We start from the raw sequence: 54583 nt of genomic DNA, 5'->3' as shown, positions 1-54583 counted from the left end.
AGGGTCCACCCGTGCATGCCTGTCGCGGCGACGCCGTAACTCATGCAGCCGAGCCCGATACGGCTGACCTTGAGGCCGGAGCGCCCCAGCCGGGTGTACTCCATGGTCGCCACCCCTTCAGGTGATGCGCACTCCCCCGCTGACGCGGGAAGCGGCCGTGCACCGCCTGCTGGGAGCGTAGGCACGTCCGAACGGGGCCGCAGGGCGGGGCCTCAGATCCCCGAGCATCCGGACACGACGGTGAGACGTCGGCTGTCTCCTGCGCGCCGACCTACCGGATGACGCGGACCTCCTGCGGCCAGCCGCACCCCTCGGCGACCCTGCCCGCCCACAGCTTGGCCGTCTCCAGGTCGGGCACGTCGATGATCGTGATCCCGCCCAGCTGCTCGACCGTCTCCGTGTAGGGGCCGTCGGTGATCGACAGCGTCCCGCTCGTCGCGTCGGCGCTGAACGCGTCGGCCAGGTCCTCCTCGAGCCCACCGGCGAAGACCAGCACCCCCGCCGCCTCCATGTCCCGGACGACCGCCTCGCTGGGTTCCACGCGCGACCGGAACCACTCGGTCGGGTGGTCGCCGACCCACTGCTGGTGGAAGTAGATGGCGTACTGCGTCATGTCGCTCCTCCTGTGCAGGTCCCTGTGCCGTGTCACCTCACTGACGGGCGGGCCTCCCCGAATTCGACAGGGGTCGACGTCGCGGCACGCGCCCCGGGCCCACCTACCGGCGCGAAGACCAGATGGACGACGCCCGACGGCGACGAGGCCGCCTCGATGCTGAACCGCTCGTCGAGACCGCATGATCTCCGCGCCGATGCCGGTCGCCCGCGTCGACGAGGGCGCTCCTCGACGGTATCCGACACCGGGGCGAGGCGTTCGGCCGCGCGGACGCAGTCCCCGGGACGGGCCTGTCACGCGTCCAGCGGCTCCCCGGTCGGGTCGGCACCCGTGTCGTCGCGCAGCGTCGGACCACCCAGAGGGTCGGTCGACCATGCGACGAACCGCCACCCTGCGGCCGGGTCGCCGTCGAGCTCGATCACCCCGGTGTTGACCAGAGTGGTGTGCTCGACGTGGTCGACGTCGAGCCCCGCGACGCGGGCGGCCACCCAGCAGCGGATGGCGGCTCCGTGCGAGACGACGACGGCGGTGCTCCCGCCCCCGGCGACGACCTGCCCGACGGCGTCGTCGAACCGGGCCAGGAACGTCGCGCCGTCGGGCCCGCCCGGCATCCGCCGGCTCGTGTCGCCGCGCGCCCAGGCGAAGACCGTCGAGAGGTAGGCCTGGTGCGCCTCGTGGCCGCTCGACATCTCCAGGTCGCCGGCCTCCACCTCCCGCAGCCCGTCGTGGGTCGTCGGCGCGAGGTTCAGCCGCTCCGCGAGCGGGGCCGCGGTGAGCGCCGTGCGCAGCAGGGTCGAGACCGCGATCGCGTCGACGTTCCTGCCCTGCAGCGCCTCCGGCACCGCGGCGGCCTGACGCTCCCCCAGGGCTGTGAGCCGCGGGCCCGGCATGCCGGTGTCGACGATTCCTCGCACGTTCGACGGGGTCTGACCGTGCCGCAGCAGCAAGAGACGCATGCGGCATTGTCGCCGCCCGGTTCGACTACCTGGGGTACCGCCGGTCTGGCCGTCGGGCTCGTCGCGCTGCTGCTCGCGGTGTCCAAGGGGGCGTGGCATCCGACAGGCGCAGAGATTCGAGCGAGAGGTAGGCACCCCCGAGTAGGTTCGACCGATGCCCTCCTTCGAGCAGGAGGCGGCTCAGCAGGACGACTCCCCGCGGCCGGGGCGGCCGGTGCGCGCCCGGCCACGTGCCCCGGGCGTACGGGCGTCGACGCAGGACGACTACAAGCCCAACGTGTTCACTGCATGCGTGGCCTGCTCGAGAGTGAACTGCGAGCCGTACTCACTCGTGAGCTGGTCGATGAGCGCCTGTCGCGACATCGGCAACGTCTCTTGGTACGACTGGGCCGCTTCGACAGCCTCCGCGGACCAGTCGACGGCACCCTCGGCCTCCAGGCGGACGAGACCGAACTCGGCGTCCTCCAGGGGGAACTGCCCGCCGTACTCGCTGGTGAGCTGGGCCAGGAGCCCGGCACGGGAGAAGGGCATGTTGTCGAGATAGTTCTTCGCCTGGACGTACGCGTTCTGTTGCGACAGGGTCCCGATACGCGCTGCCTCGGCAGCTGCGGCCGCGGCTGCGGCCGCCTCGTCAGCGAGGCGCTGCTTCTCCGCGAGGCGCTCCTCCTCGGCCTTGACGGCAGCCTCCTTTTCAGCCTCGGCTGCGACCTCTGCTGCCGTCTCCTGGTCGTCCTGCTCAGCTTCCTGCGTGGTGCCGCCACCCTCTACGGGCGCACGGTCGTCGCTGCTGCCACCACCGTTGAGAGCGCTGATGAGGACGATCAGCAACAGGAACGCCCCGGGGATGACAAAGCGCTTCTTCTTGAACCACGGCCGCGACGGGCGTTCCTCGCCAGTCTCGGCCGGAAGGGCCATGGTTGACGGGGACGGCGGCAGACCGGTGGCCGACCCGGAGGCAGACCCGCCAGTGAGGGCCGGGGCTTGCGCGAGGTCCTCGACCCACAGTTGCCAGCCATCCGGCGCTGGACCCCAGGAGGGGTCAGGGCTCCAGCCCGGCGAGGGTGTCCAGCCGGCGGGGGGAGCCGGCCAGTTCGGCGGGGGGTTGTAGCGCGCGGCCATGAGTGCTCCATAGTGACAATGTGGGCGGGGCTCGACGTCAGGTAGTTTTGCAGGGAAAAGGCTGGCACTCGTTCGTACAGCGGGTGGACCTTCCGCAAGGGCGGGTGAAAAAGCGTCGGCGCGGTGAAAATCCCGAACCATAAGGGGGAAAGTCATCTTCTCGCGCTCGCCGCAGATCGGCGGGGACGACTGGGCGTCGCAGCAGGCCCCGCCCGGACGGTCAGCTCCGCAGGCGGGCGGGATCGCTGCGAGGACAGCGCCGACGCGACCGGTGACGGCGAGCTTGTCGTAGCGGGTCGCGCGAGTTCGCGCCAGTGCTTGAGGGCGTTGAAAGCGCTCGACGACGTTGCGACCCTTGTAGGCGTCGACGTCGTGGGCGACGGTCGCCCTCCCAGTGAGGCGCGTCTCTTGCGGTGTCCTTGCTCTGGTCAGGACGTCGTCCCGGGTCCCGTCCCTGGAGAACCGGGCGTGACGCTTCCCGACGGTCTGCTCCAACCCACGCGTGGCCGTCTCCGTACCGTCAGCGCTCGTGGGTCCGCCACGCGACCATGCGGTCCGCGACGCCGACCCAGTCGATCGGCTCCCCTCGCGCCTCAGCGTCGTCGACACACTCGGCGAGATGCTGGAAGAGAGCCTCGGCCGTGACCGCCTGCCACCGGTCGGGGTGGTCGTGGGCGTCGTCGCGGAGGTCCCAGAAGCTGTCGGCAAGCCTGCGCTCGACACTCGTCACCACCCGAAGGTAGGCCACTTCGGCCCCGCTCATCGGTGTCGTGGAAGGCGCGCCGGGGCGGGGTCTCTTGCGATCGGCGCGGCACGACCCGGACGCGAGGGCCCAGAACCCTGGCCGCCCGCCGGCTCGTCGTGCTGCCATGTGCGGATGCACCCTCCCCTCACCCCGTTCGACTCCGGGTGGCTCAGCCGCCCCGGGGACGTCCGCGTGTACTGGGAGACGTCGGGCAACCCCGAGGGCCGCCCCGCCCTCTACCTGCACGGCGGCCCCGGCAGCGGCCTGGGTGGCGGTGGCTACCGTCGCCGGTTCGACCCCGAGCGCCACCTGGTCGTCGGGCTGGACCAGCGAGGCTGCGGGCGCAGCACCCCGTGGGCGATCGACGACCTCGACCGTCTCTACGACAACACCACCCCCACCCTCGTCGACGACATCGAGGCCCTGCGCACCCACCTGGGCATCGACCGCTGGCTTGTCCACGGCGTGTCGTGGGGATCGACGCTCGCGCTGGCCTATGCGCTGGCGCATCCCGACCGCGTCGCCGCTCTCGTGCTGACCGCGGTGACGACCGGGAGCCGCGAGGAGATCGACTGGATCACCGAGGGCGTCGGCAGGGTCTTCCCCGAGGCCTGGGAGCGGTTCGCGGCGACGACGCCGGAGGGCCTGCGCGTCGTCGAGCACTACGCGCGTCTGCTGCGTGACGCGGACCCCGCCGTGCGGGCCGCCGCCGCCGACGCGTGGGACACGTGGGAGTCGACCCACGTCTCGCTCGACCCGCGCTGGGAGCCGGGACCGTTGCACGCCGACGCCCGCGAGCGCGCGAACGTCGCCACCCTCGTCACGCACTACTGGGCGCACGACTGCTTCCTGCCCGGGAACCAGAGCGTCCTCACGCGCGCCCACGAGCTCGCGGGCATCCCGGGTGTCCTGGTCCACGGGCGTCGCGACATCAGCGGTCCGGTCGTCACGCCATGGAGGCTGCACCAGGCGTGGCCGGGCAGCGAGCTCCACGTCGTCGAGTCGGAGGGGCACGGCGGCGACGTGGAGATGGAGCTCACGTCCCGGGCCATCGACGCGTTCGCGGGCCGGTGAGCACCTGCCGGTGAAACGGTTCTTGCCCTGTCTGCCCGGGTCGTACAGACGTACGTTCGATCGCGCCCGTCCATATCCGACCTACACCCGGTCGAGGTGACCCAGCATGAGATCCACCGCTGTACCCGATTCCCGACGACCCGCCCCCGCGCGGCTGCTCCTGTCCGTCCTGGCAGTGATCGCACTGGCCTTCGCGATGTTCAGCCTCGCTCCCGCGCCGTCCGCGCAGGCGCACGGGTGGATCTCCGACCCGCCCAGCCGGCAGGACCTCTGTTACACCGGCGCGATCAGCAACTGCGGCCCGGTCCAGTACGAGCCGTGGAGCGTGGAGGCCAAGAAGGGCTCGATGCTCTGCTCCGGCGGCGGCCGCTTCACCGAGCTCGACAACGAGTCCCGGGCCTGGCCGCGCCAGGCGGTCAGCACCAACGAGACGTTCACGTGGGACATCGTCGCGAACCACTCCACATCGACGTGGGAGTACTTCGTCGACGGCAGGCTGCACACCACGATCAACGACAACGGGGCGATGCCGCCCAAGAGGTTCACCCACCAGATCAACAACCTGCCCGAGGGCAACCACAAGATCTTCGTCCGGTGGAACATCGCCGACACGGTGAACGCGTTCTACCAGTGCATCGACGCGTACATCACGCCCGGCGGGAACCCGGCACCGCAGCCCACCGCGACGCCGACCCCGGGGCCGACGGCGACGACGCCGGCGCCGCAGCCGGGCAACAGCGCCTGCACCGCGACCGTGCGTGCGGCCAACTCCTGGGGCAACGGCTTCCAGGGTGAGGTCACCGTGAAGGCGGGCAACGCGGCGATCAACGGCTGGAAGGTCACCGTGAACGGCGCGACGATCACGCAGGCGTGGAGCTCCACGCTCAGCGGTTCCGACACGCTCGCCAACGCGGGCTGGAACGGGAGTCTCGCCGCCGGCGCGTCGACCACCGCGGGCTTCATCGCCAGCGGCAGTGGCACCAACCTGAGCGCGACCTGCAGCGCTAGCTGACCGGTACCCACAGCGCTGCGACGGCCGGCCGGGGCGAGGACGCCCCGGCCGGTCGTGCGTCCGGGCGGATGGACGCCCAGCTCGCCCCGGCTGAGCCCAACGGTCGCCACGGAGCGGGAGAGCTCCCCGGCGGTCAGCGGGCCCTCAGCGCGTCACGCGTTCCACCATCGCCTGCACCCACGAGGCGATCCGGCGGGCGTGCGGCTGTGGGACGTCGGTGACAGCCAGTCGCTCAAGGAGCAGCGGCGGGTTGAGCAGACCTGCCTCGATCATGGCGTGCACGAACTCCTGGTCCTTGTCGCGGTACGCGACCAGCTTGGAGATCGCGAGGTCGTGCGGGTCCAGGCACAACGCCCGACCGGGTGCCGAGGACTGGGACTCCCACCGCACGATCCGGTTCTGCCACCCCTCGGGCAGGACGATCAGACCGTCGATCTCGACGCCTTGGCCGTAGTAGCCGTACATCTGGTGGAAGCCGGAGTCCTCGCCGATGGCCCCGTCGACGGCCAGGGCCTTCTCTGCGGAGCCGTCGCCGAGGAACGCGACGTCGGCCTCGATGGACCCGACAGCCTCGTCAGGCAGGTCGTCCTCGTCGAACGACCCGAGGATCGACTGCGACCCGACGATGACGATGTCGGTGGTGTCCGTGATGCGTGAGGCTGCACGGAGGATGTGAGCGAGCTCGACCCGCTTCACCGTGTCGACGCCAGGGCCGCACGACGCTCGTCGTCGGTCAGGACCCCGGCGAACGGGGAGTTCTGCCTCAGCTCACGCGAGCGCTGGGACGGTGAGGTCAGGACGATCAGCAGCTCGTCGAGCGGGCCGTCGAGCAATTCCTGCCACTGCGCCAACCACTGCGCGGGGCGCCCACGCGTGTGCCGCGCACGCATGCGCTCGAGGTTCTGGCGTGCGACGTCGACGAGCGCAGGGTCCTGGACGAGCTTGCCGGCGATCGCGTACGCCAGGTGGAGGGAGCGCCGCTGGTCCGCGGACAGTCGCTGGGTGGAGTACCGCACGCGGTCCACGTCGGACAGGCGGACACGACGGTGCGTGCCCGTCGTCTCGTAGGGAAGGTCTCCGCGCTTCGTCAGGTTCACGACGTGCTGGCGAGATGTGCCGAGCACGCGGGCGGCCTCACCGGTGGTGAGGAGCTGGTCGGTCGTCCCCGCCGACATCGAGACGCTGCGCACGGGTCAACAGTAGACGCGTAACCGCCAAAGACACAACGCCCGTCCACCACGTTTGCGCCTCTAGCGGACGCGAGTGGTCGCGCAGTCCTCCTGGGCAGCCGCTCGCGCGCGGAGCACACAGGCTCGCTCCCGCCTCCATCTCTTGTCCGCGTCTCCCCACCGCTGCCACCCTGAGGTCCCGTCACCGGAGGCACCCATGGGCAAGCTCATCTACGCGGCGAACACCTCGCTCGACGGTTACCTGGAGGACGAGAGCGGCGCGTTCGACTTCTCGGTGCCCGACGAGGAGGTGCACGCGTTCTGGAACGAGCACGAGCGCGGCATCGGCACGTCGCTCTACGGCCGGCGCATGTACGAGACGATGCGCGTCTGGGAGGACGACGACTGGCTGACGGACCAGCCGGCGGTCGTGCGCGAGTACGCGGGGATCTGGCGCGACGCCGACAAGGTCGTCTACTCCACGACGCTCGACGCGGTGTCGACGGCGCGGACGCGGATCGAGCGGCAGTTCGACGCCGACGCGGTGCGCCGCCTCAAGGAGGAGTCCGACGCGGACCTCAGCGTCGGCGGCTCGATCCTCGGGGCCGAGGCGTTCCGGCACGGGCTCGTCGACGAGTGCGTGCTGCTGCTGTGCCCGGTGATCGTGGGCGGCGGCAAGCCTGCGCTGCCGCGCGGCGTCCGGGCCGACCTGGAGCTGCTGGACCACCGCCGGTTCGCCAACGGCACCGTCTACGTGCGCCACGCGGTACGACGCGCGACCTGACGCCGGGGACGCTGCCCCCCGGGTGCCTCCTCGCCGACGTCGGCGCGACTCGCGCAAGACGAGTACCGGTCACGACACGAGCCGGGTGAGCCCTGCGGACAGGCAGGACCGAGGTGAGGAGTCAGCCATGACGGACGCACCCGCGCCCCGGGCCGGCAGCGCTGCGCGACGCTGGGCTGCGGCCGCCGCGACCATGGCCCTCATGGCTGCGTGCTGTGCCCACTCGGTCCACGCCGCGGCGGTCCCCGGTCGCCCGCCCGACCTCGTGGGAACGGTCGCCGGGGAACCGGGAGCGGCCTACCTCGTCGACACGTCACCGACCACGGACTTCGGCCCGGACTACTTCGAGGGGATGTCGATAGTGACCGAGCCGGCCCGTGGCGAGACGGTCGTGGTCGGGAGCGACGACCGCGCGCTCCCCAGCCCCGGTCTCGAGGCGGGTGACGTGGTCGAGGTCTGGATCGGTGACGTCTGCGCCGAGTCCTCGCCCGTGCAGTGCGACGTCGTCGCGATCCGCGTCACGGCGCAGGCCGGCTGAGGCCCGGGCAGGCGCTCAGAGCGCGGCGTCACGACCGCAACCTGGACACACCGCGCAGATCGGGCAGGATGTCCCCCGAGGACAGGGGGTCGGCGATGACGACGGACGGCATCACGCAGGATCGGAGCACGCAGGATCGGAGCACGCAGGATCGGACGACGTGCGCGGTCGTCGGCGGCGGACCCGCCGGGCTCATGCTCGGCCTGCTGCTGGCACGCGCCGGCGTCGAGGTCACGGTCCTGGAGAAGCACGCCGACTTCCTGCGGGACTTCCGCGGCGACACCGTGCACCCCTCGACGCTGCAGGCCCTGGACGACCTCGGGCTCATCGACCGCTTCCTCGCGCTGCCGCACTCGCGCGTCGAGGCCATCAGGCTGCCCGACCCGTCGGGCGGCGCGCCCGTGGCCGCCGTCGACTTCTCGCGCCTACGCGTGCCGTACCCCTACATCGCGATGGTCCCGCAGTGGGACCTGCTCGACCTGCTCGCCGACGCGGCGGGCGCCGAGCCGGGGTTCACGCTGCTGCGCGAGCACGAGGTGACCGACGTCGTGCGCACCGGCGACCGCGTGACGGGCGTCAGGTACCGGACGCCCCAGGGCGAGGGATCCCTGGGGGCCGACCTCGTCGTGGCGTGCGACGGCCGCTGGTCGGTCGTCCGACGCGCCGTCGGGTTCCCCTCCCGACGGTTCGATGTCCCGTTCGACGTCTGGTGGTTCAAGGTCCCGACGAGCCGACCCGTCGGCGGTGCGCTCGTGCCGCGCCTCACCCCGGGACGCGCGCTCGTGACGATCCCCCGCGAGGGGTACCTGCAGATGGCGTACCTGGGCCCCAAGGGCAGCGACGCCGCGCTGCGGGCACGGGGGATCGAGTCGTTCCGGGCGGAGGTGGCCGAGCTCGTCCCCGAGGTCGCGCGGGACGTCCACCGCCTCGCCTCGATGGACGACGTCAAGCACCTCGACGTGCGCCTCGAGCGGTTGCGGCGCTGGTCCGCGCCCGGCGTGCTGTGCCTCGGCGACGCCGCGCACGCGATGTCCCCCGTCGGCGGCGTCGGGGTCAACCTCGCGGTGCAGGACGCGATCGCGGCGGCACGCGTCCTCGCGGCGCCGCTGCGGTCCGGGGCGTTCCGGGACGCGTTCCCCGCGCACGTCGTCGCGCGCGTGCAGGCCCGTCGCCGCCTGCCCACGGCAGTCATCCAGGGGGTGCAGCGCGCGATGCACGCGCGGGCCATCGGGCCGGTCGTCGCCGGGGCGGACGGCGGGCCGCCCGTCGGCGTGCTCCGGCTCCTGCGGCGGGTGCCCGCGCTCAGCACGCTCACGGCCCGCCTCGTCGGCGTCGGCCCGCGGCCCGAGCGGGTGCCGGTGTGGGGACGGCGTCCACCGACCCCGGCGCCTGAGGAGGGACCGGTCGGGCGACGCCTCTCACCGTGACCCCGCACGACGGGCGGTTCGTTCCGCCGCCGGTCCCCCCCGCCGGCCTGACGGCCCACGAGACCGACCTGTTCCGGGCGTACCCGGCGGGACGCTCACGGGTCGCCACAACGCGATCCGACCACTCCGGCGCGCTGTGATACTCACGGACATGCGCTCCTCCTTGCAGACGGTGTACCTGGCCCGACACGGGCAGACGGAGGGGAACGTGCAGGGCCGCTGGCAGGGCCAGCTCGATTCGCCGCTGACCGCGCTGGGCCGCGCGCAGGCGCGGACGGTGGCCGAGCTCGTCGCCGACGAGCCCGTGGACGCCGTCTTCTGCAGCCCGCAGGGCCGGGCCGCCGCCACCGCGCAGGTGTGCGGCGAGCGCCTGGGCCTGCCCGTCGTCCCGCTGGACGAGCTCGCGGAGCTGCACCATGGCGCGATGGCCGGCATGTCCCCCGACGACATGGAGAGGGCCTTCCCCGGTGAGCTCGCCCTGCGCGGCCAGGACAAGTACCGGTGGCGGTTTCCCGGTGGGGAGAGCTACGAGGACGCCGTGCCCCGTGCCGCGCGGGCGCTGGCACGCGTCGAGGAGTCCGGCGCGCGGCACCCCCTCCTGGTGTCGCACGAGATGATCGGCCGGCTGCTGCAGCACCACCTGCGACGCCTCGACGTCGCGACCGCGCTGGCCGGCGGCCACCCGCAGGGCGTCGTGTACCGGGTGGACGTCTATACCGGGGAGCTGACGACGCTCCGCGAGGCCTGACGGCGCGCGTCCGTCAACCCGGCGCGTCCTGCTCGCGCGCGTGCCAGAGCACCCGCCCGTGCTCGCCGGTCGTGACCCGGCGCACCACGAAGCCGCCGAGCTTGTCGAGGACCCGCAGCGACGCCGCGTTCGACTCACGCACCGTCGCCCAGACACGTTCCCGGCCCGTCGCGAGGACCGCGTCGAGCACGACGCGCGCGGCCTCCGTCGCGTAGCCGTGGCCGTGCGCGGCCGGCAGCAGCTCGTAGGCGAGCTCCGGCTCCTCGACGGTGCCACGACCGACGACCAGCCCGACGTACCCGACGGGCGGCGACCCGTCGCGCGGCCGCAGGACGTACACGCCGATCCCGTGCCGACGCGTCAGCTCGTGCATCGCCGCCATGCGCTGCCACGCCTGGTCGTGGGTCACCACGCCCCCTCCACGTGCCGTGAACAGCTCCGCCAGCCACGGGACGTCCGACGGCTCCTCCGGTGTCAGCACGAACCGCTCGGTCTCGAGGCGCTCGGGCATGGGGCGGAAGTCCATCGCCAGAGTCAACACCCACCGCGCCGACAGCGGGTGCCCGTCCGCTCTGAGCGGTCACGCCTCGGCGGCGGGCACCGTCAGCGTCATCACGCAGTTCCCCTTGCCCTTCGGCCGCTGGTAGGCGAATCCCAGCTGCTCGTACATCGTCCGCGTCGCGTTGTAGAGGAACGACGACGACGTCCGCTTGCCCGGCGGGAGATCGTGCGGGTACGCCTCGACGAGCCCGCCGCCGGCCTCCGCGATCAGCCCCAGCGCACCGCGCACCGCCACCGACGCCATGCCGTGGCGCCGGTGGTCACGGTCGACGAACAGGCAGGTGATCCGGAAGTCGGGGCGCTGCTGCAGCCCGCGCTCCCACTCCTTGCGGTGGTGGATGTTCGCGACCTCGTCGACCGTGCCGTACTGCGCCCACGCCAGCGCCCGGTCGCCGTCCATGACGAGCGCGGCGTGCGCCCGCCCGGCGAGGACGAGCTGCCGCTTGAACTCACGGTGCCCCAGCGCCCGCCGTTCCTCCACCGGGTCGGGGTACAGGTGGAAGTACGTGCACCAGCACCCGCCCCAGACGCCGTTGTGGCGCTCCGCGAGCGCGGCGAACGCGTCCCAGCTGTCCGCGCCGAGCGGTGCGATCCGGTAGCCGTCGACGGCCACGTCCCCCATCCGGCGAACGTACGCTCGCGGCCGGACCGCGACAACCCTGCTCGTCCGCGTGGACCCTGCGACGCCGGGCCAGGCCCGGGCGCCGTCAACGCGCGAGGTCGCGGCGCCGGAACCCGGCGAACCCCACGAGCAGGAACCCGAGCGTGACCAGGCTGATCCACCCCAGGCCCGTCCAGTCCGGGTCGCCGACGCCGACGTCGGGGACGTGCCAGAACGGCGCGATCCCCAGCACCCAGTCGTCGAGGCCGAACGTGGGGCCCAGCAGCGTGAGGACGAAGGACGCGAGGACCCCGGCCCACGCGGCGAGGGCGGCGACGGGCCGGGCGCCGACGACCGCCACGGACAGCGCCACGACCGTCCACACCGCGGGGATCGTCGCGACGGCCTGCAGGAGGACGTCCCCAAAGCCCATCCCGAGTCCCGCGTCCCCGGCCCGTGCGGCGACCAGCGTGCCGGCGACCAGCACGAGGACGGCCGGGAAGCCGAGCGCGACCAGTACGTTGCTCCCGTAGTAGCGGGGCCGGGCGACGGCGCCGGCAAGGAGGGGCTCGACGCGGTCGCCGAGCTCCTCGGAGCGGACCTTGAGCATGACCTGCACCCCGGGGACGCACGCGATGATGCCGACCAGCGCGAGGATCGTGCGGATGAACGCGGCGCCGATCTCGGCGGTCGTAGTCGCACCGGAGGCGAGCACCCCCGTGATCGCGGAGTCGGTGCCGAAGAGGTCGCTGACCGATGTCGTGAAGTACCCGAACACGACCCCGATCGCGACGAACGCGACGGCCCACGTCACGAAAGCGCCATGGTTGATCCGCAGCGCCAGCCGCAGCGTCGAGCGGGTCGTGCCGCGGGCGGGCCCGGGCCGCGTCGCGACGATCCCCTGCCCGAAGTCGCGGCGGGCCTGCAGGACGAACGCGACAGCCGACACGACCACGGTGAACGCGACCGCGAGCAGCAGCGGTCGCCAGTCGTCGCCCGCCGCCGGCCGGGTCTCGTGCATCCAGCCGATCGGGTTCGCCCAGATCGTCCATGACGGAGCCTCGACCGAATAGCAGAACCCCGTCAGCAGGAACAGCGTGCCCAGCGTCCCGACGGCCATGGAACTGGCGGACCGCGCGTCGGACCCGAGCTGGGCGGTCATGGCGGCGACGGCGGCGAACATCCACCCCGTCGCGGTGAACGTCGCGGCCAGCAGCATCGAGGAGCCCCAGTCCCCACCGCACAGCGCGGTGACGACCCCGGTGACGACCCCGAGCGCCAGGGAGCCGATGAACGCCACCAGCAGGCCCGTCAGCAGGCGGGCGGACCGGCCCATGACCCCCGACGCGAGCAGCTCGGCCTGCCCGGAGTCCTCCTGCGCGCGCGTCGCGCGGGTGACGGCGAAGATCGCGCCGAGCGCGGCGAGGAACCCGCCCAGCGCGAGCGTGCGCCACGCGTTGAACCCGTCGGCCGTCATGAGGTCGTTCGCAGGTCCGAAGATCAGGCCGAGGGCCGGGTTCGCGCCGACCGTGGCGGAGAGCGCCGCCCGGGCCTGGTCGCTGCGGAACACGATGGGGAAGAAGATCACCGACGTCGCGGACAGGGCCGTTGCGATCAGCACCCACGGGGCGAGCAGGCGCCCGTCGTGCGCGAGCGAGACCCGCAGCAGCGGGCGCACCCCGACGACCGGTGACGAGCGGCGCGGCGCCACCGCGGTGCTCACCGGTCCCCCGTCGGGGTCGGCTCGTCGCCGTACAGGCGCAGGAACATCGACTCCAGCGACGGCGGCTCGACTGTCAGCGCCGTGATCCCCGCGGGCGTGAGCACGCTCATCGCCTCCCCGATGCGGGCCGAGTCGACGCTCGCGGCGAACCGCCCGCCGTCGACGTGCACGTCGTGGAACAGCGACAGGTCGTCGGGGACGCGCTCGAGCACCGCGTGGACCGTGGTGCGGGTCTGCCCGCGCAGGTCGGCGAGGGTGCCGGACTGCACGATCCGGCCGTCGCGAATGATGCTGAGGCGGTCCGCGAGGTTCTCGACCTCCGCGAGGATGTGCGACGACAGCAGCACCGTCGTGCCGCGGGCCGTCGCCTCGCCGACGACCCCCTGGAAGACGCTCTCCATCAGCGGGTCGAGGCCGGACGTGGGCTCGTCGAGGACCAGCAGCTCGACGTCCGACGCGAGCGCGGCGACGATCGCGACCTTCTGCCGGTTGCCCTTCGAGTACTGCCGCCCCCGCTTGGTCGGGTCCAGCTCGAACCGCTCGATCAGCTCGGCGCGGCGCCGCTCGTCGATCCCGCCGCGCAGAGAGCCGAGCAGGTCGATCGCCTCACCGCCCGTCATCGTCGGCCACAGCGACACGTCACCCGGGACGTACGCGAGGCGGCGGTGCAGGTCGACGACGTCGGCCCACGGGTCGCCGCCCAGCAGCCGCACAGTCCCCGCGTCGGCGCGCAGCAGGCCCAGCAGCACCCGGATCGTCGTCGACTTGCCCGCGCCGTTCGGCCCGAGGAACCCGTGCACCTCGCCGCGCGCGACCTCCAGGTCCAGCCCGTCGAGGGCCCGGAACCTGCCGAACGACTTGACCAGTCCTGCGACCTCGATCACCGGCACGCTCATCGAGCTTCCCTTCCCAGGCCCCCACCGACGGGAGGCCACCAGTCGAACGTTCGGACGTGCTCCCCGCAAGCGTCCGAAGTCCCTCGCACCCATCTTCTGCTCATCACGTGAGTCACCTGCTCGGGGTCGCCTTCGCCCGTCATGTGGGCCACGTCCCGCACCTGCTCCACCTGGACCTCGACGCACTCGTGGCACGCACGGCCCCGGCGGTCCAGCTCCACCTGAGCACTCCCGACGACTGACCGCGCGGGCGGCGCGTGGTGGCGTCGCCCCGGCGTCAGGCGGGACCGGGCCAGTCGATCACCCGCATCTCCTCCGGCTCGGACATGTCGATCACCGTCGACGCCCGGTGCCAAGGGGGCGCGGCGGCTGCGGAGAGGTGCTGGGCCCCGTCGTAGCGCAGCAGGCGGGGGTCGTCGGGGTCCAGCCGTCGGGGGGCGCCGTGCAGAACCTGGCCTCGCCGGCTGTCTCGTCGCCTCGGTACGGCTGAGCCGTCATCGCCGCGCGACGCGCCGCCCGGCGTCCCAGCCCGGCGCACGGTGACCCGGCGGCGGTCCCACCGTCGTCACACCGTGCCGCTCCAGCAGCCATGACACCACCGAGTTCGACGTCCACATCTCGCCGACGCGCGCCTCGTCGCGGCCCCACGTGAGCGGCGGCACGAGCACCAGGTCGTCGAGCACGTCGGCGGGCAGCGGGAGCTCGTCGCCCACGGGGAGGACGTGGCTGGGCGGGGCGGGCGCGTCGACCACGCGCAGCTCGTACCGGAACAGGGGGCACCGCCCCAGCAGCCGTGACCCGACCGGGCCGGACAGGACGACGCGTCGCGCCCCGGCCGACCTCCCCCACGTCGGGGCCATGTCGATGCTCTGCACGGCGCCGTCGACGGCGACCTCGAGCACCGCGTGGACGAGCCGCTGCGGGGCGCGGTGCTCGCGCGCCGCGACGAGCCGCTCCCACCAGGCGCTGGTGCGCCAGGCGACGTGGCCACCGGCCCCGACCTGCGCCCACTCCACCCGCGCCACCGCGTCCACCCGCCCATCCCACCGCTGCGGAGCGCTGGGGGCAAAGGCGGCATGCGGCGACGACCCACCCGACACGCCCCGACAGGCCCGGCCGCACGCGCCCCGGCCGTGCCTACGCTCGTGACATGGCGACCGTCCCGCCCGTCCCCGCTGTTCCTGTCGGCCCGCTGTGGCGCCTGGGTGAGCACCCGTGGCTCGCGGACGCCCCGCCCGCGCCGGCGTCGGCGCGCGTGATCCTCGACAACGACTTCGCCGGCGACCCGGACGACCTGTTCCAGCTGGTCCACCACGTGCTGTCGCCTTCGGTGGAGATCTCGTTGGTCGTGTCGTCGCGCCTGCGTCACGACCACGACGGCCGGTCGGAGACGAGCGCGGCCGACGGCGCCCGTGTCGTCGAGGACGTGTTCGCGCGTATGGGCCTGACGTCGACCGACGTCCTGGTCACCGGCTCGGAGGAGACCCTGACGGACCTGCGCACGCCGCAGCGGTCGGCCGCTACCGAGCGGATCGTCGCCGAGGCGATGCGCGACGACCCGCGCCCGCTGTTCTACGTCGCGGGCGGCGGGCTGACCGACCTGGCGTCGGCGTACCTGGCGCACCCCGAGATCGCGGGCCGGTTCGTGGTCGTGTGGATCGGCGGGTTCGAGCACGAGCCCGTGCCGTGGCTCGACGCACCCCGGTCGGTCGACGAGGAGTACAACCTGTCGATCGACGTCCGCGCCGCGCAGGTGGTGTTCGACGCGCCCGGCCTGGACCTCTGGCAGATCCCCCGCAGCACGTACGCGACGTGCGTGCTGTCCGACGCGGAGTCGCGCACGCGCGTGCGGGCGGCCGGACCCCTGGGCCGCCACCTCGACGACGAGCTCCGCGCCGAGATGCGGCGGCACGCGCAGCCGTCGCGCCCGCCCAGCGAGGCGTACGTGCTGGGCGACTCCTGCCTGGTGGTGCTCACCGCGCTGCAGACCTACTGGACCGGGGACGCGTCGTCCTGCCGGTTCGTCACGCGCCCCAAGCCAGGGCTGACGGACGACGGTCGGTACGTCGAGCGTCCCGGCGCCCCGCAGATGCGGGTGTGGACCCACGTCGACGTGCGGCTCGTCCTCGAGGACCTGTTCGCGAAGCTGCGTCTGTTCGAGGCCTGGCGCGCGGACGCATAGCCGCTCGGCGGGCAGCGCGGGTGCCAGGCGGGCACCGCGGGCGGTGAAACGCTTCGACGACTGCACGGAGGCGTCCGCGCTGGTGGGCTGGTCACGCTGACCCGCACCTGTCGAGAGGGATCCCCGTGCACGCACTTCGCAAGGCGCTGACCGCAACCGCGGCCGCACTCGTCGCCGCCGCCGGCTCGGTCGCGGTGACCGCCCCGGCGAACGCCGCCGCCGCGTGCCGCGTCGACTACACCGTGGCCAGCCAGTGGCCGGGCGGGTTCAACGCCGCCGTGCAGGTGACCAACCTGGGTGACCCGCTCACCTCGTGGGACCTGCGCTTCTCGTTCGGGGCGGGGCAGACCGTCAACCAGCTGTGGAACGGCACCGTCGCCCAGACCGGGGCGGCCGTGTCCGTGCGCAACGCCGCGTACAACGGGACCGTGGCGACCAACGGCACCGCGTCGTTCGGCTTCAACGGCACGTTCGCCGGCGCCAACCCCGTGCCGACCGCGTTCACGCTCAACGGCGTCGCGTGCACCGGCGCGGCGGCCACGCCGACCGCCCCACCGACCGCATCGCCGTCGACGTCGCCGTCCGCGACCGCGACGCAGTCGCCCCGCCCGACGACGAGCCCGACCACCACCCCGACCCCCACGCCGTCCACCGGCTCCGTCACGGCCGACCCGACCCGACTCGTCGCCGAGATGGGCCAGGGCTGGAACCTGGGCAACCAGCTGGAGGCCAGCATCGACGGGGTGCCCAGCGAGACCGCGTGGGGCAACCCGGTGATCACGGGCGCCCTGCTCGACCGGGTCAAGGCCTCCGGGTTCGACACGGTCCGCATCCCCGTCTCCTACCTCGGCAAGATCGGCGCGGCCCCGGACCACACCGTCGACCGCGCGTGGCTCAGCCGGATCCAGCAGGTCGTCGACCTCGCGTACGACCGCGGGTTGTACGTCGTGATCAACATGCACGGCGACGGCTTCAAGAGCGTCAGCGGTGCGTGGCTGATCTGCGACGCGTCGGGCCAGGAGCAGATCCGGGCCAAGTACCAGAAGGTCTGGCAGCAGGTGGCCTCGACGTTCAAGGATTACGGCGGCCGGCTGGTCCTGGAGTCGATGAACGAGAACTTCGACGGGCAGTACGGCAACCCGACGCAGCCGTGCTACTCCAACATCAACGCGTACAACCAGGTCTTCGTCGACACGGTGCGCCGCACCGGCGGCACCAACGCCTCGCGGTGGCTGCTCGTCCCGGGCTGGAACACCAACATCGACTACACCACGGGCAGCTACGGCTTCACGATCCCGACCGACCAGTACCGGTCGTCGGCGATCCCCACCGCCGACAGGCGGATCATGATCTCCGTCCACTACTACGACCCGTGGGACTTCGCCGGTACCGAGAGCGGGGCGACCACCCAGTGGGGCCCGGACGTGACCGACCCGTCGCGCAGCGCGACGTGGGGCGACCAGGTCCACATGGAGAACCAGCTGAAGAAGGTCTACGACGCGTTCGTCGTGAAGGGCTATCCCGTGTTCATCGGTGAGTACGGGTCGATCGACAAGACGAGCGCCGACCCGACCAACAACCGGTACCGCGCCGACTACGCCCGCACCCTGGTCACCCTCGCCAAGACGTACGGCGCGGCCACCGCCTACTGGGACAACGGCTACAACGGCGGGTACGGGTTCGGGCTGTTCGACCGGCAGTCCGCGACGGTGACTCAGCAGGGGATCATCACCGCCATCACGGGATCGTGACCGGGTGCCCGGGCGCGCGGCTTCCGGCCCCGCGCGCTCGGGACGCCGCGGTGGTGGCGGTCGCGCGCCGGCGCGTCAGCGGCGGTAGTCCTCGTCGGTGACGTGCTCGAGCCACGTCACGACCTCGCCGTTCTCGTCGGCCTCCTGGATCGCGAGGTGCGCCATGAACCGCTCGGGCGTGGCGCCGTGCCAGTGCTCCTCGCCCGGCTCGACGTACACGACGTCGCCGGGCCGGATCTCCTGGACCTCGCCGCCGCGCACGGCGACGTAGCCGATGCCGTCGGTGACGTAGAGGGTCTGGCCCCGGGGGTGGCGGTGCCAGGCGGTGCGCGCGCCGGGGGCGAACCGGACGTGGGCGCAGCCGACGGCGGACTGCTCGTCGGGGGTGCGGACGCCGTCGATGTGGACGGTGCCGGTGAACCAGTCCTCGGGGCCGGCGGCGGTCCGGCCGCCGCTTCGCGTGAGCTTCATGGTGGTCGTCCTCCGTGGGTCGGGGTTGCCTGGCGCCGCTCAGACGGTGAGGAGCACCTTGGTGGCGCGGCGCTCGTCCATGGCCCGATACCCCTCGGCGGCCTGCTCGAGCGGCAGCGTGAGGTCGAAGACCCGGCCCGGGTCGATGGCGCGGTCCCAGATGAGCTGGATGAGGTCGGGCAGGAAGCGGCGCACGGGTGCCGGGCCGCCGAGGATCTGGACCTGGGAGAAGAACAGCAGCTGGCCGGGCAGCTGGACGTCGTGGCTGACGCCGACGAAGCCGAGGTTGCCGCCGGGCCGGGCCGCGCCGATGGCCTGCGTCATGGACTCCTGGCTGCCGACCGCCTCGATGACCGAGTGCGCGCCGAGTCCGCCGGTCAGCTCCTTGATGCGCGCGACGCCCGCGTCACCCCGCTCCTCGACGACGTCGGTCGCGCCGAAGTGACGCGCGAGCTCCTGGCGGTCGGCGTGCCGCGACATCGCGATGACCCGCTCGGCACCCAGCTGCCTGGCCGCGAGCACGCCCATGAGCCCGACCGCGCCGTCCCCGACGACCGCGACGGTCCTGCCAGGCCCAGCGTTCGCGGCGACGGCGGCGTACCACCCGGTTCCCAGGACGTCGGAGGCCGCGAGCAGGTGCGGGACCAGGTCGGCGTCGGGCTGCCCCGGCGTCGCGACGAGCGTGCCGTCGGCGAACGGGATGCGGGCCTTCTCGGCCTGGGTGCCGATCGCACCGTCGACGAAGACGCGGTGCACGCAGCTCGACGGGAAGCCGGCGCGGCAGATCTCGCACGTGCCGTCGGAGATGACGAACGACCCGACGACGAAGTCGCCCGGCTTCACGGTCCTGACCGCGGAGCCGACCTCCTCGACGACGCCGACGTACTCGTGCCCCATCTTCGCGCGGTCGACCCGGTCCGCACCGCGGTACGGCCACAGGTCCGACCCGCAGATGCACGTCGCGGTGATGCGGATGACGGCGTCGGTCGGCTCGACGATCGTCGGGTCCTCGCGGTCCTCGACCCGGACGTCACCGGGGCCGTACATGATCACGCCGCGCATGGGGTTCTCCTCCTCGGTCCGGACCTCCACTGTGCGCCGGTGCGCCCGTCGCCGCTTCCCGGACAGCCGTGGCGAACCTCGTCACCAGGCACGCCTTGACCTCGAGCGCGCTCCAGGTTGCACGCTCGTCGTCATGGACACCACGCAGCGGACCCCCGAGCCCGTCCTCGGGGCCATGTACTTCGGCACCCGCGCCGACGAGGCGCTCTCGGCCACCCTGCTCGACGCGTTCGTCGACCTCGGCGGCCGGTGGATCGACACCGCCAACTGCTACTCCTTCTGGGCCGACCCCTCGGGTGTCGGCGGGCAGAGCGAGCGCGTCCTCGGCCGGTGGTTCGCGGCACGCCCCGGCGTCCGGGACCGCGTGCAGCTCGCGACGAAGGTCCGCCACCAGCCGCTGGTGCCGCACGAGTGGCCGTCGTCCTCCGAGGGCCTGTCCGCCGACGCGATCGCGCGGGGCTTCGCGGCGTCCCTCGACCGGCTGGGCCTGGACGCGGTGGACCTGCTGTGGGCGCACGCGGAGGACCGTGACGTCCCGCTCACCGAGACGGTCGAGGCGTTCGGCGCGCTGGTCGCCGCGGGCCGGGTCGGCCGGCTGGGCGCCTCCAACCACGCGGCGTGGCGGGTGGAGCAGGCCCGCGCGATCGCCCGCGAGCGCGGCGTCGAGCCGTGGTCGGCGGTGCAGCTGCGGTACTCGTACGTCTGGCCGCGACCGGGGATCACCCTTCCGGAGGGCGGGCACGTGCACGCCGAGCGCGACCAGCTGGACCACGCGCGCACGGAGGGCCTCGACGTATGGGCGTACTCGCCGCTGCTCACCGGGGCGTACGTGCGCGACGACCGCCCGCTGTCGGAGGGCTACGACCACCCCGGCACGCACCGGCGGCTGGCGGTTCTCGCGCAGGTCGCCGACGAGCTCCGGGCGACGCGCAACCAGGTGGTGCTCGCCTGGCTCATGGCGCAGGGCATCAGCCCGATCCTGGGCGTGAGCTCCCTCGACCAGCTGGCCGAGGCCATGGCCGCACGGGACCTGACCCTGCCCGACGAGGTCCGGGCGCGTCTGGACGCAGCGGTCTGACGGGCGCTGCCACGATGGCTCCCATGACGGGGTACGCACCGGGTGAGGTCGCCGAGCGCACGGGCCTGTCCGTGGACACGCTGCGCTACTACGAGCGCGAAGGGCTGGTCGGCCCGATCGCGCGGTCGGCCGGCGGGCAGCGCCGGTACGACGACGACGACGTCGCGTGGATCGGCCTCGTCACGTGCCTGCGCGACGCCGGCCTCGGCATCGCGGAGCTGCGTCGGTTCACCGAGCTGCTGCGCACCGAGGCCGGCGCGGCGGACCGGGTCGCGTTCCTGCGGGCCCGCCGCGCCGAGCTCGAGGAGCAGGCGCAGCGGATCCTCGCCGCCGTCGACGTGCTCGACGGGAAGATCGCCCACTACGCGCAGGAGTCATAGACCCACGTCCCGGCCCGCGCGACCACCAACGCCCCGGGCCGGTGTCCCGCGTCCGACACCCGAGACGGCTGTCACGCGAGACCGGGGTTGCGTCGATCAGACCTTCGGACGGGCGACGCAACCCCGGTCTCGCGTGACCCGCGTCCCGGTGGGTGGACAGGGGACTGCCTGACGTCCGCGTCGGGCCCGCGTCATGGACCTGCCGCGCCCTCCGCCGCGACGCTCGCCGGGCTCCGGGCGAGGACCACGCACCCGGCCACGGCCGCGACGACCGCGAGCGCCACCGGGACGGCCCACCCCGCGCGGACCGTGTCACCGAGGACGGCGACGCCCACCACGCCGGGCACCAGCACCTCCACGACCGACGACAGCGCGGCCACCCCGCCCGCCGGCCCCCGCTCGAGCGCGCGCAGGTACGCCAGCACCCCCACGGCCCCGCACGCCACGATCACGATCGCCAGCGGCTGGCGCACGGTGGCGAGCAGGTCCCCGGACGCGTGCGCGCCCCGGGCGGCGACTGCGGCCCCCGAGTAGCCCAGCCCGGCGAGCAGCGTGAGCAGCCGCGGGCCGCCCCGCGCGTACGCGGCCAGGAGCCCGGCGACCAGCACCCCGGAGGCGACGAGCATCCCCGTGGTGAACCCCGCCGGCGGCGTCACGGCCGGTTGCTCGCCCGACCCCAGGGCGACGACGACGAGGGCGGCGACCACCACCGCGACCGCCACGACGTCCCGCCGCCGCGTCGACGCACCCAGGACGAACCGCGCGAGGACCACCACCACGACCACCGACGACGCCTGGATCGCCTGCACCGCGAACAGCGGCAACCGGTCGAGCGCGAGCAGGGACGCCAACCACGCCGCGCCGTCGAGGACCAGCGCACCGAGCACGATCGGCTGCCGGAGCGCACCGGCCCCCGGGGACCGCCGCGCGCCGACCGCCTCCAGCACGGTGCTCACGCCGTACCCGACGGCGGCGGCGACGGCCGCCAGGAGCGCCGCGGTCACCTGCGCCCCTGCGGCCCGACGAACGGGAACGCGAGCGTGTCCCGGATGGTCCCGCCCACGAGCGTCATGACGACGCGGTCGATGCCGATGCCCACGCCCCCGGTCGGGGGCATGGCGAACTCCAACGCGTCCAGGAACTCCTCGTCGAGCTCCATGGCCTCGGGGTCACCGGCCGCCGCGAGGACCGACTGCGCGGTCAGCCGCGTGCGCTGCTCGACCGGGTCGACCAGCTCGGAGTACGCCGTGCCGAGCTCGGCGCCGAACGCCACGAGGTCCCAGCGCTCGGCGAGCCGCGGGTCGGCGCGGTGCGCGCGTGTGAGCGGCGACGTCTCCACGGGGAAGTCCGTGTAGAACGTCGGTGCGACGGTCTGCCCCTCGACGAACCTGTCGTACAGCTCGGACACGAGCACGCCGCGCGTCTCCGTCGGCTCCCACGCCACACCGAGGCTCCCGCACAGGGCCTGCAGCTGGCCCAGCGGCACGTCGGGGGTGACCTCCCGGCCGACGGCCCGCGACACCGCCTCGTGCACGGTGACGACCGGCCACGGCCCGTCGAGCCGCACGACCTCACCGCCCGGCCGGTGCGCCACCGGCTCGCCGTGCACCGCGACGGCCGCGGCGACGACGAGCTCCCGCGTGAGCTCGCGCATCGTCGTGTAGTCGCCGTACGCCTCGTATGCCTCCATCGACGTGAACTCGGGGTTGTGCGTCGCGTCGACGCCCTCGTTGCGGAAGTTGCGGCCGAGCTCGAACACCTTGCCCACGCCGCCGACCATGAGGCGCTTGAGGAACAGCTCGGGCGCGATGCGCAGGTACAGGTCGAGGTCGTACGCGTTGATGTGGGTGGTGAACGGGCGCGCGTTGGCACCGCCGTGCACGCGCTGCAGGATCGGCGTCTCGACCTCGAGGAACCCGCGGTCGACGAGCGAGCTGCGGATCGACCACACGGCGGTCGACCGGGCGCGCAGCGCGGCCGTCGCGGCGTCGTGCAGCGCGAGGTCCATGTGCCGCAGCCGCACCCGGGCCTCCGCGTCGGCCAGGCCGCGCCGCTTGTCCGGTGGCGGCGTCAGCGCCTTGGCCGCCATGCGCCACGAGGACACGGCCACGCTGAGCTCCCCGCTGCTGCTGCGCGTGAGGTGGCCGGTCACGCCGACGTGGTCCCCCAGGTCGACCGTGCGGCGCCACAGGCCGAGCCCGGCCGTGCCGGACGCCGTGAGCAGGGCCTGCACCTCGTCGGTCCCCTCCCGGAGCACCGCGAACACGACCCCGCCCAGGTCGCGCAGCCGCACGACGCGTCCGACGACCGACACCTCCGGGCCGTCGAGCGGGACGCCGCGTGCCGCGCCGACCGTGTGCGTGCGCGGCACCGTGACGGGGTACGGGTCCATCCCGGCCGCGCGCAGGACGTCGAGCTTGGCGTGGCGGACCCGCTGCTGCTGGGTCAACCGGCGCGGGGCGACCTTGACTGCGAGCAGCTCCTGCTCCTGCGCGACGGCCGCGGCGACGAACGCGGGGTCGTCGGCCTGGTGCACCGGCTCGCGCTCCGCACCGCTGAGCCGGCGCAGCGGGGGCACGAAGCCCTCCGCCTGCCCGAGCGCGAGCACCACGCGCGTGAGGTGCCCCGCGCTCTCGTAGCACAGCACCCGCGGCTGCCACTCCGGCAGGTACTTCTCGTTCGAGCGGTACAGCTGCTCGAGCTGCCAGAAGCGCGATGCGAGCAGCAGCACGCGCCGGTTGAGGCGCTGCACCGGGGTGGCGCCGACGCGCTCACCGAGCTGGAACGTCTCGCGGAACATCGCGAAGTTCATGGAGATCCGCTCGACGCCGATGTCCCGCGACGCGTCGACCAGCCCGCTGACCATGAGCTCGGTGACGCCCGTGACCGCCTCGGGCGAGCGCCGCATGACGTCCAGCGACAGGCCGCGCCGGCCCCACGGGACGAAGGACAGCACCCCCCGCAACCGGCCGTCCGCGTCGTGCGCGGTGACGACGACCTCGCGGGGGTCCACCGGTGAGCCGAACCGGTCGAGCGCCATCGAGTACCCGCGCTCCTGGCCGCGCCGCCAGCGGTCCGCCTCCGCGACGACCGACGCCAGCTCGTCGGGCGGCACCTCCGCCTGCCGTCGGACCCGGACCTCGTACCCGGCGTGACGCCCCCGTTCGACCGCACGGCGCACGCCGCGCATGGCGGGCCGCATCAGGTCGAACGAGCGGGCGACGATCACGGCCTCGTCGCCCATCACGATCGGGTGCAGCCCGACCGCCTGGTAGGCCCGCGCACCGACCTCGGTCGTCGACGTCACGGCAGGCACCCAGCCGTAGCGTCGCGCCGTCGCCAGCCACCGGGCGACGGCGTCCGGCCACGCGTCCGGGTCACCGAGCGGGTCCCCGGCGGCGAGGCAGACACTCGACACGACGCGGAACGACACGGCGGCCCGCCGGTCGGCCGAGAAGGTGGTCGACCGGTCGTCCCGGGTCGCGAAGTACCCCAGGGAGTCGTCGGACGGGTGCTCCAGCAGCAGCCGCCGGACCTGCAGCCGGTCGTCGGCGGCGTCGGTCCCCACCGGCTGCCGCGAGCGCCCGAACAGCGCGAGCGCCAGCACCAGGCCGACCGCGGCGACGAACCCGCCGACGACGCCGACCCACGCGGGCACGCGCCCCACCGTGCCGGGGTTCAGCACCGAGCCGTACGCGCCGAACGCCTGCGCGAGCGCCCAGCGCAGCTGGTCCCCCACCGACGGCAGCCCGCGACCGACCAGCCGCAGCAGCACGAACGACAGCAGCGCGCCCGCGGCGAGGAACCCGGCGACGACCAGGAGGGACCGCCACCAGGCGCCCGGCCGCACCCGCGCCGGGAACGCGGCCCGTGCGCTGACCAGCACGGGGACGGCGACCAGGGCCACCGCCCAGGCGACGACGTCCCGCGGCGTCACCCCGAGGTCGGCGCGCCCCGCCGGATCGACCACCCACGCGAGCGCCGTCACCACTCCCACGACCGCGACGGGCACCTGCCACACGAGCACGAGGAACCACAGCGCCACCCGCTGGTGCCGCACGAGGCCCGACGCGATCGTCGCGAGCAGCACCAGCGAGAAGAACCCCGGATAGGAGGGCAGGTTGAGCACGGACAGCACGTCGCCGACCGTGCGGACCACGCCGGGCGCGAACGGCAGGAGGAGCAGGGCCACGACCTGCCAGGCGGTGAACGCCTGCACGACCCGGGCGGCGACCCTGGCGACCGTGTCGGCCCAGGGCCCGGCCACCACGGCACCCGCAGACGCACCGCGACGGCGTGCACCGACGCGCGCTGCCTGCGCGTCGGGCCCGGTCGGCACCGTGCGACTGCTCACGACGTGCTCCGTCCCGGGCTCGTCCGCCCCTGGGCATCCCCCACCCGACGCAGGCCCGAGCTGCGACCGTCGTCCCTTCGCAGCGTAGGGACGGCACGTGCCGCGCGCGCCCCGACGGCCCCGGCACCACCCCGCGCGGGCGCCGCGGCCCCCGGGCGCGCCTCATCCCTGCCGGGTGAGGCGGCGGCGGACAGCCCGTCGGACGCTGGCACCGGCCGCCCCGCGTCCGGCCCCAGCGACGCACCCGTGAGGAGACCACCATGCGCCGTCGTCCCGCCCTCGCCGTCCTGCCCATCGCCGCCGCGCTCGCCCTCGGGGCGTGCGGCACCGACACCCCCGAGCAGAACTCCGCCCAGGCGTGCGAGGCGGCCGAGGAGCTGGCGACGGCGCTGGACGACCTGGAGGCCACCCTCACGCAGGACGCCACGATCGACGAGATCCGTGCGGCACGCGACGCGGCGGACGCCGCCCAGGAGCGGCTGGACGAGGCCGCCGCCGACGTGGCCCGGGACCGTGCCGACACGCTCGACGACGCGTGGGACCGGCTCGACGACGCGGTCGACGACGTCGCCGGTGACGCGACCCTCGCCGAGGCGCTCGACTCCCTGCGTGACGAGGCCGCGCAGGTCCGCGCGGCGCGCCAGGAGCTCGTGGACGAGCTGACCTGCTGACGGGCAGGCACCGGGACGGTGGACGAGGAAGCCCGAGGGCGAGGGGGACGCCGTGCTCTACCACATCCGGGTCGGCGGACGACTGCCCGACGAGGCAGCGCTCGCCCTGCCGGACGTCGTCGTCGTCGAGGGCACGGACCACCAGGTCCTGTCCTGCCAGGTCGTGGACGCGGCCGCGCTCACCGGGGTGGTCGCGTACCTGCACGACCTCGGGCTGCGCGTGCTCGACCTGCAGGTCGTCGAGGACCCGGACGGCGGGACACCGCTCAGGTGAGCAGCCCGCGCGCCGTGGCCTCGCGCACGGCCTCCCGCCGGTCGGCGACGCCCAACTTGCGGTAGACCCCGCGCTGGTGCGTCTTGACGGTGTTCACCGACACGATCAGCGCCTCGGCGATCTCCCGGCTCGACAGGCCCGCGCGCAGGCACGCGAGCACCTCGTGCTCGCGGGACGTGAGCTCCTCCCACGGCCCCTCGGGCTCCCGTGCGCCGAGGTCCAGCACGCGCCGGACCGTCGCGCCGTGCCGGGTGCCCCACGCCAGGTGGTCCACGAGGAGGGCGCGCCCCGCCGGCCCGGACGGCACGAACGGCACGACCAGAGCCTCCGCGTCCGCGTCCGCGAGCGCCGTCTCCAGGTGCTGGTGGGCCTGCCCGGGCGCGCCGGTGGCCTGCGCGAGCAGCGCCTCCGCGAGACCCGCGCGTGCCGCCGCGACCGCGCCCGGCACGGGTCCCAGCCGCTCCAGCAGCGCCCGCGCCGGCACGCGGCGGCCCCGCTCGGCGTCCTCGGCGGCGGCCCACGCCACCACCACGGGGTCCGGTCCCGGCGTCGTCGCCACGTCGCGCCCGCCCGCGACCGCACCGAGCACGTCGAGCAGGTCCCTCCACAGCGGTGGGACGCCACCGCCGTGCGTGCGTGCGTCGTGCAGGCGGCCCGGGGCTCCCGGCAGGCGCCCGACGACGTCCGCGGCCGCCGCTAGCGCGACGGCGACGCGACGGACCGGCGCGTACCGCGGGTGGCGCGACAGACCAACGACACCGTCGAGGAGCGGCCCGACGTCGCGGTGACGTCCCTGCCACAGCGCCACGACGGCCCGGGCCAGGTGCGCCGGGACGAGCGCCACCATGTCGCGCGCGCCGGCCGCGACGGCGATCGTGATCGCCTCCACGGCCGCACCGTCGGCCGCGACGAGCGACCCCCGTCGGGCCAGCAGCAGCGCGTGGTGCGCGCGGCACGCCGCATCCAGGACGGGCAGCCGTGCCGCCACGGCGAGCGCCCCGGCGTCGCGCAGCAGGGCGTCGACGCGCTCCCCCGTCCCGTGTTCGAGCTGCGCGGACGCGAGGGCGAACAGCTGCAGCCCCCGGGTGGCGGCCGAGGGCTCGGGGGTCTGGTCGAGGTGCGTGCGCACGCACCGTTCGGCGCGCGCCTGCTCGGCAGGGTCGCTCGTCGTCAGCAGGACTGCGAGCGCCCGTGCGGGCGTCGGCGCGGGCCCCTCCGCCGGGCCCAGGGTCGCGCCCGACGCGATCGCCTCGACGACCTCCGCCGCAAGCGTGAGCTCCCCGTCGCCGTGCTGCAGCGCGGCGAGCCGGTCGGTCAGCGCACGGACGTCCGCGACGCGCTCCGCGAGGACGAGATCGGTCCACCGCGCGGCGAGCACGGCCGCGGCCAGGGGGGCGTCGTGCGCCCGCAGCGCGTGCTCGACCGCCGTGACCGGGGCGTCGTGGACGCGGTGCAGCGCGACCCGACGGTGCACGAGCAGCGCGACGGCGGGCTGGCGGCGCGCGGCGACCGCACGGCAGTGCGCAGCGAAGAGCGGGTTCCACCGGTAGCCGGCCGGACCGTCCGCACGCTCGGGCGTGAGGAACAGGCCACGCGCGACGCACTCCTCGAGCAGCGCGGCGCCGCCTGCGGCGAGCTCCTCGGCGAGCACGGGGTCGACCACGTCGTCGGTGGTCGCACGCAGGACGAAGTCCCGCAACGGTGGTCGCAGGCGGTCGACGACCTCCTCGACGACGTAGCCGCCGATGTCGAGGTCGGTGGCGCGCAGCGCCAGCAGCTGCTCCGACGGGTCACCCGGGTCGAGCGAGAGCAGCGCGAGCCGCACGGCGACAGCCCACCCTGCGGTGAGGTCGACGAGCCGCGCGGCGGCGGCGTCGTCGATCTCGGGCAGCCCGTCGGCGCGGGCCAGCGCCTGCACGTCCTGCGCGGTGAAGACCAGGTCGGCGGCGCGCAGGTCGGTGAGATCGCCGGACATCCGCAGCCGGTGCGCCGGCGGCGGCGGGTCGTGCCGCGACGCGAGCACGAGCGAGACGTCCCGCCTGGCCAGCACCTCGCGGACCAGGTCCGCGACCTCGTCGGCGGCAGCGGCGTGCGCGTCGTCGACCACGACGACCCGGGTCCGGTGGTCCGCGGGCGCCGTGGAGCCGCCGGTGGCCCAACCCCGGAGCGCGTCGGCCACCGCCGCGTGGAGCCCCTCCTGCACGGCGACCGTGACCACCGGGCCCGTGTGCGCGCGCGCCCACTGGCGCAGGAGCGTCGACTTGCCGTAGCCGGCGGGCGCCACGACGGCCACGACGCGGTGCGCCGCGAGCGCGTCCTCGAGCGCCTGCACGCAGCGCGCGCGTGGGATCCCGTCGCTGACCGCGCGTCGTCGCGCGACGCCGGCACCGGCGCCCTGCTGCACCTCAGCGGCCATGGCCGCACCCCCGGACCGGCCCGCGGCAACCCCCCGGATGGCGCGTCGGTCGTTCCGACCGTACAAGCCGGACGCGACCACCACACGTCGGGAGGCGACGCGGCGGCCTGTCGTACGCGCCGGTCGGGTCTCATCCCCGACGGGTGAGCCGCCGCGACCCCGCGCGGCGCACACAGTACGGCGACGTGCCGGACCGCCGGCCCGCCCTCACCCGCGCGACCCGGCACCGACCGCCCACCTCACCGGCAGGAGACCGTCATGACCACCTTCACCGCCTGGCGCTTCGACGACGTCGACGGCGCCGAACGGGCGCTGACCGTGATGCAGGGTGCGGACGACGAGGGCCTGGTGCGCGTCGTCGACCGCGCGGTCGTCAGCTGGCCGCAGGGTGCCGCCCGCCCGACCGTGCGGCACGCTCACGACGACGAGCTGCGCGCCGGCGGCTGGGGCGCGCTGTGGGGCCTGCTGCTCGGCGCGCTGTTCTTCGTCCCGCTCCTGGGCGCGGCGGCGGGTGCCGCCGCGGGGGCCATCGCCCGGGCCGTCGAGGCCGTCGGCATCAGCAAGGACCAGATGGCGACGTTGCGCGAGCAGGTGACACCCGGGACGTCGGCGCTGTTCGTGGTCACCGAGGACGCCGACCTCGACCGGCTCGCCGAACGGTTCCACGGCCTGCACTCGACGCTGGTGAGCACGAACCTCACGGACGCCGAGCGGCAGGTGCTGTACGAGACGTTCGGCTGACCTCGCGGGCGACGAGGCCCGCCAGCGGCTCATCCCCTCAGGGTGAGGCCGCGCGCCGCTCGCCGGGCCATGGTGACGCCAGCGGCACCACCGGCGCGCCGCACGGAGACGAGGAGCGGGCCGTGGAGACGTTCTGGGACTGGTTCTGGCTGTCGGTGTGGTGGTTCTTCTTCGTGATGTACCTGATCCTGCTGTTCCAGATCTGCGCCGACCTGTTCCGCGACCGGCAGCTCAGCGGGTGGTGGAAGGCGGTGTGGGTGCTCGCCCTCGTCGTCGCGCCGTTCCTCGCTGCCCTCGTCTACATCATCGCGCGCGGGCGCGGCATGGCGGAACGCCAGGCGGCGGCGGCGGTCCAGGCCCGTCAGCAGACCGAGGAGTACATCCGCGAGGCCGCGGGACGCTCGCCCGCGGCCGAGATCGCGCAGGCCAAGGCGCTGCTGGACGCCGGGGCCATCGACGCGACCGAGTACGCGGTCCTCAAGGAGCGAGCGCTCGCGTGAGCCCCGGCACCTACCGGACGCGGACGATCGGCGCGCGGCAGGGCCGCGGCGTCCGGGTCGAGGCGACCCTCCGTCGTCCCACCGTGAGGGAGCAGAGATGATCCGCCTGCTGCTGCGCACGCTCGTCTTCCTGGGCTCCGCGGCCCTGGGGCTGCTCGCGGCGGCGGGGCTCGTCGACGGGTTCGACGTCTCGACGTCGGGGTTCGTCGTGACGGTGGCCGTCTTCGCCCTCGCGCAGTCGGTGCTCTCGCCCTTCGTCCTCATGATGACCAACCGGTACGCGAAGGCGTTCCTCGGCGGCGTCGGCCTGCTCTCGACGTTCGTGGCGCTCGTCGTCGCCACGCTCGTCACCGGCGGGCTGCAGATCCGGGGCGCCACGGCGTGGGTCCTGGCGACGCTGGTCGTCTGGCTCGTCACCGCGCTGGGCACGTTCCTCCTGCCCTTCGTCCTGCTGCGCGCCCGCCGCGACGGCGACTCCAGGGCCGGGGGCCGTGCCGAGCGAGCCCGCCGCGACGGCCCGAGGTCGCGGCCACCGAGCGCGTAGTCACGGCGCCAAGGGTCACGCCGTCGCCGACCGCCCGCTCAGCGTCCGGCGAGCGCCGCGAGGACCACCCGGGCGCAGTCCTGCGGCGAGGCCCGGGACGTGTCGACCTCGACGTCGTAGCGCACGCCGCGGTGGACGGCCTCGGCCTGCGCGACCGCCATCCCCCGCACCCGGTCCGGCCGCCCTGCCTCGCGCGCGGCGGCCACGTCGGCGTCGCACCGCACGCCGACCCACAGGACGTCGAGACCGGACAGCGCGGCAGCGAGCCGCGCCTGCGACGCGCCGCCGCCGAGGAGGACGTCGTCGACCAGCACGCCGACGCCGGCGCGTGCGATGGCGGCGATGCCCGCCGTCCACGCCTCCTGGACCCGCATGAACACCGGCCCGACCTGCACCGACCCGTCCGGCGGGAACGTGATGGTCGCAGCCGCTCCGGGACCCTGCCGGGGCAGCGCGTCGACGAGGTCGTCCACGCCGAGCAGGAGCCACGCGTCGTCGAGCATGCCCTGCAGCGCCCGCGCCACCGTCGTGGTGCCCGAGCTGGACCCCCCGTTGAGGACGACGACGTCGGTGCTCACGTCACGAGCGTAGGTGCGCGCTGTGGGGGGTCGACGCGTGCCGGTCGTGAACGGGTGCATAGTGGCGCCATGCCGCGCGAGCCCCAGCCCGTGACCGCGAGCGCCCCCGAGCTCGCCGGCCGGGCGATCACGCGGCAGTCGTGGCGGGACCTCACGTTCGTGCACTGGCGGGTCGCGCCCGAGGTCGTCGCGCCGCTCCTGCCGGCCGGCACGCGACCGGACGTCCACGACGGGTCCAGCTGGGTCGGGCTCGTGCCGTTCCGCATGGTCGGCGTGGGCGCCGGGTTCGGGCCCGGCGTCCCGTGGCTCGGCACGTTCCCCGAGACGAACGTCCGCCTCTACTCGGTGGACGAGCAGGGGCGTCGCGGTGTCGTCTTCCTGACGCTCGAGGCGTCCCGGCTGGCGTTCGTGCTGGGCACGCGGGCCGTGTTCGCGCTGCCGTACACGTGGGCGCGGATGCGGGTGAGCGAGGCCGACGGCGTCCTGACGTACACGTCGCGGCGCCGCTGGCCCGGGCCGCGGGACGCGACGACGCACGTCGTCGTGCGGCCGGGCGAGGTGCTCGCGCCCGGTGACGCCGTCGCCGAGTTCCTCACCGCGCGCTGGGGCCTGCACACGCGCGCGTTCGGCCGGACGCTGTACGTGCCCAACCACCACGAGACGTGGCCGCTGCAGAGCGCCGAGCTGCTGACCCTCGACGACCGCCTCGTCGCCGCCTGCGGGTTGCCGGGTGTCGCGCTCCGACCGCCGGACTCGGTGCTGTTCTCGCGCGGCGTCCGCACGGACTTCGGCCCGCCCGTGGACGTCCGCACGCCGCTGCCGGGCTGACCGGGAAGGCCCCGAGCCTCGCCGTCGGCCCGCCGTGGGAGCATCGGGCCGTGCGTGTGACCGTGGTGCCGTACGACGACGACTGGCCGGCTGCCTTCCGACGCATCGAGGCCGAGCTCGACGCGGCCCTGGCGTCCGTCGACGTGCGGTCGATCGAGCACGTCGGCAGCACCGCCGTCCCGGGCCTGCCGGCGAAGCCCGTCATCGACGTCGACGTCGTGGTCGACGCGGCGCAGCTGGCACCGGCGATCGCCGCCCTGGGGTGCGGCGGGCTACACGTACGCGGGCGAGCAGGGCATCCCCGGCCGGCACGCCGTCACGGCACCGGCGGGCGGCGTCCCGCGCCACGTGTACGTCTGCGTCGACGGCTGCCTGGCGCTCCGCAACCACCTCGCCGTGCGCCGCGTGCTGCGCGCGGACCCGGACCTGCGGGCGCAGTACGCCGCCGTGAAGCGGGCGCTGGCCGGGCGCGAGCTGACGTCGATGGACGAGTACGTCGCGGGCAAGACGGCCGTCCTGCGCACGGTGCTGAGCGCGGCGGGCATGACGACCGGCGACCTGGACGCGGTCGCCGCGGTGAACTCGACGGCCGGTGCCGGCGTCGGACCTCTCGACGGGCCCGTGGCGGCGGAGACCTCCGTGAACCTGCAGGTCCTGGGCCGGTCCCTCGCCGCCGTACGGCACGAGGCGGGTGGCGATGCCGTCGTGCTGTTCTGCCACGGGTTCCGTGGTGAGAAGTCGGGACCGAGCCGGACCTTCGTGCGCGCCGCGCGCCGCCTGGCGCAGCGCGGCATCTCCTCGATCCGCTTCGACCAGTACGGGTCCGGCGACTCAGCCGGGGACTTCCTCGAGTCGCGCTTCACCGTCTGGGTGGACACGATCGCCGCGCTCGCGCGGGAGCAGCGCGACCTGGGCCGACGGGTGGCGCTGTTCGGTCAGAGCATGGGCGGCTCGGCCGTCCTCTGCGCCGCGGCGCAGGTCCCCGTGGACGCCGTGGTGGCGTGGGTGCCGGACGCGAGCGTCGACGAGTTCTGTCCCGGGCCGCAGGGTTTCGTCGAGGAGGGCGGCCAGCGGGTCGGCAACGCGTTCTGGCAGGAGGCGCACGACGCGGGTGTCCCCGACCTGTTCCGCAGCGTCACGGCCACGTGCCACCTGGTGTTCGGCACCGCGGACGAGTACGTCTCGACCGAGAACCGCGAGGCGCTGCTGGCGGCGGTGCGGCCCGGCGACCGCGTCGACGTCTTCGACGGGTACCCGCACAGCGCGTGGACCTACGACCAGGCCGAGGACGTCATCGCACGCAGCGTCGCGTTCCTGGTGGAGCACGTGGTGACCCCGGCACCCTGATCGACCGGGCCATGGTGATCGACCCCGCCATGGTGGTCGCCCGGGCCGGACGTCGATCAGCAGGCGGCTGCGAACCGGCGTCGTACGAGCGTGGAGCGAGCCGGACGGCCGCACGCGGCCCGGCCGTGAGACCGACGCCCAGCGCCGCCAGCACCCGCGCGACCTGCTCGGCCGCCAAGGAGCCGTGCCGCTCGAGCCGCAGGTGGACGCGACCGCGGACCCGCTCCGCCCGGTGGAAGGCCAGGATGGTCGTCGAGACGGTCGTGTGACGCGGGAACCGGGCACGGGCCGCCGCCTCGTCCCGGTGCTCCAGCAGCACGAGCACGCCTCCGGCGAGCTCGGCCCGCAGGGCGTCGGCGCGCCAGTGCACCGGTGCGTCGACCCCGCCGGTCACGTGCCGCGAGCGGTTCGCCGACGAGATGGCGAGCAGACCGGCGGCCTCCGACGCCGCCGCGAGGAACCGCTGCGACGGGCACGCGTCGCCCGGGACGATCACCTGGGCGGTCGTCACCGAGCCGTCCAGCGCGGTCAGGCCCGACGGCACGTGCGCGGCCGCGGGTCCACGGAACCCGAACGGGCCGAGGGCGCAGAAGGCGTCGACGACGTCGGCCAGCAGGCTCGGTGGCACGCAGTCCGGCAGCGCCGACAGGTCGAAGGCGCTCAGCACCTGCCCCGACGGCGCGGTCAGGCTTCCCGTCTGGTCGCGGGGCCGCCCCTTGAGGGCGTTGACCCGCTCGACCGCGTCGGCGCGGGCCGTCAGCGCGTAGATGTTCCCGAACCCGTGCGCGACGGGGACGCCGTCGGCGAGGAGCCTCGCGGCGTGGGCGACGTCGTCGGGGTGGTCGAGGACGAGGCGGTCGTCGTCGGGCATGCGGGCCTCCCGGGGCTTGCTGGGAGGACCGCTCAGCCGCGTGGTGGATACCGATCCGGCGCGATGCCGACCGGCTCACCCGGGCCGTCGAGCACCCTGCGTGCGTGGAGGCACGGTCGGCACGTCCTAGGCGACGCAGACCACGCCGGTGTTGCCGTCCTGGTCGGCGATGACGGTGAGCCCCGGTGCGCCGCTGTCGTCCACGACGGTCCCACCGGCAGCCACGGCGGCGGCGATCCGCTGCTCGGCGGCCTCGGGCGCCACGTACACCTCGACGTGGAACCGCTGACGCGGGCCGTCCTGCTCGTCCGCGTCCCCGAACCACAGGTTCGGCACCCGGCCGGTCGCGTCCCGGATCTCGTCGCTGGGCGACCCGCGGCCCTGGGAGTCGGGGTCCCCCATCAGCAGGGCGGCCCACACCGGGGCGATGGTGGCGGAGCGGGCCGTGTCGAGGCCGAGCTCGACGACGCTGACCGAGGCGGGGTCGGCGGTGAGCCCGTGCTCGGCGGCGATCTGCGTGATCCGCCGCGCGAGGTCGACGTCCTTCTGCGTCACCCACTCCACGACGTGCTCGGTGTCCCCGTCCCGGTAGACCGCGTCGGGGCTGACCAGCTTGAGGTCCACGTACCCCTTGCCGATCGAGACGCTCGGGTGGTGCCCGAGCGCGTCACCCGGCTCACCGACCGCGGCGACGAACCGTGCGGCGGTGCCGAAGTCGTCGACCAGGTAGCGGGCGTGCAGGCCCTGGGCCAGCTTGCGCCAGTCGGTCAGACCGGCCTGCGTGATCTCGTCGTCCGCCAGCATGTCCATGGTCGTGGCCCCCGGTCCGTCGTGCGGCTGCGGCGCTCGTGGTCGTCGCCCCGCCCGACGCTACGACCGCGCGCTGCGGCGGTCCAGGGGTCGCGCGCCCGCGTCTCCGGCCGGCGTCCGCTCAGGCGCTCTCCACCGGCAGCCACAGCTCGACGGTCGCGGTGCTGAAGTCCTCGGCACGGTCGATCACGGCGACGACCTCCGGCCCCGGTCGCAGCCGCCAGGGGTTCGACGGGAACCACGTGGTCGCCGTCGCCGCCCACAGCGTCTGCAGGGTCTCGGGGTACGGACCGGCGGCACGGAAGACCGCCCACGCCCCGGGTTCGACGGGGAGGACGTCGAGGTCCTCGGGTACCGCGGCCTCGTCCGTGACGGCCACCCCGTGCAGGTACGTCAGCTCGCTGCCCTCCCGACGGTCCGGGTCGAGGTCGGCGCTCACCGCGAGCAGCCCTCGCGGCTCGCTGTCGCCCAGGGCCTTGAGCCGCTGGTGCTCCTGCGGGTCGATCGCCGCGACGTGCTGCTGGATCGCCGGGTTGATCCCGCGGTGCACGAGGGGGACCCGGGCGGCGTGGCCGACGAGTCGGAACGCGGGGCGGGTGACGATACGGACGTCCATGGGACTGGCTCCTTCGACGGTGAGGCGGAAGCTGAGACGGGGCTGGCTGCGGAAGGGGCCGCCGTCACGTCGCGCCTGCCCGGGGCTGACACCGTGCACCGAGCGGAACGCCCGCCCGAACGCCTCCGCCGACCCGTACCCGTGGCGCACGGCGACGTCGAGCAGGTCCCCCGACCCGGACACGACGTCCGCCGCGGCGACGGTCATGCGCCGCCGTCGCACGTACTCGGACAGCGGCATGCCGGCCAGCGACGAGAACATGCGTCGCAGGTGGTACTCGGTGGTCCCGAGCTCCAGGGCGGCACGGCCGAGGTCGACGTCCTCGGTGAGGTCGTCCTCCACGAGGTCGACGAGCCGGTTGAGCGAGGCGATCACGAGGGCTCCCTTCCGCGTCCACTCTCGCGGTCCGACGCCGCGCGCGACCCGATCACGCGTGCCCGATGCGGTCAGCCGCCGTACGGCAGATTGTCCCCATGGCCACCAGCTCCCCGGGGACCTTCCCGCCGCCACCCGTCCCGGGCCGGGTCCCGGTTCGTGAGCGCACCGTCCACGTCGTGACGCACCCCGAGGCGACCCACCACGTCGACGGCCTGGTCGGCGGGCAGTTCGACTCGGAGCTCACCCCGCGCGGGCAGGAGCAGGCGGCGGCCGTCGCCCGGGCGCTGCGTGCCCGCATCGCCGCGTCGCGCTCGGTCGCCGTCGTGACGTCGGACCTGCGACGCACGCACCGCACGGCCACGGTCGTCGGTGACGCGCTGGGCGTCCGCGCGGTCCTCGACGCGCGGTTGCGGGAGAAGTCGTACGGCGAGGCGGGCGGCCGACCGCAGTCCTGGCTCGACGCCCGCTTCGTCCCGCCGCCCGCGGTCGGCGACCGGCTGCGCCACCACGACGGCCTGCCGGCGACGGAGACCCGCCTCGACGTCGCCGTCCGCGCCTACGCGGCGATGACGGACGCGCTGACGCTCGACGTCGACGAGCTCGTCGTCGTGACCCACGGGTTCACCGCGTCCCTCGTCGTCGCGGCCTGGATCGGCATGCCCATCGAGTCCGCGGGCCACGTCGCGTTCCCCGTGCCGTCGGGGAGCATCACGACACTGCGGGAGGACGGGTTCTTCCACAACCGAGCGGTCGTGACGGTCGGCGACGTCACCCACCTGCAGGAGTGACGGCAGCGCACGTCTCGCGGCGTCGGCGACGCGGACGCGCGCTGCGCGTCCACTCCATGGGACACCCCTTCCGCGAGACCGGGCCTGGCTCCTTCATCGATCGGGATGAGCGAGCCAGGGCCGGTCTCGCGACGCTCGCGCAGCGGGCGCGCCGCGGCCCACCCGAAATCCCGGGTGCCGACGACGTCACGAGGGGGAGGCGGCGCGCGCCACCTCCCCCTCGTGACGTGCGTCGGACGCACGTCGTCGCCCCCCCCGGCGGAATCAGGCGGTGACGACGCGCAGAACGAGGACCGCGACGGACAGGACGAGCGGCACGAGCGGGGACGTGACGCCCTTGGTGTCGCGGACCCGCAGGTGGCCGATGACCGCGCCGACGAAGTAGAGGGTGAGGCCGACGGCGGCGGCGATGCCCAGGGGCGCGACCCACAGGCCGACGACGATGCCGACCGCGCCGGCGATCTCGAGGCCGGCGAGGACCGGGAGGCGACGCTCGGGGAAGCCGACCGTGCCGACGATGGACGCGACGACCTGCTCGTTCTTGCGCAGCTTCATCACCGCCGAGCTGGTGACGACGAGGGCGAGCAGGACGGTGAGGACGACGAGCGCGATGAACATGGGGATCCTTCGTGGGGCTCTGGGCGGCGCGAGGGCAGCAGCGGCTCGGGCGGAACGATCGTTCCGCGTCCCGTCAACCACAGAAGTGGAGTGTTCATTCCACATAGGTAGACTGACGTGATGGCGATCCCCGCCCGCCCCCTGCGCGCCGACGCGGAACGCAACCGCCAGGCGATCATCTGCGCGGCCGGCTCGGTCCTCGCCGAGAAGGGCTGCGAGACGACCCTCGAGCAGATCGCGGAGGCGGCCGGCGTCGGGGTCGGGACCGTCTACCGGCGGTTCCCGTCGCTCGAGGACCTCATGGCCGTGGTCCTCGAGGAGAAGATGCGCCGCTACGCCGAGCGCACGGAGCAGGCTGCCGAGCAGGCGCTCACCGCGCCCGGCGAGGCGTTCGACGACTACGTCATGTTCATGCTCGAGCAGCAGGCCACCGACGCCGCGTTCAGCGACGTGCTGCTCTCGCCCGGGGAGGGGACCGAGCTGTTCGTCGCCGAGAAGGCCCGCGCGTTCCGCGCGTCTCTCGTGCTCGTCGCGCGCGCCAAGGACGCCGGTGCCGTCCGCGCCGACTTCCACCCCACCGACCTGCACCTGCTCCAGCACGCCGCACGCGGCCTGCTGCGTGGCACCCAGCGATCGGCGCCACTGGCCTGGAAGCGGTTCGGCGAGTACATGCTGCAGGCCTTCCGGCACGCCGGTGACGCACCGCTGACACCGCCGTCGCGGATCTGGGCCAGGGTGGCGGCAGCGGCCGCTGACGTGGTGTCGGAGCGGTCGGGCGAGCCGCCCACGGGTTGACCCTCGACCGGGTGGAGGCCGCAGCGTGCGGCCGTGACCGTCGTCGAGGAACCCGCACCGCCCCTCCCGCTCAGCTACGTCTCCTGGCTGTCCGGCTTCACCGTCGGACGCCTCGGCGACGCCAGCCTCGGCTTCGCGCTCGGCTGGGTCGCGGCCGGCATGGGCGGGACGACCGCGGCCCTCCCTCCCGCCGCGCACCGGACCCCCTGACGGCACCGTGCCCCCGATGAGTGTGAAGCGTTGTTGCCGGATTCCGGCAACAACGCTTCACACTCTGGCTGCCGGCAGGCGGGACCGCCGCACCAGTGCGACGGCCTAGCGGTCACGGGCGTCCGCGCGTCCTCACAGCAGCTCGACGCGGTCCGCCTGCGGTCCGCGGTCGCTCTGCCGCACCTCGAAGCGGACGCGGTCGCCCTCGTACAGCGCCTCGCCGCCCCGCACCACGGACACGTGCACGAACAGGTCGTCGCCCCCCGCGTCGGGGGTGATGAAACCGAAGCCCCGGTCGGCGTCGTAGCGCGCGACCACGCCCTGGCCGCCGCGCGCGGGGGCGCCCGACGACCGCGGGCCGGCGGACGACCTCGGCCGCTCCGTGCGGCCGCGGGCCGGTCCGGCCGACGGACCCCGTCGCGCGGCACCACCGACGAGCCGCACGCCGCGGGCCTGCGGGCCCCGGTCGCTCTCGGCGACGCTGAACGTGATGCGGTCACCCTCGGCGAGCGCGGTGGCCCCGACCAGCTCCTTGGCGTGGACGAAGACGTCCTCGCCGCCGGTGTCGCGCGTGGCGAAGCCGAAGCCCTTGTCCGCGTCGTAGAAGGTGATGGTGCCGTCCGCACCGTCGGCCACCGCGGCGGCCGCCCCCGCCGGAGCGACCTGCGCGCCGAGCGGCAGCAGGTGCTCGGCCTGCGGACCCTTCTCCCCGGGGACGACCATGAAGGCGACGCGCTGGCCCTCGCGGACCACGCCCCCGCCGACGATGGCCGAGCTGTGCACGAAGATCTCGCCGTCGCCGCTGTCGGGGGTGATGAAGCCGTAGCCCTTGCCCGGCTCGTACCAGGAGACGGTGCCGAGCACGCCCAGGGGCGTGTCCGCGGCGTACTCGCCGGTGATCCGCACGCGGCGGGCCTGCGGGCCGCGGTCGCCCTCGCCGAGCTCGTACTCGACCTCCTGGCCCTCGCGGAGCACCTTGCGGTTGTCGTCGCCCACGATCTCGGACGCGTGGACGAACAGGTCGTCGGCGTCGTCCCCGAGGTTGAGGAAGCCGAACCCACGCTCGGCGTCGAACCAACGGACAGTGGCCTGGGGCACGGTGAACTCCTCGTCGAAGCAGTGGTGTTGCGGCGTCCATTGTCCCCCCGCCGCGAGGTGGATCGCGGTGCCCCGGGGGACGACGGACCGGCAGGCACGAGGACGGGGGTCGCACGTCCGGACGGACGTGCGACCCCCGTGGGTGCGGCGACGGAGCTACGTCAGGCCGCGCTGCAGGTCGCGCTGAGGTTGCTCGAGCTGCCGCTGCCGAGGAACCCGGCGGTGGCGGTCGCCCCCGGTGCGAGCGAGCCGTTCCACGAGGCCGCGGTGATCGTGCTGCCCGACGCCGTGCCGTTCCACGCCTGCGTGATGGTCGCGCCGGCGACCGTCACCTTCCAGCCGGTGATCGCGGCCGATCCCGCCTTCACCGTGACGCTGGCCTGGTAGCCGCCCTGCCAGGAGCTCTGCACCGACACCGTCGCCGTGCAGGCACCGGTGCCCGGGTCCGGAGCGGGCGTCGTGGGAGCCGGGGTCGTGGGAGCGGGGGTGGTCGGCGCAGGCGTCGTCGGCGCGGGCGTCGTCGGGGCAGGCGTGGTCGGCGCGGGCGTCGTCGGGTTCGGGCCCGGGTCGCCACCGCCACCGAACTGGACGTCGCTGCACTGGTAGTAGGGCTGGTCGAGGTGGCTCGCCTGCCAGATCGTGAAGACCACGTGGTGGCCCGTGCGGTCGCGCGGGACGCTCACGTCGGTGACGTACGGGCTCGACGGGGAGTAGCGGCCCGTCGTCTTGAGCAGCTCGAGGTCGGACCACGCGAGCGCCTTGGTCTTCGCGTCGTACCCCTGCTTGGTGACGTAGATCTTCAGGTAGTCCGCGCCGTGGTTGGACGGGTCGTGGACGGTGAGCCGGAAGTCGTACGGCTTGGCGGTCGTGCGCCAGGCGCCCGGCGTGTTCGCGGCGTCGTAGATCGGGTTGTCGGCGGAGCAGAGCTTGCCGTCGGGGAGCGCCTGCTCGTGCTGACCGCCCGCGCCCTCCTTGAACATGCCGTTCCAGTTCCACATGGCGTTCGGGTTGGCACGCCACGCGGCCCAGCACATCGGGTCCTGCGTCGCCATGGCGGGGTCGGTGTGGGCGCCCGACCAGCGGTCGTAGCACCCGTAGATGCGCGAGGGCGGGTCGGAGACGGCGCCGTGGGCCGATGCCGGCGCGGCGAGCAGGACGGAGCCCGCCAGCAGCGCGGCGCCGAGCGCGAGGGCACCGGCCGCCGCGACAGCGCGGCGGACGGGTGAGAAGGGTGACATGTCGACCTCCGGGACGAAGTGCAGAGCCGTAGGAGCACGATCGGCGGGGTGACGCGACCCGGCAACCGACGAAACGCTTGGGAGGTCGTCGTTAGGGTGTCGGGCGTGACGACGACGGCACGGCAGGTGGCGGAACGGATCGACGCGCACGTGGGGGTGGCGCCGCGCACGACGACCGTCGACGGCTTCCTGGCCGGCGACCCGGACACGGTCGTCCGGGGCGTCGCGGTGACGATCATGGCGACGTTCGACGTGCTGCAGCGCGCCGCGGCGCAGGGCCTGAACCTCGTCATCACGCACGAGCCGCTGTACTTCGACCACAGCGGCACGTCGGACGCGGTGCTCGCCGCCGAGGGCGACCCGGTGTACGCGGCGAAGGCGGCGTTCGTCGCCGAGCACGGGCTCGTCGTCCTGCACCAGCACGACGCCTGGCACGACCGTGAGCCGGACGGCATCCTGACCGGCACCGCACGGGCCCTCGGCTGGCTGGACGCGGAGCGGGCGGGCGACCCCGGCGTCTACGACCTGCCCGCCACGACCCTCGGCGAGCTCGCCGCGCACGTGGCGCGCTCCCTGGACGCCCGCGCGCTGCGCTACGTCGGCGACCCCGCCGCGCGCGTGCAGACCGTCGGCCTGCAGCCCGGCTTCCAGGGCTTCGAGTACAACCGCCACCTGCTCGCCCGGCCGGACGTCGACGCCATCGTCATCGGCGAGGGCCACGAGTGGGAGACGGGCGAGTACGCGGCCGACGCGGTCACTGCGGGTGTGTGCGCAGGTGTCGTCGTCGTGGGGCACACGCCGTCCGAGCAGGAGGGCATGGCCGAGTACGCCCGCTGGCTGACCGACGTCGTGCCCGAGGTCCCCGTCGAGCTCGTCGTCGCGGACGACCACTACCGCACCGTTACGCCCTAGCAAGGACCGCTCATGACGACGCTCCCCGGCCTGCGGCCCGAGCAGCAGGCGGCGGTCGGGCGGTGGTTCCCCGGCGCCACGCTCGTCACCGACCACAGCTGGGACCTGCCCGGACGGTCCGTGCTGCAGCTGCGCCACGAGGGACGCGACGTCGTCGTGAAGGCGGGGCGGCCGGACGACCACCACATGGCCCGCGAGACGTGGGCGCACCGTGAGGTCGTCGCGCCGCTGGCGGAGCAAGGGCTGGCACCTCGGCTGCTGCACGCCGACCCAGGGCTCCAGCTGCTCGCGACGGCCTTCCTGCCCGGCGTGCTCGTCGAGGGGACGCCCGCCGAGCACGAGCCGGACGTCTACCGGCAGGCGGGGCGCATCCTCGCCCTGCTGCACGCGGTGGGCACCCAGGAGCCCGGCGACCATGAGCAGCGCTCGGACGCACGGACCCTGGCGTGGCTGGACGGCGAGCACCGCATCGCCCCCGAGGTGGCCGAGCGCGTGCGCGCCGAGCTCGCGCACCCCGTGCCGCCGCGGCGGCTCGTCCCGACGCACGGCGACTGGCAGCCCCGCAACTGGCTCGTCGACGAGCACGGGCGGGTCTCCGTGATCGACTTCGGCCGGGCCGCCTGGCGTCCCGCTGCGAGCGACCTCGGACCGCTGCAGGCCCAGCAGTTCCGAGGCCGCCCGGACCTCGAGGCGGCCTTCCTCGACGGGTACGGCACGGACCCGCGCGAGCCACGGTCGTGGCGGCGGGACCAGCTGCGCCAGGCCGTCGGGACGGCGGCGTGGGCCTACCTGGTCGGCGACGAGGCGTTCGAGCAGCAGGGGCACCGGATGATCGCGGACGCGCTCGCGGGCCTTCCCTGAGCCTCCGGGTCACAGACCGACCGGGTGGACGACGCGACCGGCAGCGTGGTGACCCTCCGTGGAGGCCCGGGTGCGGGACGCGGCGCACCGTCGCAGGATGGCGGTGAGGAGAGGCGGCTGCCGACGGGACGGGAGTGATCATGCCCAAGACGACAAAGAGCGGGAAGCCGAAGCAGGACGAGCTGCCCGGCACGCTGCAGCGGTCGGACGCGAAGGCCCAGCGCACGTTCGCCAAGGCGCACGACGCGGCGGCCGAGGAGTACGACGACGCCGAGCGGGCCCACCGGGTCGCCTACTCGGCGCTCAAGCACACGCACGAAAAGGTCGGCGACCACTGGGAGCCGAAGGACGAGAACGGCCCCTCGGACCCCCAGGCCGAGGGCGGGCGCGGCACGTCGCGCAAGACGGCCGAGGGGGTCGACGCCAACGCCTCCAAGAGCCACCTGTACGACATCGCCAAGCGCCTGGACATCGCCGGTCGCTCGTCGATGGACAAGGCCGCGCTCGTCGAGGCGATCAAGAAGGAGAACCGCCGCCGCAGCCGGTGAGGTCACCCGTGACCGGGGCGCGTCACCAGCGGTGAGCGCAGGTGCGCCTCCAGGTCCGACGTGGTCAGGGGCACGGCGCTCCACGTCGCCACGGCCGACCCCGTTCCCGCGTCGACGACCACCCGGACGGTGTGCGGGGTGGCGACCACCCGCAGGTCGGCGACGAACGTGTCGGCCTGCCAGGCACCGGATGCCACCACCGGACGGCCCAGCGGTGCGCTCCGGCGCCACGCGCCGTGACCGACCTCGACGGCCAGCGGCCCGAGGTGCAGCGTCCAGCCGCCGTCCGCCGGGTGGACCACGATCGTGGTCCCGTCGGGCAGCACCGGGTCCTGCCCGGGGGCGTCGAGCCGCGCCTCGACGGAGCGTCCCGGCGTGGCCCCACCCGTGGCCGTCGGGAGCGACAGGTGCCGCAGCCGGTCCGCGAGCGCGTCGTCGTCCTGCGCGGTGCCCGGGGCGTCGAGACCCGGCAGCAGGCACTCCCACAGCGCGTCGAGCACCACCTGTCCCTCGCCCTCGGCCGTCACCGCGACGACGAGGTCGGACGACGGCACCACGACGCACAGCTGGCTGTAGGCGCCGGAGCCGTGGAAGCCGTGGCGGTTCAGCCACACCTGGTAGCCGTAGCCGCACGTGTAGTCCGTGTCGTGGGAGTCGTCGTCCTTGTACGGCACGCTGTCGACGTGCTTGCTGGTCGCCAGCGCGACCCACGCGGCCGGCAGGAGCTGCCGGTCCCCCCAGCGCCCACCGCGCAGCAGCAGCTCCCCGAAGGCCGCGACGGCCTCGGTCGTCAGGTGCAGGCCGTGGAAGCCGTACGCGGTGTCGCCACCCACCCGGTCCCACTCGGCGTGGTCGATGCCCATCGGCACCAGGAGCCGCTCGTCCAGCAGATCGGGCAGGGAGCGGCCCGTGACCCGCTCGACCATCCGCGCCAGGACGAACGTCGTCGCGTTGTCGTACGCGTGCCGCGTCCCCTCGGCCTCGACGAAGGGCACGCGCAGGAAGCCCCGCACCAGGTCGCGCTGCTCCAGGCGCCACGCCTCCTCGAGGCTGTCCGTGCCATGGCCCGTCGTCATGGTCAGCAGGTGCTGGACGGTGAGCCGGCGCGCCTGTTCGGGGGCGTCGGCCGGGACGTGGTCGGGCAGGACGTCGACCACGCGGTCGTCCAGGGAGAGCAGCCCGTCGGCGACGGCGAGCCCGACCGCCACGGCCGTGAACGTCTTCGTCAGCGAGTACAGCAGGTGCGGGCTCCCGGCCGAGTACGGCTCCCACCAGCCCTCGGCGAGGACGTGCCCGTGGCGGACGACCACGAGGGAGTGGCACTCGACGGACGACTCCTCCAGCCGGTCCAGCAGGGCGGCGACCGCGCGGGAGGACACCCCCGCGGCGGCGGGCGTGGAGCGGGGCAGCAGCGCGCGTCGCGAGAGCATCCGGGGAACGTAGCGCCCACCCCGGTCCGGCTGCGAGGGCAAAGGGCCGCTCCTACTGTCGAGGGAGCCGCGGCCCCGCGGCGCCGGCCCCGACGGAAGGACGCCCGATGAGGACCACCGAGATGCTGCAGACCTACCCCGCCACGATCCACCTGGACCGCGACCTGCTCGCGCGGGCCGTCGACGCGCTCGTCGCGTGCTCGCAGGCGTGCACGGCGTGCGCCGACGCGTGTCTCAGCGAGGACATGGTCGCCGACCTGCGCACGTGCATCCGGACCAACCTCGACTGCGCGGACAGCTGCGCGGTCACCGCCCGGATCCTGTCCCGGCACACCGGCTACGACGCCAACATCACGCGGTCCCAGCTCGAGGCCTGCATCGCCGCGTGCCGGGCGTGCGGCGACGAGTGCGAGCGGCACGCCGGCATGCACGAGCACTGCCGCGTCTGCGCGGAGGCGTGCCGGGCGTGCGAGGCCGCGTGCCGCGAGGTGCTCGCCGCGATCGCCTGACGGTCGGCGCCCGGGGTGCGCGCGACCCGAGGTGGCGTCAGCCGGCCAGGCCGGCGCGGATCTCCGCGAGGCGCAGCAGGAAGGCGTTCTCGTCGAGCTTCTTGCGCCGGAGCCACGTCGTGACCTCGACGTTGCACTTGCTCGCGTTGCACGACGCGCACGCGGGGACCACGTTGCCCACCGTGTACCGGCCTCCGCGCGAGATCGGCAGCACGCAGTCGCGCTGCAGCGGGCGACCGGTCGCGCCGCAGTAGGCGCAGCCGCCCCACGCGGCCTGCACGGCCTGCCACTGCGCGTCGGTCAGGTCGTTGTCGACCAGCCCGAGCCGACGCCTGCGACGCCGGGCGTAGCGGCCCTGCCGGGTGGAGGGGGTCACGGGCGACAGCGTAGGAGCGGTGCCCCCGACCTGCGGCGTGGCGCACCGGACGCGCGACGAGGCGTGCGCTCTCCCCGCCGACAGCCCACGATCACCCGGTGCGCCATCCGGGACGAACTGCCATGCTCCAGACATCCGCGGTTCCGGTGACTCGAAGGAGCGTCCCGTGCGCAGGTCCCGCCGCCCCACCCTCGCAGCCCTCCTCTCCCTCGTCGCGAGCGCGCTCGTCGCGGTCCTCGTCGTCGGTGCGCCCGCCGCCGGTGTGGCGCCGACGCCGGGCTCGACGCCGACGTGGCCGGGGCCCGTACCGACGCCGTGCCCGTCGCGGTCACCGGTCCCGGCGCCCGAGCCCACGTCCAGCGCGGCGCCGTTGCCCCTCTCGACGCCCGTGGCGTGCCTCCCGCTCGGCAGTTCGACGCTGGGCGGTCGGGTCACCGACGAGGGCGGCACGCCGGTGCAGGGGGTGACGGTCCGCGTGCGGAGCACCGTCACCGGTGAGGCGACGGCGGACACCGACGGCGACGGCTGGTGGGCGGTGGGCAGCCTTCCCGGCGGGTCGTACCGGGTGTCGTTCGACGCCTGGCAGCAGGGCTTCGTCTCCGAGTGGTGGGACGACGCCCCGGACTCCGTGACCGCGACGGTGGTGACGCTGGCCGAGGGCGAGTCGGTGCGCGACCTGCAGACGCGGCTGGCGCGCACGGCGACGCTGAGCGGGCGCGTCGTCGCGCCGGGCGGCACGGTGCCGACCGGGACCAGCGTCATGGTCGACGACGCGACCGCGAGCGGGACCCACGGGTACTCGCCCGTCGGGACCGACGGCACCTACCAGGTGGACGGGCTGGACCCCGGCTCGTACGTCGTCCGGGCCGTCCCGCCCGCCGGCACCTCCTGGGGTACCACCTACTACCCGGACGCGCGGGGGCCGGCGACGGCCACGCCGGTCACGGTGGCCGCGGGCCAGCGGCTCGACGGCCTCGACGTGACGCTGCAGACCAGCGTGGGCATCACGGGCACCGTCACCGTCCCGTCCGGTACCGACCCGTCCCAGGTGCGGGTCGTCGCGACGCCGCTGGACGACCCGCGGCTGTGGGTCCGCGCGGCCGGTGTCGCCGCCGACGGCACGTACCGCGTGGCCGACGTGTTCCCGGGGTCGTACACCGTGCGCGTCGAGGACGCAGGCGCGAACCCGTCGATCGCGACGCGGTACTACCCGGACTCGCCGACGGCCGACGCCGCACGGCCGGTCGTCGTCGTCGACGGGGCCGACACGACCGGCATCGACATCACCGTGGTGGCCGCCTCGCGCCTCACGGGTGTCGTCACGGGGGCGTCGGGACCCCTGCCGTGGGTCGAGGTCATGCTGGAGCCCGTCCGCGGGGGCGCCGGGGTCGGGCCCACGTTCACGGACGCGCAGGGCGCCTTCTCGTTCGCCGGGCTGTCCGCCGGCGAGTACCGGGTCCGGTTCACGGTGCCGACGGACGGACGCAACCGCACCCTGTACTTCCGCGCGCCGTCCGGCACGGTCGCGCAGGCGCGCGCCGCGAGCGTCGTGAAGGTCGGCAGCGGTGCGACGGTCGAGGTCCGGGCGAGGGTCCAGGGCCGCAGCTGACCCGCACCGCCCACTCTCCGGGACGACGCGCTCGCGAGACCGGGCCCGGCTCGATCATCCGACGTCGGGACGTCGCCAGGCCCGGTCTCGCAGCGGACCGGTCTCGGTGGGTGAGCGGGCCGGCGTCAGTACCGGTAGACCGTCTCCGCCCGGGGTACGCCGCGGGGCCCGTAGGGGGCCTTCTCGAGCCAGGCCGACGCCTCGGCGTCGGCGGGGGCGCGGTCGGCGGCCCCCCGGATCCGCGTGGCCGTCCGCTCGTCGGGGCGCAGGTGCGCGAGCGCCTCGCCGGCCGCGTCACGGTTGAACAGCGCGGCCGAGCGGCGTGCGAGGGCGAACGCCTCGACCGGCGTGCGTGCGGCGGCGCCCGTGGCCCGGGACGCCGCCGCGATGGCGATGGCGGCCGCCTCGGCGTCCGGCACCCCGGAGTTCAGCCCGCGCGCACCGAAGGGCGCGAAGAGGTGGGCGGCCTCCCCGACGAGCAGCACGCGGCGGTGCGGGTCCGCGAAGTCGTGCGCCACGAGCTGCAGGAACTGGTACGTCGACACCCAGGTAGTGCGCTCGCCGTAGCCGGGCGGCAGGACCGCGTCCAGCCACGCGCGCACGCCCGCGTCCGACGCGAGCGCGTCCGGGTCGTCGCCCGCGACGAGCTGCAGGTCGACCCGGTAGCCCCCGGCGAACGGCACGACCAGCACGTTGCGCCCGCCCACCGCGGGGTGCGCGTAGTGGAAGTGGCGCTCGTTCGGCAGGGTCGGCTCGTCCTTCTCGGCGACGTCGACGACGACGTACCAGCCCTCGTCGCGCGTGCCCTCCATACGCGCACCGACCTGCTTGCGCACCACCGACCGTGACCCGTCGGCACCGACGACGTACGACGCCTCCCAGCGGCGGCCTGCGACGGTGGTGAGCGTGACCGCGGCGTCGTCGGCGGCGACCTGCGCGATCTCCTGCGACCACGCGAACGTGACCCCGGCAGCCACGGCCCGCGCGTACAGGTACGCCTCGATCTGCACCTGCGGCAGGCTCGTGAAGTGCGGGTACACCCCGGCGGGCGGGTCCGGGTACGTCTTGGCGTAGACCTCCTTGCCGCCGTGGAACGTGCGCTGGGTGTTCCAGTAGACGCCGTGCCCATACAGCTCGGCACCGAGCCCGGGGCTGATCCGGTCGAGGATCTGCAGCGTCTGGCTGTGCGTGAAGATCGCGCGGCTGCCGGGCCGCTGCCGCCCCTCAGGCCCCGCCTCGAGCACGGTGACGGGGACGCCGTAGGCGCGCAGCGCGAGCGCGGCGGTCAGGCCGACGGGCCCGGCACCGACGACCACGACGTCGCCGTCGTTCGCGGTCGCGGACCGGGCGGCGACGGGGGGCGTGCTCACGTCGGACATGCGTCTCCTCTCGGGGCCGCGACGACGACGGCGTCGAGGACGACCGGCCCGTCGGCCGTGATGCGGACCGGGTTGAGGTCCAGCTCGGTGATGTCGGCGTGCTCGCAGACGACCTGCCCGACGGCCCGCAGCACCGCCGCGAGCGCCGGCACGTCGACCGGCGCGGCACCGCGGAACCCGGCCAGGACGGCCGGCGGCAACGCGCGGACCATCTCCTCGGAGCGGGCGACGGACAGCGGCGCGAGCCGCAGGACGGGCTCGCCGCCCAGCTCCGCGGCGACGCCGCCCGGGCCCAGCAGGACGACGGGGCCGAACGCGGCGTCCCGCACGGCCCCGACGATGAGCTCGGTGCCCGGTGCGGCCAGCTCCTCGAGCAGGTACCGGCGGGCGGGCCGGGCCGCACCCGGCTCCCCGGTCGTGTGGCGCTCCCGCCCCGTCCCGTCCGGGATCGCGTCGATCGCGTCGAGCGCACGGTCCAGCCCCCCACCGTCGCGGACCCCGACGTGCACGCCGCCGACGTCGGACTTGTGCAGGACCGCGGCGTCGAGCACCTTCACGACGACCGCCGCACCGTCGCGGCCGAGGTCCGCGAGCGCGGCGTGGGCCTGCGCCCGGTCGGCCGCGACGCGCCGCTGCGGTGTCCGGACGCCGAAGGACTCCAGCAGCGTCTTCCCCTCGTGCTCGTCCAGCGTGCGACCGACTCTCCGCGTGGCCGCGACGGGTGGGGCGTCGGCGACGGACCGCACGCGCGCGTCGGTGACCACCGCCGCGAGGCCCGTCGCGAGGTCGCCGGGGCTCCCGAGCACGGGGATGCCGACGTCGCCGAGGGCCCTCCGACGCTCGGCGAGCGCGTCCGCCGGGCCGCCGCTGGCGAACAGCACGCGTCCGGCGGCCGGGCCGAGCGCTGTGACAGGGTCCAGCGCGCCCGGCTCGTCGAGCGCGTAGACCCCGACGACGTCGATGCGCGGGTCCGCCACGACCGCACCCAGCACGTCACCGAACGTCGGCGACGGACGCCCGGTGTCCACCGGGTTGGCCTGGAAGGTGAGGGGCGGCAGCAGCTCGGCGATGCGCCGCTGCGTCGCGTCGGTGAGCCGCGGCAGCGCGATGCCCCGCGTGCCCAGCGCGTCCGCGACGACCAGCCCGGGCCCCGCCTGACCGGTGAGCAGCCCGACGCCCGCGCGGTCGCCGGCCGGCAGCCGGACCGCACGCAGCGCGACGAGCGCGGCGACCATCTCCTCGAGGCTGTCCACGACCACGGCACCGGCCTGCTGCAGCGCCGCGCGGGTCACCGCGTACGAGCCGGTCAGCGCACCGGTGTGCGACTGCGCGAACTCGGCCACGTCGGACCGGCCGACCTTGAACGCCACGACCGGCTTGCTGGCCGTCGCCCGACGCAGCGCGGCGACCAGCGCCGGACCGTCGGCGACGCCCTCGACGTGCAGCCCGACGGCCGTGGTCACCTCGTCGCGTGCGAGGTGGTCGAGCAGCTCGGGGAAGTCGACGTCGACGGCGTTGCCGAGCCCGACGCCGAGCCGCAGGCCGGTGCCCGCACGGGCGAGCAGGAACGCGAGCGCGAGGTTCACGCCGCCGGACTGCGCCACGACGCTCACGGTCCCCGGCGCGAGGTCCGCGACGGCAGGCATGAAGTTCGCGGTCGTCCGGTCGACCGGGTTCATGAACCCCGACGTGTTGGGCCCCAGGAGCCGGATGCCGGCCTCGCGTGCCACGCGCACGACGCGCTCCTGGAGGCGTGCACCGTCGGGGCCGGACTCCGCGAACCCGCCCGCGCACACCACGGCCGCGCGCACCCCGGCGTCGCGCGCGTCCTCGAGCGCACCGGGGACGGCGTCCGGCGGGACGACGAGCACCGCGAGGTCGACGTCCGACGCGTCCCGCAGGGTCGGCAGGGCGGTGCGCCCGAGCACCTCGCCGCCGCGCGGGTTGACCAGGTGCAGCGTCCCGGGGAACCGGCGCAGCGCCTGGACCATGGCGTGACCCGCCTTGCCCTCGCGCGCGGAGGCCCCGACCACGGCGATGCTCGCGGGGCGGAACATCGCGTCGAGCGGCGACCGCGCGTCCTGGTCGAGCGCCCCCGCGCGACCACGTGCGTCCTGCGAGCGCCCGCCGCGCGTCCCGGCGGCCGCGGTCGACGCGGCGCTCACCGGCGCCCCGGCCGGTCGGCGTACGGGATCGCACCCTCGTCGGTGACGCCGACGTCGAGGCGGCCGAGGCCCTCGATCTCGACGACCACGCGCTGATCGGCGGCGATCGGCCCGACACCCGCCGGGGTTCCGGTGGCGATCACGTCGCCGGGGTGCAGCGTCATGACGTGGCTCGTGTACGCGACGAGCTCGGCGACGCCGTAGATGAGGTCGGCCGTCGAGGCGTGCTGCCGGAGCTCGCCGTCCACCCAGCAGCGCAGCTCGAGCGCGCCGGGGTCGGGGACCTCGTCGGCCGTGGTCACCCAGGGGCCGAACGGCGTGAACGTGTCGAAGGACTTGCGGGTCGAGCGGTCCTCGCCGGACCGGACGGTGATGTCGAGGACCGGCGCGTACCCGAGGACGTGGTCGAGCGCGCGGTCGGCGGTGACCCTGCTCGCCGTGCGGCCGATGACGACGCCCAGCTCGCCCTCGTGGTCGGTGCGCACGTCGAGGTACGGCAGGCGGATACGCCCGGTCGGGCCTATCACCGACGAGCTCGCCTTGAGGAAGACCCCGTAGTCGGCGATGGTCCGCTGCTCGCCCATCTCGGCCTGGTGGTCGAGGTAGTTGACCGGCGCGCCGACGACCTTGCCCGGGCGCGCGACGGGCGCCGCGAGCCGGGCGAGGTCGGTCGGCTGCGACGGCAGCGCGTCGAGGTCGAGCCCCTGCAGGTCGGCGAGCGAGCCGCCGCGCTCGAGGAACGCCAGCAGCGGGCCGCCGGGGCCGGGGCGCAGCGCGAGGGCGTCGGTGAGGTCGACCGACCGGTCGTCCAGCACCGCGTGCAGGCGCCCGTCCAGGGTGCTGGCCAACTTCATCGTCAGTGGCTCCCGGCTCGCTCGAATGTGACACGACTATCTGCGGACGACGTAAGATATGTCAAGCATCGTCGCGGGCTGCGGCGACCGGCAGGGAGGGGACCCGCTGTGGCACGGACGAGCGAGGACGGCCCGAGCACGCCGCGCACGCGCGCGGGGTCGCCCCCGAGCCTCCTGCTGACGCTGCTCGGCGACTACTGGTGGGGCCAGACCGACCCGCTGCCCTCGGCGGCGCTCGTCGACCTGCTCGCCGACTTCGGCGTCAGCGACGTCGCCGCGCGGGCGGCCCTCAGCCGCATGGTCAAGCACGGCCTCCTGGTCTCGGCCCGCAGCGGGCGCAACACGTTCTACTCGCTGACCCCCCGCGCCCAGGCGATCATGCGCACCGGCGCCGAGCGCATCGTCGACTTCGGCGCCGGGGACGGCGCCGACTGGGACGGGCGCTGGAGCCTCGTGGCGTTCTCGGTGCCGGAGGCGAACCGCTCGGCGCGCGAGGCCCTGCGCACGCGGCTGCGCTGGCTCGGGTTCGCGCCGCTGTACGACGCCCTGTGGATCTCCCCGCACGCGCGTCACGACGAGGCGCTCGCGGAGCTCGGCGACCTCGGCGTCACGCGTGCGACGGCCTTCGTCGCGGCCTGCCCGCCACTGCCCGACGCGGCCCTGGCACCCGAGAGCGCGTGGGACCTGGACGGCCTGGCCGAGCTCTACCGCGCCTTCGTCGCCACCTGGGAGCCGACCCACGCCGCGCTGAACAAGGGCGCCATCTCCCCCGTCGAGGCGCTCGTCAAGCGCACCGAGCTCATGGACGCCTGGCGCGCGTTCCCCGGCGTGGACCCGGACCTGCCGCGTCGGCTGCTGCCCGCGGACTGGCCGCGGGACCGCGCGCGCGACCTGTTCCTCGACACGTACGAGCAGCTCGGCGCCCCCGCCTCGGTGCGGGTGCGGCAGGTCATCAGCGGCTACGCCCCCGAGCTCGCCGACCGGGTCGTCCAGTTCTCGGTCGTCGCGGACCCGCCGGGCCCGCGCCCCGTCCCCGTCACGTCGTCGGCTCGAGCGGCGGCAGGGTGATCCCGCTGGGCTGCACGTGCGGCGCGAACGTGCTCCCCCACGCCTCCCCGACGGCCTGCGCGCTCCACCCGCCCTCCCGGTAGGTGACGGCGAGCTCCTGCGGGACCGAGTAGAGGGACAGCTTGTCCCCGCCGATCCCGATGGCCTGCCCCGTGACGCCCGCGGCCGCCTCCGACGCCAGCCACACCACGAGCGGCGCGACGTCCTCGGGGCCGCCCAGCGCGTGCTCCTGGCGCACGGTCCGCGGCAGCGGCTCTCCCCGGTCGTAGGCCGCGGCGACCTCCGCGTAGACCGGGATGGTCGCGGTCATCGCGGTGATCGCGGTCGGCACGACGGCGTTGACGGTGATCCCGGCCCGCGCCAGCTCGAGCGACCAGGTCCGGGCCATCGCGACGATCCCCGCCTTCGCCGCCGCGTAGCTGGTCTGGCCGAAGTTGCCGTGCTGCCCGGCGGGCGAGCCGACGAGCACGATCCGCCCGCCCTCGCCGCGCTCGCGCATGTGGACGGCGGCGGCGCGCGCGCAGGTGAACGTACCCCGCAGGTGCGTGTCGACGACCAGGTCGAAGTCCTCGTCGGCCGTCTTCCACAGCACGCGGTCGCGCAGCACGCCGGCGTTGGTGACGAGCACGTCGAGGCGCCCGAAGGCCTCGACGGCCGCGGCGACGAGCCGGTCCGCGGTCGCCGTGGGCCCCACGGGGGCGACGACGGCGACGGCCGCGCCGCCGTCGGCGACGATCGCGTCGACGGTCGCCTGCGCGGCCTCGGCGTCGACGTCGTTGACCACCACACCGGCGCCCGCGGCGGCCAGCGCCCGCGCGTACGCCCGGCCGAGCCCTCGCCCGCTGCCGGTGACGACGGCACCCTTGCCCGTCAGGTCGGTGCCCGCGCTCACGCCCCCGCTCACGAGTAGTACCGCACGATCATCACGGCGACGGCCGCCGGCTTGGCCAGCCCCTCGGCCTCGAAGGTGTTCTCGAAGACGGCCTGGTACCCGCCCGCCACCTCGGTGACGGCGGACAACGTCGACGTCACGCGGATGCGCGACCCGACCCGCACGGGCGCCGGGAACCGCAGCCGGTCGAGCCCGTAGTTGACCCCGGTCCCCACCCCGGTCACCTCGACGACCTCCGCCATGAGCGGCACCACGAGCGCGAGCGTGAGATAGCCGTGCACGATCGTCCCGCCGAACGGCGTGCCCGCCGCGTACTCGGGGTCCAGGTGGATGGGGTTGTGGTCGCCGGTCAGGTCGGCGAACCGGTCGACCTGCTCCTGGGTGATGGTGCGCCACGACGACGGGCCGAACGTCGTGCCGACGAGGGACGGCAGGTCGGCCAGCGCGACCGTGGTCCGGGTCGGGCCCGACGTGCCGGGTGCGGTGGTGGTCGCGGCTGCGGGTTCGGTCATGAGGTGTGCTCCGTCGGTCGTCGGGTCGGGTCGGTGGTCGGCGTCGGTCACCCGGCGCCGTCGGTTCTGGGCGGCGCGGTCACCCGTCGACGCGCACGACGACGGCCCCGGCGGAGTCGCCCGCGGCGCAGCCGGTGAACAGGCCGGTCCCCCCGCCCCGGGCGTGCAGCGCGTGGATCAGCTCGGTGACGGCGCGGGCGCCGGTCGGGCCCTGCGGGTGGCCGTAGACCAGCGACGACCCGTACGGGTTCATGCGCTCGAGCGGGAAGCCGGTCTGCGCGGCGAACCACAGGTCGTTGACGGCGAACGGGTTGTGCGTCGTCACGACGTCGACGTCCCCGATCCCGAGCCCCGCGTCCGCGAGCGCACGCCGAGCCGCGGGGACCGGCGCCTTCGGCATGTACGCCGGCTCCGCGCGGGCGAACCCGGTGGCGAGGACCTGCGCGGTGACCCCGTCGCGGCCCAGCTCCCGCGCGCGGTCGGCGCTCGCGACGACGACCCCGGCGCAGCCGTCGGCGGGATGCGTCTGCGCGCCGTACGTCACGACGCCGTCGGGCGTCACGGGCCGCAGCCGGGCCAGCCCCTCGGCCGTCGTCGGGAAGACGCCGTGGTCCTCGGTCACCCACTGCTCGCCGCGGCGCGTCGGGATGCGCACCGGCACCATGTAGGCGCGCTGGATCGCACGGTCGTCGGCCAGCGCGGTGCGGTACTGCTCGTGGCGCAGCAGCGCGACCTCGTCGACCTGCTCGCGCGTGTAGCCCGCGGCACGGGCGGTGTTCTCGGCCGTGTCGTTCATGCTCTGCCCGGTGGTCGGGTCGAGCTTCATCGGGTCCAGCACCCAGTGCTCGCTGGTGGGCGCGCCACCGGGGCTCGCCCCGCTGCTCCAGAGCATGAGCGGGCCGT

59 protein-coding genes and 1 pseudogene (1 of these 60 cut by a window edge) are annotated in these 54583 nt (G+C 74.5%); 28 read left to right on the top strand and 32 right to left on the bottom strand.

Annotated features, from left to right (window positions below; translation table 11 throughout):
• The 5 genes from IR158_RS12445 to IR158_RS12425 all read right to left on the bottom strand — a co-directional run.
• Nucleotides 1-104, bottom strand: partial view of an aldo/keto reductase gene (locus tag IR158_RS12445; RefSeq protein WP_291813480.1) — the beginning only. 865 nt of this gene lie to the left of the window's left edge; only the first 104 of its 969 coding nucleotides appear in the window; it begins with the start codon at nt 102-104; its stop codon lies off the left edge, out of view.
• 167 nt (nt 105-271) lie between these two features.
• On the bottom strand, nt 272-613 hold the full coding sequence (locus IR158_RS12440; RefSeq protein WP_291813478.1) for a YciI family protein: 342 nt from the start codon (nt 611-613) through the stop codon (nt 272-274).
• A gap of 293 nt (nt 614-906) precedes the next feature.
• Nucleotides 907-1569, bottom strand: coding sequence for a histidine phosphatase family protein (locus IR158_RS12435; protein ID WP_291813476.1), 663 nt, complete (start codon nt 1567-1569; stop codon nt 907-909).
• A 264-nt stretch (nt 1570-1833) separates the two neighbouring features.
• The gene (locus IR158_RS12430; protein WP_291813474.1) at nt 1834-2484 is read right to left on the bottom strand and encodes an Ltp family lipoprotein; all 651 of its coding nucleotides are present in this window, start codon (nt 2482-2484) and stop codon (nt 1834-1836) included.
• Nucleotides 2485-3208: 724 nt separating this feature from the next.
• Nucleotides 3209-3451: a hypothetical protein gene (locus IR158_RS12425; RefSeq protein ID WP_291813472.1), complete on the bottom strand. Its 243-nt coding sequence runs from the start codon at nt 3449-3451 to the stop codon at nt 3209-3211.
• Between the two features lie 114 nt (nt 3452-3565).
• Here IR158_RS12425 and pip point away from each other — a divergent pair, with 114 nt between their 5' ends.
• Both pip and IR158_RS12415 read left to right on the top strand, forming a co-directional pair.
• Nucleotides 3566-4507, top strand: coding sequence for a prolyl aminopeptidase (gene pip / locus IR158_RS12420; protein ID WP_291813470.1), 942 nt, complete (start codon nt 3566-3568; stop codon nt 4505-4507).
• Nucleotides 4508-4613: 106 nt separating this feature from the next.
• On the top strand, nt 4614-5519 hold the full coding sequence (locus IR158_RS12415; RefSeq protein ID WP_291813468.1) for a lytic polysaccharide monooxygenase: 906 nt from the start codon (nt 4614-4616) through the stop codon (nt 5517-5519).
• Nucleotides 5520-5663: 144 nt separating this feature from the next.
• On the opposite strand, the gene IR158_RS12410 is transcribed toward IR158_RS12415, so the two are convergent.
• Both IR158_RS12410 and IR158_RS12405 read right to left on the bottom strand, forming a co-directional pair.
• Nucleotides 5664-6215, bottom strand: a complete 552-nt coding sequence (locus IR158_RS12410; protein ID WP_291813466.1) for a DUF6036 family nucleotidyltransferase — start codon at nt 6213-6215, stop codon at nt 5664-5666.
• A complete protein-coding gene (locus IR158_RS12405) occupies nt 6212-6709 on the bottom strand; it encodes a helix-turn-helix domain-containing protein (protein WP_291813464.1) in 498 nt (165 codons plus the stop codon). The genes IR158_RS12410 and IR158_RS12405 overlap by 4 nt, the downstream gene beginning before the upstream one ends.
• 196 nt (nt 6710-6905) lie before the next feature.
• Here IR158_RS12405 and IR158_RS12400 point away from each other — a divergent pair, with 196 nt between their 5' ends.
• From IR158_RS12400 to IR158_RS12385, 4 genes are all read left to right on the top strand, one after another.
• Nucleotides 6906-7472, top strand: a complete 567-nt coding sequence (locus tag IR158_RS12400; RefSeq protein WP_291813461.1) for a dihydrofolate reductase family protein — start codon at nt 6906-6908, stop codon at nt 7470-7472.
• Between the two features lie 127 nt (nt 7473-7599).
• Nucleotides 7600-8010, top strand: a complete 411-nt coding sequence (locus IR158_RS12395) for a hypothetical protein (RefSeq protein WP_291813459.1) — start codon at nt 7600-7602, stop codon at nt 8008-8010.
• A gap of 95 nt (nt 8011-8105) precedes the next feature.
• On the top strand, nt 8106-9437 hold the full coding sequence (locus tag IR158_RS12390; RefSeq protein ID WP_291813457.1) for an FAD-dependent oxidoreductase: 1332 nt from the start codon (nt 8106-8108) through the stop codon (nt 9435-9437).
• A gap of 151 nt (nt 9438-9588) precedes the next feature.
• Nucleotides 9589-10185 carry a histidine phosphatase family protein gene (locus IR158_RS12385; RefSeq protein ID WP_291813455.1) on the top strand — a complete coding sequence of 199 codons (597 nt, stop codon included), beginning with the start codon at nt 9589-9591 and terminating at the stop codon, nt 10183-10185.
• Between the two features lie 13 nt (nt 10186-10198).
• Here IR158_RS12385 and IR158_RS12380 read toward each other — a convergent pair whose 3' ends face one another.
• The 4 genes from IR158_RS12380 to IR158_RS12365 all read right to left on the bottom strand — a co-directional run bounded on the left by IR158_RS12380 (nt 10199) and on the right by IR158_RS12365 (nt 13966).
• Nucleotides 10199-10711 carry a GNAT family N-acetyltransferase gene (locus IR158_RS12380; protein WP_291813453.1) on the bottom strand — a complete coding sequence of 171 codons (513 nt, stop codon included), beginning with the start codon at nt 10709-10711 and terminating at the stop codon, nt 10199-10201.
• A gap of 54 nt (nt 10712-10765) precedes the next feature.
• The gene (locus IR158_RS12375) at nt 10766-11368 is read right to left on the bottom strand and encodes a GNAT family N-acetyltransferase (RefSeq protein ID WP_291813451.1); all 603 of its coding nucleotides are present in this window, start codon (nt 11366-11368) and stop codon (nt 10766-10768) included.
• A gap of 85 nt (nt 11369-11453) precedes the next feature.
• Nucleotides 11454-13070, bottom strand: coding sequence for an ABC transporter permease (locus IR158_RS12370; RefSeq protein ID WP_291813450.1), 1617 nt, complete (start codon nt 13068-13070; stop codon nt 11454-11456).
• The gene (locus tag IR158_RS12365; RefSeq protein WP_291813448.1) at nt 13067-13966 is read right to left on the bottom strand and encodes an ABC transporter ATP-binding protein; all 900 of its coding nucleotides are present in this window, start codon (nt 13964-13966) and stop codon (nt 13067-13069) included. The genes IR158_RS12370 and IR158_RS12365 overlap by 4 nt, the downstream gene beginning before the upstream one ends.
• Nucleotides 13967-14073: 107 nt before the next feature.
• On the opposite strand from IR158_RS12365, the gene IR158_RS12360 reads away from it, so the two are divergent.
• A complete protein-coding gene (locus IR158_RS12360) occupies nt 14074-14208 on the top strand; it encodes a hypothetical protein (RefSeq protein ID WP_291813446.1) in 135 nt (44 codons plus the stop codon).
• A gap of 252 nt (nt 14209-14460) precedes the next feature.
• On the opposite strand, the gene IR158_RS12355 is transcribed toward IR158_RS12360, so the two are convergent.
• Nucleotides 14461-14982 carry a hypothetical protein gene (locus tag IR158_RS12355; RefSeq protein ID WP_291813444.1) on the bottom strand — a complete coding sequence of 174 codons (522 nt, stop codon included), beginning with the start codon at nt 14980-14982 and terminating at the stop codon, nt 14461-14463.
• A gap of 134 nt (nt 14983-15116) precedes the next feature.
• Here IR158_RS12355 and IR158_RS12350 point away from each other — a divergent pair, with 134 nt between their 5' ends.
• Nucleotides 15117-16148 carry a nucleoside hydrolase gene (locus tag IR158_RS12350; RefSeq protein ID WP_291813442.1) on the top strand — a complete coding sequence of 344 codons (1032 nt, stop codon included), beginning with the start codon at nt 15117-15119 and terminating at the stop codon, nt 16146-16148.
• A gap of 125 nt (nt 16149-16273) precedes the next feature.
• Nucleotides 16274-17899 carry a cellulase family glycosylhydrolase gene (locus IR158_RS12345; RefSeq protein WP_291813440.1) on the top strand — a complete coding sequence of 542 codons (1626 nt, stop codon included), beginning with the start codon at nt 16274-16276 and terminating at the stop codon, nt 17897-17899.
• Nucleotides 17900-17974: 75 nt separating this feature from the next.
• On the opposite strand, the gene IR158_RS12340 is transcribed toward IR158_RS12345, so the two are convergent.
• A complete protein-coding gene (locus IR158_RS12340) occupies nt 17975-18370 on the bottom strand; it encodes a cupin domain-containing protein (RefSeq protein ID WP_291813438.1) in 396 nt (131 codons plus the stop codon).
• Between the two features lie 39 nt (nt 18371-18409).
• Nucleotides 18410-19432 carry a zinc-dependent alcohol dehydrogenase family protein gene (locus IR158_RS12335; protein WP_291813436.1) on the bottom strand — a complete coding sequence of 341 codons (1023 nt, stop codon included), beginning with the start codon at nt 19430-19432 and terminating at the stop codon, nt 18410-18412.
• 133 nt (nt 19433-19565) lie between these two features.
• Between IR158_RS12335 and IR158_RS12330 the strand changes: the two genes are divergently transcribed.
• Together IR158_RS12330 and IR158_RS12325 are read left to right on the top strand one after the other, a co-directional pair.
• A complete protein-coding gene (locus IR158_RS12330) occupies nt 19566-20510 on the top strand; it encodes an aldo/keto reductase (RefSeq protein WP_291813434.1) in 945 nt (314 codons plus the stop codon).
• 23 nt (nt 20511-20533) lie between these two features.
• Nucleotides 20534-20890 (top strand): MerR family transcriptional regulator, encoded by a 357-nt coding sequence (locus IR158_RS12325; protein WP_291813432.1) that lies wholly within the window; start codon nt 20534-20536, stop codon nt 20888-20890.
• Nucleotides 20891-21081: 191 nt separating this feature from the next.
• Here the strand turns inward: IR158_RS12325 and IR158_RS12320 are convergent, their stop codons facing one another.
• Both IR158_RS12320 and lysX read right to left on the bottom strand, forming a co-directional pair.
• Complete coding sequence (locus tag IR158_RS12320) at nt 21082-21894, bottom strand: hypothetical protein (RefSeq protein ID WP_291813431.1); 813 nt, start codon at nt 21892-21894, stop codon at nt 21082-21084.
• Nucleotides 21891-25244 (bottom strand): bifunctional lysylphosphatidylglycerol synthetase/lysine--tRNA ligase LysX, encoded by a 3354-nt coding sequence (lysX, locus tag IR158_RS12315; RefSeq protein ID WP_291813430.1) that lies wholly within the window; start codon nt 25242-25244, stop codon nt 21891-21893. The genes IR158_RS12320 and lysX overlap by 4 nt, the downstream gene beginning before the upstream one ends.
• Nucleotides 25245-25504: 260 nt before the next feature.
• On the opposite strand from lysX, the gene IR158_RS12310 reads away from it, so the two are divergent.
• Nucleotides 25505-25915, top strand: coding sequence for a hypothetical protein (locus tag IR158_RS12310; protein ID WP_291813428.1), 411 nt, complete (start codon nt 25505-25507; stop codon nt 25913-25915).
• Nucleotides 25916-25967: 52 nt separating this feature from the next.
• Nucleotides 25968-26189: a hypothetical protein gene (locus tag IR158_RS12305; RefSeq protein ID WP_291813426.1), complete on the top strand. Its 222-nt coding sequence runs from the start codon at nt 25968-25970 to the stop codon at nt 26187-26189.
• Here the strand turns inward: IR158_RS12305 and IR158_RS12300 are convergent.
• Nucleotides 26182-28605, bottom strand: a complete 2424-nt coding sequence (locus tag IR158_RS12300; RefSeq protein ID WP_291813424.1) for a LuxR C-terminal-related transcriptional regulator — start codon at nt 28603-28605, stop codon at nt 26182-26184. The genes IR158_RS12305 and IR158_RS12300 overlap by 8 nt on opposite strands.
• Nucleotides 28606-28863: 258 nt before the next feature.
• Between IR158_RS12300 and IR158_RS12295 the strand changes: the two genes are divergently transcribed.
• The 3 genes from IR158_RS12295 (at nt 28864) to IR158_RS12285 (ending at nt 30390) form a co-directional block, all read left to right on the top strand.
• Complete coding sequence (locus IR158_RS12295; protein WP_291813422.1) at nt 28864-29346, top strand: DUF1269 domain-containing protein; 483 nt, start codon at nt 28864-28866, stop codon at nt 29344-29346.
• Between the two features lie 122 nt (nt 29347-29468).
• Nucleotides 29469-29846 carry a hypothetical protein gene (locus tag IR158_RS12290; protein ID WP_291813420.1) on the top strand — a complete coding sequence of 126 codons (378 nt, stop codon included), beginning with the start codon at nt 29469-29471 and terminating at the stop codon, nt 29844-29846.
• Nucleotides 29847-29943: 97 nt separating this feature from the next.
• Nucleotides 29944-30390 carry a phage holin family protein gene (locus IR158_RS12285; RefSeq protein ID WP_291813418.1) on the top strand — a complete coding sequence of 149 codons (447 nt, stop codon included), beginning with the start codon at nt 29944-29946 and terminating at the stop codon, nt 30388-30390.
• 38 nt (nt 30391-30428) lie between these two features.
• On the opposite strand, the gene IR158_RS12280 is transcribed toward IR158_RS12285, so the two are convergent.
• Nucleotides 30429-30968, bottom strand: coding sequence for a chloramphenicol phosphotransferase (locus IR158_RS12280; protein WP_291813417.1), 540 nt, complete (start codon nt 30966-30968; stop codon nt 30429-30431).
• Nucleotides 30969-31037: 69 nt separating this feature from the next.
• Here IR158_RS12280 and IR158_RS12275 point away from each other — a divergent pair, with 69 nt between their 5' ends.
• The 3 genes and pseudogenes from IR158_RS12275 (at nt 31038) to IR158_RS12270 (ending at nt 33143) form a co-directional block, all read left to right on the top strand.
• Nucleotides 31038-31796, top strand: a complete 759-nt coding sequence (locus tag IR158_RS12275) for a DUF2071 domain-containing protein (RefSeq protein WP_291813415.1) — start codon at nt 31038-31040, stop codon at nt 31794-31796.
• Between the two features lie 50 nt (nt 31797-31846).
• A pseudogene (locus IR158_RS19360) lies at nt 31847-32035 on the top strand (GrpB family protein); the annotation flags it as partial.
• Between the two features lie 109 nt (nt 32036-32144).
• Entirely contained in the window at nt 32145-33143 is a 999-nt protein-coding gene (locus IR158_RS12270) for an alpha/beta fold hydrolase (RefSeq protein WP_366928441.1), read from the top strand.
• On the opposite strand, the gene IR158_RS12265 is transcribed toward IR158_RS12270, so the two are convergent.
• The 3 genes from IR158_RS12265 to IR158_RS12255 form a co-directional block, all read right to left on the bottom strand.
• Nucleotides 33088-34014, bottom strand: coding sequence for a hypothetical protein (locus tag IR158_RS12265; protein WP_291813413.1), 927 nt, complete (start codon nt 34012-34014; stop codon nt 33088-33090). The genes IR158_RS12270 and IR158_RS12265 overlap by 56 nt on opposite strands.
• Before the next feature lie 126 nt (nt 34015-34140).
• The gene (locus IR158_RS12260) at nt 34141-34824 is read right to left on the bottom strand and encodes a 4a-hydroxytetrahydrobiopterin dehydratase (RefSeq protein ID WP_291813411.1); all 684 of its coding nucleotides are present in this window, start codon (nt 34822-34824) and stop codon (nt 34141-34143) included.
• Nucleotides 34825-34945: 121 nt separating this feature from the next.
• On the bottom strand, nt 34946-35815 hold the full coding sequence (locus IR158_RS12255; protein WP_291813410.1) for an AraC family transcriptional regulator: 870 nt from the start codon (nt 35813-35815) through the stop codon (nt 34946-34948).
• A 98-nt stretch (nt 35816-35913) separates the two neighbouring features.
• On the opposite strand from IR158_RS12255, the gene IR158_RS12250 reads away from it, so the two are divergent.
• Nucleotides 35914-36606 carry a histidine phosphatase family protein gene (locus IR158_RS12250; RefSeq protein ID WP_291813408.1) on the top strand — a complete coding sequence of 231 codons (693 nt, stop codon included), beginning with the start codon at nt 35914-35916 and terminating at the stop codon, nt 36604-36606.
• A 264-nt stretch (nt 36607-36870) separates the two neighbouring features.
• On the opposite strand, the gene IR158_RS12245 is transcribed toward IR158_RS12250, so the two are convergent.
• The gene (locus tag IR158_RS12245; RefSeq protein ID WP_291813406.1) at nt 36871-37224 is read right to left on the bottom strand and encodes a DoxX family protein; all 354 of its coding nucleotides are present in this window, start codon (nt 37222-37224) and stop codon (nt 36871-36873) included.
• Between the two features lie 120 nt (nt 37225-37344).
• On the opposite strand from IR158_RS12245, the gene IR158_RS12240 reads away from it, so the two are divergent.
• Both IR158_RS12240 and IR158_RS12235 read left to right on the top strand, forming a co-directional pair.
• A complete protein-coding gene (locus tag IR158_RS12240; protein ID WP_291813404.1) occupies nt 37345-38019 on the top strand; it encodes a TetR/AcrR family transcriptional regulator in 675 nt (224 codons plus the stop codon).
• Nucleotides 38020-38052: 33 nt separating this feature from the next.
• On the top strand, nt 38053-38229 hold the full coding sequence (locus IR158_RS12235; RefSeq protein WP_291813403.1) for a hypothetical protein: 177 nt from the start codon (nt 38053-38055) through the stop codon (nt 38227-38229).
• Nucleotides 38230-38361: 132 nt separating this feature from the next.
• Here the strand turns inward: IR158_RS12235 and IR158_RS12230 are convergent, their stop codons facing one another.
• Both IR158_RS12230 and IR158_RS12225 read right to left on the bottom strand, forming a co-directional pair.
• A complete protein-coding gene (locus IR158_RS12230) occupies nt 38362-39327 on the bottom strand; it encodes a cold shock domain-containing protein (RefSeq protein ID WP_291813402.1) in 966 nt (321 codons plus the stop codon).
• A 161-nt stretch (nt 39328-39488) separates the two neighbouring features.
• A complete protein-coding gene (locus IR158_RS12225; RefSeq protein ID WP_291813400.1) occupies nt 39489-40565 on the bottom strand; it encodes a lytic polysaccharide monooxygenase in 1077 nt (358 codons plus the stop codon).
• Between the two features lie 105 nt (nt 40566-40670).
• On the opposite strand from IR158_RS12225, the gene IR158_RS12220 reads away from it, so the two are divergent.
• The 3 genes from IR158_RS12220 to IR158_RS12210 all read left to right on the top strand — a co-directional run bounded on the left by IR158_RS12220 (nt 40671) and on the right by IR158_RS12210 (nt 42886).
• Nucleotides 40671-41477, top strand: a complete 807-nt coding sequence (locus IR158_RS12220; RefSeq protein WP_291813399.1) for a Nif3-like dinuclear metal center hexameric protein — start codon at nt 40671-40673, stop codon at nt 41475-41477.
• A 12-nt stretch (nt 41478-41489) separates the two neighbouring features.
• Nucleotides 41490-42338: an aminoglycoside phosphotransferase family protein gene (locus IR158_RS12215; protein WP_291813397.1), complete on the top strand. Its 849-nt coding sequence runs from the start codon at nt 41490-41492 to the stop codon at nt 42336-42338.
• A 140-nt stretch (nt 42339-42478) separates the two neighbouring features.
• Complete coding sequence (locus IR158_RS12210; protein ID WP_291813395.1) at nt 42479-42886, top strand: ChaB family protein; 408 nt, start codon at nt 42479-42481, stop codon at nt 42884-42886.
• A gap of 2 nt (nt 42887-42888) precedes the next feature.
• Here IR158_RS12210 and IR158_RS12205 read toward each other — a convergent pair whose 3' ends face one another.
• Nucleotides 42889-44316 (bottom strand): serine hydrolase, encoded by a 1428-nt coding sequence (locus tag IR158_RS12205; RefSeq protein ID WP_291813393.1) that lies wholly within the window; start codon nt 44314-44316, stop codon nt 42889-42891.
• 107 nt (nt 44317-44423) lie between these two features.
• Between IR158_RS12205 and IR158_RS12200 the strand changes: the two genes are divergently transcribed.
• Nucleotides 44424-44825, top strand: coding sequence for a four-helix bundle copper-binding protein (locus IR158_RS12200; protein WP_291813391.1), 402 nt, complete (start codon nt 44424-44426; stop codon nt 44823-44825).
• A 37-nt stretch (nt 44826-44862) separates the two neighbouring features.
• On the opposite strand, the gene IR158_RS12195 is transcribed toward IR158_RS12200, so the two are convergent.
• Nucleotides 44863-45201 carry an HNH endonuclease signature motif containing protein gene (locus IR158_RS12195; protein WP_291813389.1) on the bottom strand — a complete coding sequence of 113 codons (339 nt, stop codon included), beginning with the start codon at nt 45199-45201 and terminating at the stop codon, nt 44863-44865.
• Between the two features lie 166 nt (nt 45202-45367).
• Here IR158_RS12195 and IR158_RS12190 point away from each other — a divergent pair, with 166 nt between their 5' ends.
• Nucleotides 45368-46810: a collagen binding domain-containing protein gene (locus tag IR158_RS12190; RefSeq protein WP_291813387.1), complete on the top strand. Its 1443-nt coding sequence runs from the start codon at nt 45368-45370 to the stop codon at nt 46808-46810.
• Between the two features lie 125 nt (nt 46811-46935).
• On the opposite strand, the gene IR158_RS12185 is transcribed toward IR158_RS12190, so the two are convergent.
• From IR158_RS12185 to IR158_RS12175, 3 genes are read right to left on the bottom strand one after another with little or no spacing between them, the layout of a single operon-like run.
• A complete protein-coding gene (locus IR158_RS12185; RefSeq protein ID WP_291813385.1) occupies nt 46936-48189 on the bottom strand; it encodes an FAD-dependent oxidoreductase in 1254 nt (417 codons plus the stop codon).
• The gene (locus tag IR158_RS12180; protein ID WP_291813383.1) at nt 48177-50354 is read right to left on the bottom strand and encodes an acetate--CoA ligase family protein; all 2178 of its coding nucleotides are present in this window, start codon (nt 50352-50354) and stop codon (nt 48177-48179) included. The genes IR158_RS12185 and IR158_RS12180 overlap by 13 nt, the downstream gene beginning before the upstream one ends.
• Nucleotides 50351-51208 carry a fumarylacetoacetate hydrolase family protein gene (locus IR158_RS12175; RefSeq protein WP_291813381.1) on the bottom strand — a complete coding sequence of 286 codons (858 nt, stop codon included), beginning with the start codon at nt 51206-51208 and terminating at the stop codon, nt 50351-50353. Before IR158_RS12175 ends, IR158_RS12180 begins: the two co-directional genes overlap by 4 nt.
• A gap of 108 nt (nt 51209-51316) precedes the next feature.
• Between IR158_RS12175 and IR158_RS12170 the strand changes: the two genes are divergently transcribed.
• On the top strand, nt 51317-52276 hold the full coding sequence (locus tag IR158_RS12170) for a PaaX family transcriptional regulator C-terminal domain-containing protein (RefSeq protein ID WP_291813379.1): 960 nt from the start codon (nt 51317-51319) through the stop codon (nt 52274-52276).
• Here the strand turns inward: IR158_RS12170 and IR158_RS12165 are convergent.
• The 3 genes from IR158_RS12165 to IR158_RS12155 form a co-directional block, all read right to left on the bottom strand.
• Entirely contained in the window at nt 52245-53168 is a 924-nt protein-coding gene (locus IR158_RS12165; protein ID WP_291813378.1) for an SDR family NAD(P)-dependent oxidoreductase, read from the bottom strand. The genes IR158_RS12170 and IR158_RS12165 overlap by 32 nt on opposite strands.
• Nucleotides 53169-53176: 8 nt before the next feature.
• Nucleotides 53177-53680, bottom strand: coding sequence for a MaoC family dehydratase (locus IR158_RS12160; protein WP_291813376.1), 504 nt, complete (start codon nt 53678-53680; stop codon nt 53177-53179).
• 79 nt (nt 53681-53759) lie between these two features.
• The coding region (locus tag IR158_RS12155) for a thiolase family protein (protein ID WP_291813374.1) at nt 53760-54583 on the bottom strand (824 nt) is incomplete at its 5' end.

This window comes from Cellulomonas sp., assembly GCF_015234515.1.
GTDB lineage: Bacteria > Actinomycetota > Actinomycetes > Actinomycetales > Cellulomonadaceae > Cellulomonas.
This window is presented reverse-complemented; position numbering and strand designations above follow the sequence as displayed.

Coding starts and splice junctions, on each gene's coding strand:
- IR158_RS12435 (WP_291813476.1), bottom strand. CDS start 1,569: ATGCGTCTCTTGCTGCTGCGGCACGGTCAGACCCCGTCGAACGTGCGA.
- IR158_RS12245 (WP_291813406.1), bottom strand. CDS start 37,224: ATGTTCATCGCGCTCGTCGTCCTCACCGTCCTGCTCGCCCTCGTCGTC.
- IR158_RS12275 (WP_291813415.1), top strand. CDS start 31,038: ATGCCGCGCGAGCCCCAGCCCGTGACCGCGAGCGCCCCCGAGCTCGCC.
- IR158_RS12350 (WP_291813442.1), top strand. CDS start 15,117: ATGGCGACCGTCCCGCCCGTCCCCGCTGTTCCTGTCGGCCCGCTGTGG.
- IR158_RS12210 (WP_291813395.1), top strand. CDS start 42,479: ATGCCCAAGACGACAAAGAGCGGGAAGCCGAAGCAGGACGAGCTGCCC.
- IR158_RS12285 (WP_291813418.1), top strand. CDS start 29,944: ATGATCCGCCTGCTGCTGCGCACGCTCGTCTTCCTGGGCTCCGCGGCC.
- IR158_RS12325 (WP_291813432.1), top strand. CDS start 20,534: ATGACGGGGTACGCACCGGGTGAGGTCGCCGAGCGCACGGGCCTGTCC.
- IR158_RS12395 (WP_291813459.1), top strand. CDS start 7,600: ATGACGGACGCACCCGCGCCCCGGGCCGGCAGCGCTGCGCGACGCTGG.
- IR158_RS12430 (WP_291813474.1), bottom strand. CDS start 2,484: ATGGCCCTTCCGGCCGAGACTGGCGAGGAACGCCCGTCGCGGCCGTGG.
- IR158_RS12375 (WP_291813451.1), bottom strand. CDS start 11,368: ATGGGGGACGTGGCCGTCGACGGCTACCGGATCGCACCGCTCGGCGCG.
- IR158_RS12385 (WP_291813455.1), top strand. CDS start 9,589: ATGCGCTCCTCCTTGCAGACGGTGTACCTGGCCCGACACGGGCAGACG.
- IR158_RS12175 (WP_291813381.1), bottom strand. CDS start 51,208: ATGAAGTTGGCCAGCACCCTGGACGGGCGCCTGCACGCGGTGCTGGAC.
- IR158_RS12260 (WP_291813411.1), bottom strand. CDS start 34,824: ATGGACATGCTGGCGGACGACGAGATCACGCAGGCCGGTCTGACCGAC.
- IR158_RS12215 (WP_291813397.1), top strand. CDS start 41,490: ATGACGACGCTCCCCGGCCTGCGGCCCGAGCAGCAGGCGGCGGTCGGG.
- IR158_RS12310 (WP_291813428.1), top strand. CDS start 25,505: ATGCGCCGTCGTCCCGCCCTCGCCGTCCTGCCCATCGCCGCCGCGCTC.
- pip (WP_291813470.1), top strand. CDS start 3,566: ATGCACCCTCCCCTCACCCCGTTCGACTCCGGGTGGCTCAGCCGCCCC.
- IR158_RS12200 (WP_291813391.1), top strand. CDS start 44,424: ATGAGGACCACCGAGATGCTGCAGACCTACCCCGCCACGATCCACCTG.
- IR158_RS12205 (WP_291813393.1), bottom strand. CDS start 44,316: ATGCTCTCGCGACGCGCGCTGCTGCCCCGCTCCACGCCCGCCGCCGCG.
- IR158_RS12390 (WP_291813457.1), top strand. CDS start 8,106: ATGACGACGGACGGCATCACGCAGGATCGGAGCACGCAGGATCGGAGC.
- IR158_RS12160 (WP_291813376.1), bottom strand. CDS start 53,680: ATGACCGAACCCGCAGCCGCGACCACCACCGCACCCGGCACGTCGGGC.
- IR158_RS12440 (WP_291813478.1), bottom strand. CDS start 613: ATGACGCAGTACGCCATCTACTTCCACCAGCAGTGGGTCGGCGACCAC.
- IR158_RS12225 (WP_291813400.1), bottom strand. CDS start 40,565: ATGTCACCCTTCTCACCCGTCCGCCGCGCTGTCGCGGCGGCCGGTGCC.
- IR158_RS12415 (WP_291813468.1), top strand. CDS start 4,614: ATGAGATCCACCGCTGTACCCGATTCCCGACGACCCGCCCCCGCGCGG.
- IR158_RS12380 (WP_291813453.1), bottom strand. CDS start 10,711: ATGGACTTCCGCCCCATGCCCGAGCGCCTCGAGACCGAGCGGTTCGTG.
- IR158_RS12265 (WP_291813413.1), bottom strand. CDS start 34,014: ATGCCCGACGACGACCGCCTCGTCCTCGACCACCCCGACGACGTCGCC.
- IR158_RS12300 (WP_291813424.1), bottom strand. CDS start 28,605: ATGGCCGCTGAGGTGCAGCAGGGCGCCGGTGCCGGCGTCGCGCGACGA.
- IR158_RS12400 (WP_291813461.1), top strand. CDS start 6,906: ATGGGCAAGCTCATCTACGCGGCGAACACCTCGCTCGACGGTTACCTG.
- IR158_RS12365 (WP_291813448.1), bottom strand. CDS start 13,966: ATGAGCGTGCCGGTGATCGAGGTCGCAGGACTGGTCAAGTCGTTCGGC.
- IR158_RS12295 (WP_291813422.1), top strand. CDS start 28,864: ATGACCACCTTCACCGCCTGGCGCTTCGACGACGTCGACGGCGCCGAA.
- IR158_RS12240 (WP_291813404.1), top strand. CDS start 37,345: ATGGCGATCCCCGCCCGCCCCCTGCGCGCCGACGCGGAACGCAACCGC.
- IR158_RS12330 (WP_291813434.1), top strand. CDS start 19,566: ATGGACACCACGCAGCGGACCCCCGAGCCCGTCCTCGGGGCCATGTAC.
- IR158_RS12425 (WP_291813472.1), bottom strand. CDS start 3,451: ATGAGCGGGGCCGAAGTGGCCTACCTTCGGGTGGTGACGAGTGTCGAG.
- IR158_RS12185 (WP_291813385.1), bottom strand. CDS start 48,189: ATGTCCGACGTGAGCACGCCCCCCGTCGCCGCCCGGTCCGCGACCGCG.
- IR158_RS12250 (WP_291813408.1), top strand. CDS start 35,914: ATGGCCACCAGCTCCCCGGGGACCTTCCCGCCGCCACCCGTCCCGGGC.
- IR158_RS12335 (WP_291813436.1), bottom strand. CDS start 19,432: ATGCGCGGCGTGATCATGTACGGCCCCGGTGACGTCCGGGTCGAGGAC.
- IR158_RS12340 (WP_291813438.1), bottom strand. CDS start 18,370: ATGAAGCTCACGCGAAGCGGCGGCCGGACCGCCGCCGGCCCCGAGGAC.